The organism is Hansschlegelia quercus (genome assembly GCF_004310425.1).
In the GTDB taxonomy this organism is placed as follows: domain Bacteria; phylum Pseudomonadota; class Alphaproteobacteria; order Rhizobiales; family Methylopilaceae; genus Methylopila; species Methylopila quercus.
In genome coordinates this window covers 449,440-507,110 of the sequence record NZ_SIUB01000002.1, presented here as the reverse complement: position 1 = coordinate 507,110, position 57,671 = coordinate 449,440, and the positions used below count along the sequence as shown (strand labels likewise).

At 64.6% G+C, this 57,671-nt stretch carries 46 protein-coding genes and 2 pseudogenes (2 of these 48 only partly in view); 27 read left to right on the top strand and 21 right to left on the bottom strand.

All coding sequences use genetic code 11. From position 1 onward, the window contains the following. The 14 genes from EYR15_RS06395 to EYR15_RS06330 form a co-directional block, all read left to right on the top strand. Window positions 1-2,568, top strand: the 3' portion of a protein-coding gene (locus EYR15_RS06395) for a DNA/RNA non-specific endonuclease (RefSeq protein WP_131002186.1). It extends 1,275 nt beyond the left edge of the window; only the last 2,568 of its 3,843 coding nucleotides appear in the window; its start codon lies beyond the left edge, outside the window; the stop codon is at window positions 2,566-2,568. A gap of 3 nt (window positions 2,569-2,571) precedes the next feature. Further along, complete coding sequence (locus EYR15_RS06390) at window positions 2,572-3,732, top strand: trypsin-like serine peptidase (RefSeq protein ID WP_131002184.1); 1,161 nt, start codon at window positions 2,572-2,574, stop codon at window positions 3,730-3,732. Between the two features lie 9 nt (window positions 3,733-3,741). Continuing rightward, entirely contained in the window at window positions 3,742-5,880 is a 2,139-nt protein-coding gene (locus EYR15_RS06385; protein ID WP_131002182.1) for a trypsin-like serine peptidase, read from the top strand. Continuing rightward, window positions 5,877-9,494: a hypothetical protein gene (locus EYR15_RS06380; protein ID WP_131002180.1), complete on the top strand. Its 3,618-nt coding sequence runs from the start codon at window positions 5,877-5,879 to the stop codon at window positions 9,492-9,494. The genes EYR15_RS06385 and EYR15_RS06380 overlap by 4 nt, the downstream gene beginning before the upstream one ends. Next, window positions 9,491-10,540 carry a GTPase-associated system all-helical protein GASH gene (locus tag EYR15_RS06375; RefSeq protein ID WP_131002179.1) on the top strand — a complete coding sequence of 350 codons (1,050 nt, stop codon included), beginning with the start codon at window positions 9,491-9,493 and terminating at the stop codon, window positions 10,538-10,540. Before EYR15_RS06380 ends, EYR15_RS06375 begins: the two co-directional genes overlap by 4 nt. After that, on the top strand, window positions 10,537-11,463 hold the full coding sequence (locus EYR15_RS06370) for a TRAFAC clade GTPase domain-containing protein (protein ID WP_131002177.1): 927 nt from the start codon (window positions 10,537-10,539) through the stop codon (window positions 11,461-11,463). The genes EYR15_RS06375 and EYR15_RS06370 overlap by 4 nt, the downstream gene beginning before the upstream one ends. Then, entirely contained in the window at window positions 11,460-12,350 is an 891-nt protein-coding gene (locus EYR15_RS06365; RefSeq protein WP_131002175.1) for a TRAFAC clade GTPase domain-containing protein, read from the top strand. The genes EYR15_RS06370 and EYR15_RS06365 overlap by 4 nt, the downstream gene beginning before the upstream one ends. After that, window positions 12,343-14,337 carry a GAP1-N1 domain-containing protein gene (locus tag EYR15_RS06360; RefSeq protein ID WP_131002174.1) on the top strand — a complete coding sequence of 665 codons (1,995 nt, stop codon included), beginning with the start codon at window positions 12,343-12,345 and terminating at the stop codon, window positions 14,335-14,337. Before EYR15_RS06365 ends, EYR15_RS06360 begins: the two co-directional genes overlap by 8 nt. A 562-nt stretch (window positions 14,338-14,899) precedes the next feature. Then, window positions 14,900-15,541 carry a hypothetical protein gene (locus tag EYR15_RS06355; RefSeq protein WP_131002172.1) on the top strand — a complete coding sequence of 214 codons (642 nt, stop codon included), beginning with the start codon at window positions 14,900-14,902 and terminating at the stop codon, window positions 15,539-15,541. Window positions 15,542-15,951: 410 nt separating this feature from the next. Continuing rightward, on the top strand, window positions 15,952-17,055 hold the full coding sequence (locus EYR15_RS06350; RefSeq protein WP_165455436.1) for a S1 family peptidase: 1,104 nt from the start codon (window positions 15,952-15,954) through the stop codon (window positions 17,053-17,055). Window positions 17,056-17,795: 740 nt separating this feature from the next. Further along, window positions 17,796-19,001, top strand: a complete 1,206-nt coding sequence (locus EYR15_RS06345) for a DUF6361 family protein (RefSeq protein WP_131002168.1) — start codon at window positions 17,796-17,798, stop codon at window positions 18,999-19,001. A 23-nt stretch (window positions 19,002-19,024) separates the two neighbouring features. Beyond that, window positions 19,025-20,809, top strand: a complete 1,785-nt coding sequence (locus EYR15_RS06340; protein ID WP_131002166.1) for a phospholipase D family protein — start codon at window positions 19,025-19,027, stop codon at window positions 20,807-20,809. Next, window positions 20,806-23,877: a helicase-related protein gene (locus tag EYR15_RS06335; protein ID WP_131002164.1), complete on the top strand. Its 3,072-nt coding sequence runs from the start codon at window positions 20,806-20,808 to the stop codon at window positions 23,875-23,877. Before EYR15_RS06340 ends, EYR15_RS06335 begins: the two co-directional genes overlap by 4 nt. A gap of 270 nt (window positions 23,878-24,147) precedes the next feature. Further along, window positions 24,148-24,417: an HNH endonuclease gene (locus EYR15_RS06330; protein ID WP_245498179.1), complete on the top strand. Its 270-nt coding sequence runs from the start codon at window positions 24,148-24,150 to the stop codon at window positions 24,415-24,417. 131 nt (window positions 24,418-24,548) lie between these two features. Here the strand turns inward: EYR15_RS06330 and EYR15_RS06325 are convergent, their stop codons facing one another. Both EYR15_RS06325 and EYR15_RS06320 read right to left on the bottom strand, forming a co-directional pair. Next, window positions 24,549-25,034: a metallophosphoesterase family protein gene (locus tag EYR15_RS06325; protein ID WP_131002448.1), complete on the bottom strand. Its 486-nt coding sequence runs from the start codon at window positions 25,032-25,034 to the stop codon at window positions 24,549-24,551. Window positions 25,035-25,427: 393 nt separating this feature from the next. After that, window positions 25,428-27,146, bottom strand: a complete 1,719-nt coding sequence (locus EYR15_RS06320; RefSeq protein ID WP_131002162.1) for a DUF4153 domain-containing protein — start codon at window positions 27,144-27,146, stop codon at window positions 25,428-25,430. A 708-nt stretch (window positions 27,147-27,854) separates the two neighbouring features. On the opposite strand from EYR15_RS06320, the gene EYR15_RS06315 reads away from it, so the two are divergent. From EYR15_RS06315 to EYR15_RS06305, 3 genes are all read left to right on the top strand, one after another. Next, complete coding sequence (locus EYR15_RS06315) at window positions 27,855-28,070, top strand: hypothetical protein (RefSeq protein WP_131002160.1); 216 nt, start codon at window positions 27,855-27,857, stop codon at window positions 28,068-28,070. Next, window positions 28,067-28,639 carry a hypothetical protein gene (locus EYR15_RS17145; protein WP_245498178.1) on the top strand — a complete coding sequence of 191 codons (573 nt, stop codon included), beginning with the start codon at window positions 28,067-28,069 and terminating at the stop codon, window positions 28,637-28,639. The genes EYR15_RS06315 and EYR15_RS17145 overlap by 4 nt, the downstream gene beginning before the upstream one ends. Window positions 28,640-28,739: 100 nt before the next feature. Then, complete coding sequence (locus tag EYR15_RS06305; RefSeq protein ID WP_131002158.1) at window positions 28,740-29,174, top strand: translation initiation factor 2; 435 nt, start codon at window positions 28,740-28,742, stop codon at window positions 29,172-29,174. 43 nt (window positions 29,175-29,217) lie between these two features. Here the strand turns inward: EYR15_RS06305 and EYR15_RS06300 are convergent, their stop codons facing one another. Together EYR15_RS06300 and EYR15_RS06295 are read right to left on the bottom strand one after the other, a co-directional pair. Further along, a complete protein-coding gene (locus EYR15_RS06300) occupies window positions 29,218-29,532 on the bottom strand; it encodes a hypothetical protein (RefSeq protein ID WP_131002156.1) in 315 nt (104 codons plus the stop codon). A 336-nt stretch (window positions 29,533-29,868) separates the two neighbouring features. Continuing rightward, window positions 29,869-30,300, bottom strand: a complete 432-nt coding sequence (locus tag EYR15_RS06295) for a hypothetical protein (protein WP_131002155.1) — start codon at window positions 30,298-30,300, stop codon at window positions 29,869-29,871. A gap of 13 nt (window positions 30,301-30,313) precedes the next feature. On the opposite strand from EYR15_RS06295, the gene EYR15_RS06290 reads away from it, so the two are divergent. From EYR15_RS06290 to EYR15_RS06275, 4 genes are all read left to right on the top strand, one after another. Next, complete coding sequence (locus EYR15_RS06290) at window positions 30,314-30,796, top strand: hypothetical protein (RefSeq protein ID WP_131002153.1); 483 nt, start codon at window positions 30,314-30,316, stop codon at window positions 30,794-30,796. Window positions 30,797-30,911: 115 nt separating this feature from the next. Beyond that, a complete protein-coding gene (locus EYR15_RS06285) occupies window positions 30,912-31,487 on the top strand; it encodes a hypothetical protein (protein ID WP_165455435.1) in 576 nt (191 codons plus the stop codon). Window positions 31,488-31,497: 10 nt separating this feature from the next. Continuing rightward, window positions 31,498-31,647, top strand: a complete 150-nt coding sequence (locus EYR15_RS06280; RefSeq protein ID WP_382238968.1) for a hypothetical protein — start codon at window positions 31,498-31,500, stop codon at window positions 31,645-31,647. 271 nt (window positions 31,648-31,918) lie between these two features. Further along, complete coding sequence (locus EYR15_RS06275) at window positions 31,919-32,212, top strand: hypothetical protein (protein ID WP_131002151.1); 294 nt, start codon at window positions 31,919-31,921, stop codon at window positions 32,210-32,212. An 836-nt stretch (window positions 32,213-33,048) separates the two neighbouring features. Here the strand turns inward: EYR15_RS06275 and EYR15_RS06270 are convergent. Continuing rightward, complete coding sequence (locus tag EYR15_RS06270; protein ID WP_165455434.1) at window positions 33,049-34,596, bottom strand: EF-hand domain-containing protein; 1,548 nt, start codon at window positions 34,594-34,596, stop codon at window positions 33,049-33,051. Between the two features lie 31 nt (window positions 34,597-34,627). On the opposite strand from EYR15_RS06270, the gene EYR15_RS17285 reads away from it, so the two are divergent. The 3 genes from EYR15_RS17285 to EYR15_RS06255 are packed head-to-tail and all read left to right on the top strand — an operon-like array spanning window position 34,628 to window position 36,456. Next, window positions 34,628-35,227 carry a GNAT family N-acetyltransferase gene (locus EYR15_RS17285; protein WP_342635536.1) on the top strand — a complete coding sequence of 200 codons (600 nt, stop codon included), beginning with the start codon at window positions 34,628-34,630 and terminating at the stop codon, window positions 35,225-35,227. Beyond that, window positions 35,228-35,971 carry an SOS response-associated peptidase gene (locus EYR15_RS06260; protein WP_131002145.1) on the top strand — a complete coding sequence of 248 codons (744 nt, stop codon included), beginning with the start codon at window positions 35,228-35,230 and terminating at the stop codon, window positions 35,969-35,971. It begins immediately after the preceding gene. After that, a complete protein-coding gene (locus EYR15_RS06255) occupies window positions 35,968-36,456 on the top strand; it encodes a hypothetical protein (protein ID WP_131002143.1) in 489 nt (162 codons plus the stop codon). Before EYR15_RS06260 ends, EYR15_RS06255 begins: the two co-directional genes overlap by 4 nt. 32 nt (window positions 36,457-36,488) lie before the next feature. On the opposite strand, the gene EYR15_RS06250 is transcribed toward EYR15_RS06255, so the two are convergent. The 8 genes and pseudogenes from EYR15_RS06250 to EYR15_RS06220 form a co-directional block, all read right to left on the bottom strand. Next, on the bottom strand, window positions 36,489-37,430 hold the full coding sequence (locus tag EYR15_RS06250) for an ATP-dependent DNA ligase (RefSeq protein ID WP_131002142.1): 942 nt from the start codon (window positions 37,428-37,430) through the stop codon (window positions 36,489-36,491). Between the two features lie 110 nt (window positions 37,431-37,540). Further along, complete coding sequence (locus EYR15_RS06245) at window positions 37,541-38,008, bottom strand: group III truncated hemoglobin (RefSeq protein WP_245498177.1); 468 nt, start codon at window positions 38,006-38,008, stop codon at window positions 37,541-37,543. Between the two features lie 139 nt (window positions 38,009-38,147). Next, window positions 38,148-39,284 (bottom strand): patatin-like phospholipase family protein, encoded by a 1,137-nt coding sequence (locus EYR15_RS06240; RefSeq protein WP_131002138.1) that lies wholly within the window; start codon window positions 39,282-39,284, stop codon window positions 38,148-38,150. Next, entirely contained in the window at window positions 39,284-41,509 is a 2,226-nt protein-coding gene (gene cap2-3, locus EYR15_RS06235; protein ID WP_131002136.1) for an anti-phage 6A-MBL system cap2_3 protein, read from the bottom strand. The genes EYR15_RS06240 and cap2-3 overlap by 1 nt, the downstream gene beginning before the upstream one ends. A 4-nt stretch (window positions 41,510-41,513) precedes the next feature. Continuing rightward, window positions 41,514-42,413: pseudogene (gene mblB, locus EYR15_RS06230) on the bottom strand (anti-phage 6A-MBL system MBL-fold protein); the annotation flags it as partial. 12 nt (window positions 42,414-42,425) lie between these two features. Next, complete coding sequence (locus EYR15_RS17140) at window positions 42,426-42,641, bottom strand: hypothetical protein (RefSeq protein WP_245498175.1); 216 nt, start codon at window positions 42,639-42,641, stop codon at window positions 42,426-42,428. Between the two features lie 377 nt (window positions 42,642-43,018). Further along, window positions 43,019-46,729 carry a vitamin B12-dependent ribonucleotide reductase gene (locus EYR15_RS06225; RefSeq protein WP_131002134.1) on the bottom strand — a complete coding sequence of 1,237 codons (3,711 nt, stop codon included), beginning with the start codon at window positions 46,727-46,729 and terminating at the stop codon, window positions 43,019-43,021. Window positions 46,730-47,236: 507 nt separating this feature from the next. Beyond that, a complete protein-coding gene (locus EYR15_RS06220; protein WP_131002132.1) occupies window positions 47,237-48,109 on the bottom strand; it encodes an aldo/keto reductase family oxidoreductase in 873 nt (290 codons plus the stop codon). A gap of 95 nt (window positions 48,110-48,204) precedes the next feature. On the opposite strand from EYR15_RS06220, the gene EYR15_RS06215 reads away from it, so the two are divergent. The 3 genes and pseudogenes from EYR15_RS06215 to EYR15_RS06205 form a co-directional block, all read left to right on the top strand. Next, on the top strand, window positions 48,205-49,098 hold the full coding sequence (locus EYR15_RS06215) for a LysR family transcriptional regulator (RefSeq protein WP_131002130.1): 894 nt from the start codon (window positions 48,205-48,207) through the stop codon (window positions 49,096-49,098). A 112-nt stretch (window positions 49,099-49,210) separates the two neighbouring features. Further along, a complete protein-coding gene (locus EYR15_RS06210; protein ID WP_382239058.1) occupies window positions 49,211-49,621 on the top strand; it encodes an NADH:ubiquinone oxidoreductase subunit NDUFA12 in 411 nt (136 codons plus the stop codon). A gap of 167 nt (window positions 49,622-49,788) precedes the next feature. Next, a pseudogene (locus EYR15_RS06205) lies at window positions 49,789-50,145 on the top strand (DUF2155 domain-containing protein); the annotation flags it as partial. Window positions 50,146-50,303: 158 nt separating this feature from the next. Here EYR15_RS06205 and EYR15_RS06200 read toward each other — a convergent pair. The 8 genes from EYR15_RS06200 to pqqD all read right to left on the bottom strand — a co-directional run. Further along, window positions 50,304-51,068, bottom strand: coding sequence for a proteasome-type protease (locus tag EYR15_RS06200; protein ID WP_131002126.1), 765 nt, complete (start codon window positions 51,066-51,068; stop codon window positions 50,304-50,306). 108 nt (window positions 51,069-51,176) lie between these two features. Next, entirely contained in the window at window positions 51,177-52,010 is an 834-nt protein-coding gene (locus EYR15_RS06195; protein ID WP_131002125.1) for a transglutaminase family protein, read from the bottom strand. Between the two features lie 13 nt (window positions 52,011-52,023). Next, window positions 52,024-52,965, bottom strand: coding sequence for an alpha-E domain-containing protein (locus EYR15_RS06190; protein ID WP_131002123.1), 942 nt, complete (start codon window positions 52,963-52,965; stop codon window positions 52,024-52,026). A gap of 52 nt (window positions 52,966-53,017) precedes the next feature. Beyond that, window positions 53,018-54,436: a circularly permuted type 2 ATP-grasp protein gene (locus EYR15_RS06185; protein WP_131002121.1), complete on the bottom strand. Its 1,419-nt coding sequence runs from the start codon at window positions 54,434-54,436 to the stop codon at window positions 53,018-53,020. A gap of 110 nt (window positions 54,437-54,546) precedes the next feature. Further along, a complete protein-coding gene (radC, locus tag EYR15_RS06180; RefSeq protein ID WP_131002119.1) occupies window positions 54,547-55,290 on the bottom strand; it encodes a RadC family protein in 744 nt (247 codons plus the stop codon). Window positions 55,291-55,473: 183 nt separating this feature from the next. Continuing rightward, a complete protein-coding gene (map, locus tag EYR15_RS06175; protein WP_131002117.1) occupies window positions 55,474-56,301 on the bottom strand; it encodes a type I methionyl aminopeptidase in 828 nt (275 codons plus the stop codon). A gap of 91 nt (window positions 56,302-56,392) precedes the next feature. Then, complete coding sequence (gene pqqE, locus EYR15_RS06170; protein ID WP_245498191.1) at window positions 56,393-57,562, bottom strand: pyrroloquinoline quinone biosynthesis protein PqqE; 1,170 nt, start codon at window positions 57,560-57,562, stop codon at window positions 56,393-56,395. Window positions 57,563-57,593: 31 nt separating this feature from the next. After that, on the bottom strand, window positions 57,594-57,671 hold the end of the coding sequence (gene pqqD, locus EYR15_RS06165) for a pyrroloquinoline quinone biosynthesis peptide chaperone PqqD (RefSeq protein WP_131002113.1). It continues 210 nt past the right edge of the window; only the last 78 of its 288 coding nucleotides appear in the window; its start codon lies beyond the right edge, outside the window; it ends in the stop codon at window positions 57,594-57,596.

Here is a 57,671-nt window from a genome sequence, read left to right as displayed (position 1 = left end):
ACCCGAAAGGGGTACGACGCCAAATTCCTCGGCGTCGAGATCCCGATGCCGCAGCCGGCGGACAACGCCGACGCGGTGCGGTTTCCAGATGGCGGCGTCGAGATCGCCTATCACCATTTCTCGGTCATCATGCATCGGCGCCGCCGCCTCGCCTGGGTGACGGCGGCGAATGTCGACGCCAATCCGGCACGCAAGCGGCCCGAGTTGCGGCCGGACCATGATTACACCCGCGACGGCCTCGGGGGGATGGGTGACAACGACCAGGAGCGCTGGTTCACGGACCCGCGCATCGCGTCGAACGAGCAGTTGCCGGACCTGTTCTTCAGCAAGGACCGCAAGGCCTTCGACAAGGGCCACCTCGTGCGGCGCGAAGACGTCGCGTGGGGCGGGACCTATGACGAGGTCCGCTTCGCCAATGGCGACACGTTCCATGTCACCAACTGCTCGCCCCAGGTCGCAGGCTTCAATCGCGCCGCGGCGCGCAATTGGGGAGCGCTCGAGAACGTGGTGCTGCGCGCCGCCGCGGCGGAGCGCCTCAACGTCTTCGCCGCACCGGTGCTGTCGGATAACGACCGCGAGTTTAGGGGCGTTGACGAGAGCGGCACGGTGCGTGTGCCGATCCCGTCGCGTTTTTGGAAGGTCATCGTCGCGGTCGCCGACGACAAGGTCCAGACCTTCGGCTTCATGCTCGATCAGGATCTCAGCGCGGTCGAGTGGGAGTTCGCCGTCGAACCGGTGTGGCGCGCCAAGATGCGCACGATCGCGGAGATTGAGGCGGCGGCGAATATTGTCTTCCCGCAGATGGTTCGCGACGGAGACCAGGCCGGCACGGCGCACGGCGAGGCCGTAAGCCGCGATGCGGGGCTGGCCGCGGCTGCTGGCGGTTCGGCGTCACCCTCGGATCCGGCGAACGCGGCCGCCGCAGATGTTCCCATCGATCTCGCGCTCGACGATCTCTCGCCGATCCTCGACGGTTGGCTCCGCCAGCAGGAGCAAGGCGGCGTCAAGGACGATGTCCGGATGACGCTGAACTTCGAGGGTGACGCGCCGGACGACGCCACGACGGCTGCGGCGCTGTCGTCGGCTCTGCGGCTCACGCTCGACGTCCAGGCGCTGTTTGACGAGACGCCCGAGCTACAGAATCACAGGCTGCTGCGGATACCGGGCGTCTCGCGGATCGACCGGCCGGATCTGTTCGACCTCGCGCGCGTGGTCCGGCGGATCAGCGGCGCGTCGACCGTCGATCCGGATCTCGGAACCGATTTCTTCGATGGCGACCGGCCTGCAACGAGATCTGTGGGGCCGGAAAGCGGAGGGCTGACCTTCTGGTGCTGGGCCGACGACGACGACAGCCCGGCCGACAAGGACTGGGCGATTAAGACCACGAAGGTGCCCGAGGCTTGGGCTCTATCGCAGACCAAGGGAAAAGCGGCCGAGGGCAAGGGCGTCCGCGTGTTCCAGCCGGACACCGGCGTCATCGCCAAACACAGCGAGCTCGGCGCCGGCCTCCATGAGGCCGCCGGCGCGGCCAACTTCGTCGAACTCGGGCAGCCGGGCGCGCTCGATCCGTTGGCGGGCGGATCGAACCCCGGCCATGGCACCGGCACAGGCAGCGTCGTGGTTAGTCCCAAGGCCGGGATCATGCGCGGCGTGGCCCCGCAAGCGGCGCTCACGCCGATCCGGTGCGTCCGGTCCGTCGCCGTCTTCGATCAGAGCCCGGTGGCGCAGGCGATCAACCATGCCCGGCTGAAGGGCGCGCATGTCATCACCATGAGCCTCGGCGGCATTTCCAGCGCCGCGCTACGCGCCGCGGTGCAGGCGGCCGTCAAATCCAACATCATCGTGCTCGCGGCGGCTGGCAACTGCGTGGGCGAAGTCGTCTGGCCCGCCCGGTACCCCGAGGTGATCGCGCTGGGGGGCGTCAATGCGGCCGGAAAGCCGTGGCGTGGGTCGTGTTCCGGCCCAAGCATCGCGGTGTCGGGCCCGGCCGAGTTCGTGCTGCGGGCCGACGCGCGCAATCTGGCCGGGCCGAACGCGGCGTCCGGAGGCCAGGGCACTTCGTTCGCGACCGCCCATATGGCCGGCGTGGCGGCGTTGTGGCTGGCCCATCACGGCCGCGACGAGCTGATCGCGAAGCTCCCGCCGGGTCGAACCCTGCAGGAGATGTTCCGCGCCGTCGTCCGCCTGTCCGCGAAGGTCCCCAGCGGATTCGACACCGCGAACTACGGGGCCGGCATCGTGGACGCCGAAGGGGCCCTGAAGCGAGAGCCGCTCGCCGCGCTGAACGCGGTGGCGCCCGAGAGGGGTTCGGGCGTTCTCGATCAGTTGACGGGCCTGCTGGACCGCGTCTTCGGAGCCGGATCGTCGGAGGCCGCGGCACCTGCGCTTGGCGACAGCCAGAACTATCCTGAACTTGCCACCGCCGCCTTCGAGAGGTTGCGCGCCAGCCGCACCCGGCTAGCGTCCAGGGAAGCCATGCCGCCGACGGGCCTGTCTGCAGGCTTGAGAGAGGCTTTGGGCCACGGTACCGAGCGGTTCGCGCGCGCGCCGCTGCCGGAAAGGGCGTGATCGATGAACGATCAGGTCAATGAACCGAGCGCGACAGCAAGGCGAGCGCGCCTGTTCCTCGACAAGAGGTCCGCCGGTTCAGTCGGCGGCAGGCATGAGGGCACGCAGGGGCGGTGCGGACCGCCCAACAAGGACGACGCCGCGTTGATCGCCAAGCAACTCGACGCCGCTTCATCAGGCACCAAGCTCGAAGGGCTCGCCGGCATCGCGGCCGGGGCGATGAGCGGAAAAAAGGAAATGGACGGACTCGCGCGAAGCCTGGTGACACGCGCCGTCAAGGCGTCGGAAGCGCTCGCCGAAGGTCAATCCGCAGACGGGCTGTCCGCTCACGATCTTGTGGCGCTCGAGGCCGTCATCCATGTTCGCGGCCGTCCTGCCGTGCGCGTCGAAGGCCAGGATCTGGAAGACATGCGCCGGTACCCTGGCGCCAGCATCTGGACGCTCATCGCCGACAACAATCGCGAAGCGATCATGGCGGCGGCGAACGCGACTGCCGCAGTCCGCGTGGTCGACCTGCTCGCCGGACGCATGTCTTGGGTGCAGGGCACCGCCTGGCTGATCGCGCCAAACCTCGCCATCACAAACCGGCACGTGGTGTTCCCCCCGCTAGGCGGAACAAGGCTCGCGCGGCGTATTCCCGGAACTACTGCTGCGAAATTGCGTAAAGACCTTGAGGTGATGCTCGATTTCGCCTTCCACGACCTTCCGCCGCGCCAAGTGGCTTATCGCATCGTCGATATTCTGTTCGTAGCGGAGGACGGGGACCCTGTGGACGCCGCCATACTGAGCGTCGAACCGCTCAATCATACCGCGGGCGTTCTGGGCGTCAGCGCCGAACCTCAAGCCGAACTCGAGCGCCTCTATGTCGTCGGTCATCCGGGTCTTATGCCCAGTATCCCGAAAGACGTCCGCGCGGTGTTTGGCGACCCGGATGAGAAGAAGCGCGTGAGCTTTGGGCAGGTCATGGAACGGTCCCTGTCTCCGCCGGGAGACATCCTTCATGATGCCTCGACGATCGGCGGGTACTCCGGCGGCTGCGTGATGGAGTTCTTAGCTAAGGACGCGGTGGGGCTGCATTACTGGGGCGACACCGCCGAAGGTAATCGCGCCATCTCCGCAGCGGCCATACGCGCGCATCCGCAACTGGGCCGTTTTCTCCCCTAAGGTCGCAAAATGGCTTTGCAGCAGAACGACATCGACGTCATCGCGAGAGCCATCGCGGAAGCCGTGCCCGAGGATTTGCTGGTGCAGGTGGTCGCCCGGCAGAACCAGATCCCCGACCTCGACGATCTGCGGAAGACGGCGGTCGACGCCGATCGGGGGCGATTGTACGCGCTCGCGGCGGCGGTCCTGTCGCAGTACGACGCTAAGGCCCGCGTGCACGAACTGCTGCTCGAGCTTTACAGAAAGGTCGATTGGAGCCCGACCTTTCTGCGGACTATCGACCCCTTCGCCGTCGACCCTGGACTGACCGACGATATGCGGCAGGCCCTGCACCGTCGCCGGGATCATTTCATCAGCAGTCCCAATCTCATGCGCTTCGCGAGGGAATTCGAGCCGCGCATCTGCTGCATTATCGGCTCTTACCTAGATAATGATCAAAAGATATCGCCGATCGGCGGCACCGGCTTTCTGGTCGCGCCGGATCTTATCCTCACGGCGGCGCACGTTTTCGAACGCGCGATCGCGGCCATTGGCGAAAGCGAAGTGCCCAAGCGCTGCGCGGTGTTTTTCGACTATATCGATCCGCCGGAAATCACGGATCATTCCGTGCTTCGAAACGCGGTCCGGCGCGTGGAACTCGCCGACGACTGGCATGTCCAGGGCAGCAGTTCGCTGCCGGACGATGGATCTGTCGACATCACCTTGCCCGGCCGCGATACAATCCTGGCCAACAACCTTGATTTTACACTTGTTCGCCTCTCCGAGGCGGTCGGGCTGGAGTCGATCGAGCTCTCCGGAGGCCGTCGGCGCCATTGGATTGAGCTTCCGAAAACCTATCCGCTGCTCGGCGTCGATAGCTACGTGATCATCGCACAGCATCCCAGATCCTATCCCCGCATGGTTGGGTTCGGCCGCTACGTGGCGGTTTACAAATCCGTGTCGCGCTTCTGGTACGGAACAGAAACCGACAAGGGCAGCTCCGGCGCGCCCTGCCTCACCCGCAATCTCGCGCTCGTCGGGCTGCACAACGCCGAATACAACCCGACCAAGTTTCCGGAAAAAGGCGTCAACCAAGCGGTCCGGATCGATCTTATCGCACAGCAGATCGCCTCAAAGGTCAGCGAAGCCATCCAGACTAGAGGCACGCTTCCGACGTCCTCGCTGATCTGGAACCTCGCGCCGCCAGCCTCGCAACCTCGCCTCGTGATCGGCCGCTTGGTATATCTGAGGTGGCTAGACCAAGCGATCGCAGGGCGGGCGACTGTGCGCGCTGACAGGATTTATGCCGCCGATGCGCCAGACGAGGGCGCGGGCAAGACGTTCTCGACAGAAATTCTGCGGCACGCGCTTTCGGCGAACCCCGAACAGAGACTCGTGGTCTTCGGAAGCCCGGAAGAAGGCATGCCGACCCGGATCGAGGACATGATCCGTGTGCTGGCCGATCATCTCGGCGTTCCGGCGTCGAAGCTGAACGAAATGCCCAAGCGGCCCGGCGTCGAGCTGCCGACAGCGGCCGCAGATGGCGACAAGTTTAATCGCTGGGCATCGCAGACCATGCCGGAGTGGTTAGCGAGGACGCTGGACGAAACCCGCCCCCCGCCGCGGGACGTTCGCGCGGAAGCCATCCGGGAGAGGGAGCGGTTAAAGACGACGGGTCAGCCGATCCCGCTCGACCTCGCGATGAGCGCCGACAGCGCTGAGCCGATCCTGGTCGAGGACGGCTGGCGTTCCGCATGGATAGTGTTCGATCGACTCAACGAGACGCGGCTCGCGCCCGAATTGCTCGAGCTCGTCGCCGGACTGTCAGGCGCGCGGATCGACGAAGACCAGACGTCAAAAACGCTGAAACGGCTGAGATGGGTTTTCTTAGGCTATCGGCCCGACTGCTTCGCACAGGGACATGTGACCGTCGAACGTCTCGACCCCGCCCTAGTCAGCGCAGCCGACGCCGAACTCCCACTTCGCAACGCTTGGTCGAGCCGAGGACAGGACCTGCCTGACGCACAGCTCGGCAAGTTCCTGGAGCTTTTCGGCGCGGTGATACAGGCTTTGAATGATGCCGGTGCCGCATCCCAGGGAAAACTCGTGGCGCTTCAGGGACTTCTAGGAAGCATGGTCAACATTTTCCCGCCGCCGAATGTGAAATGATCACTAACCAGACCAAATCGATATTGCAGATTTTGGCGAACGACAGGTCGCTTGCCGAGACGCTCGAACGCCTTGGCGGCAAAGAGCTTCTGTCAAGCTTTCAGCAGGTCGCCAGCGAGTCGGCGCGGCTCGCGGACTCTATGCTGATCCCCAGCCTGGGAAGGAGCGGAGTGGAGGCGGCGCTGCAACTGACCTTCGATCCCTCGTCTTTACGCACAGACGGCGACTCAGTATCGGCGGCGCTGCTCGCCGGATCGGACGCGGTCACGTCGGACACGAGGCGACGCTTGCGGTTGCGCAACGACGCGCGGGGCGAAATCCTGCGCCAAAGTCGCACTCACGGTGCCCTTAAGCCGATCCTTTCCGAAACGGCTTCGTCGGACAAGAAAACGCTCGCTAATCTTGGCTCGGCCGACGCAAAGCCGCAGGACCTCGCGTCGGTCTGGCTGCGATCCTATCTGCGAGAAGACGCCCCGAGGCTCGAAGGCGCCGCCCCCGAGCATGTCCAAGCTGCCGCCGAGGCCGCCGCGGCCTTGTCGTCGGTCAAGGATCTCACGACCAATCTGCCGACGTCTGACGAGATCGCGCGTCTCCTCGCCCTCGCAGAGTTCAGGAGGCCGCTCGAGCTTCTCGTGGGCGCACCAAACGGCGGCGGCGATCGCTTCGCGGGCCGAGAGGACGAACTCAAGCGTCTCCGGGGCTTTGTCGATGTCCTCGCCTCGCATTCAGTCAGCGAAGCGGTGACGCGTAGCTTCACCCGCGTGACGCGCACTGCAGCGACGTTTTTAAACGATGGATCCGCACGTGGCCTCACCGTCGTGGCGGGCGGCGGTCTCGGCAAATCAACCCTGATGGCGAAGTTTGCGCTCGACCATTTCCTTGGACCGGTTCGGCCTCTGCCTTTCATCTACTTCGATTTCGATCGCGCTTCGCTGCAGCCGAAGGACCCGGCCCAGCTGCTCATCGAAGCCGCGAAGCAGCTTGGCGCCCAATTTCCAAGCCGAGCGGACGACCTGAGCCGCCTGCGTCGCGACATGCGCCAATGGATCGTGGACCGGGAGTGGGCTTCGTCGGCCGCCGATACAGATCCTGGACTGAAAGAACGCGCCAACCCGACCCGGTTGAGGACCTTCTTTGACAGCTTCCGGGAGACGTTGCGGGGGGCGGCATACGAACAGGGGGTCGCTCTCCTGGCGCTCGACACGATGGAGATCGTCCAGAGCGTGCCAGAAGCCGTCGAAGGTATTCGACAGTTCATCGAACGGCTTTGCAATCAGCCGTTTCCGGAACTGCGCATCGTTGCCGCGGGACGGGCCGAAATCGTCGAACTTTCCACAATCCGCGGGCTGACGATGGAACCGCGACCCATCGAGCTGAAGGCGCTCGACGTCACCGACGCCCGGCTCATGGTGGAAAGGCTCGGCGCCGCGCTGATGGGCAATGATTGGGAGGAACGTCGGTGGGCGAAACGGATCGTCGGCTCCCGCACGGATCCCGAGCAGCGGCGCGAGCCGCTCACCCTGCGGGTGAGCGTGGAGCTCGTGCGCGACACCGAGCCTCAGCTGCGCGGCAAGGTGGTGGAAGAGATCGGCGAGTTGGGGCAGAGCGCCTCGGAGAATTTCGTTGGGGCGATTTTCTTGAAGCGGATGCTGGACCACGTCCCGACCGAGCTAAAGGCGCTCGCGTGGCCCGGACTCGTCGCGCGCAAGATCACCCGCGACTTATTGAAACGCGTGATCGGACCAATTATCGAGGCGCCGCAGGACGATATCGATCGGCTGTTTGACCGTTTGGCCCGCGAGATCTGGATCGTCGAGCGCGACGGGGAGACGCTGATCCATCGAGCGGACCTGCGAGGGCGCACGCTGCCGCTGATGTGCCGACACGATCCGGTGAAATTCAAGAAGCTCGTCGACGCCCTTCTTTCGCATTACCGGGCCGAGGGCGACGAGGCCGAAGCCGCCTATTACCGGCTGCTCGCCGGCGACGATCCAACCTTTCTCGCCGCCGAAACGCCTGGTGAGATCGTGGACCGGCTGGGCCCGTCCGCGGACGACTTCTCGACGGCGTGGGCGCAAAAGGACCTGCCGCACGCCGCAACCGTGAGAGCCTATCTGCGAAGCCGCGCCAGTCCACTGATGCCGGTCGATGCCTTCAAGCTGCTCCCGGCGGAGTTGGCCTACACCCATCTGGCGCGCGTCGGCGCCGGACTGCGGCGTCTGGAAGGGCGAAGGGTGCAGGCTTGTCTCGTAGCTCTTCCAAACTCGCCCGTCATTTTCGAGCGTATGCCAGCCTCCGTCCGCATTGCCCGGCAGTCAGTGTTGATCAAGACGGGCCGCTGGCGCGAACTCGATCCATCTGAATTGCTCGTTCCGACCGAGGCGCATGACGCTGTCTCGCTGGCATGGTTCGTCGGACGGGCGACGTCGGAGTTGGCCTCACCACGCGCGTCGGAATTAATCGAGGGGCTTCTATTCCATATCGAGCGCAGGAAGACGTCGTTCGATTGGCGCGTCCCGGCCTATCTGCTCGCCTTGGCCAAGGACAGGGACGCCGCGCTCTATGCGCATTGTGAGGGTCATCTGCTACGCGGACTACCGCTAGCGAGCGGTGGATCGGGGGACAGAGCGGCTCTGCGCGCGGCGCTAACGGTCGCCGATAAAGCGTTCGCTAACTTGGCGCATCACTGGGCCGCGCTCGCTGTCGATAATGATCCGGGCACAGTTTCGAGCGGGGAAGCCCGTGCGCTTATTGATCTGTCGCGAGAGACGACACTCGGGGAAAAACTTAGGGAAATGCCCTCACGTTGGGCCGAGGGTCTCGGAAGGTTGGCCGAGCTTCAGGGCGGAAGCGACGGGCAGAGCACCGGACCGAGACGCCAAGCGGATTCTCCTGCGATGCGTCTCGTCGCACAGTGGCTGCTGGAACATGGGAATAATCCGATTATCCCGCATGTCGCTCTTCGCCGACTGTTCGCGGCGCGGCAGGAGGACTGGATCGTACCGGTTGGCTATGCCGTCCATGCGACATTGAGGGATCGCGGATCGGTACCTGCAAGAGAGAAAGCTGAAGAAATCGACTTGTTCGTCAACGATCTCGACGCTCGAGGTCCAGTAAGTTGGGTTTCGAACCTCGATGCGATCCTCTCGTCGCCGCCGAGACCTCCGAGCTTGACCGACGGCATCGCCGCGACGCGGAGGGCGGACGAAGCGGGAAGCCTCCTAGAACTGGCGACACGGTCGCTCGACCAATCCTCGCCGATATGCTCTGATCTTTCCGCCTGTATCGCCCGCATCAGTCGCGCTCTCGACCACTCTGAGATCGCCGATGCCATCTTAGCGCCAAGGAAAAACGAGTTCGAGATCCTCTCGGCCGAGCAAAGACTTAGCCCGGAAACAATGACAAGGCTGCGCGAGCTCGGGATCCGGTTTTACGGACTGACATTTAGTCAGAAATCCGAAATCGTCGGCCGCCTTGCCTTGCTCGAAGACAACGACATCGCGCAACCAGATTTCGAGCGGTTCAGGCGGGTCTTCATCCGAGCCAGCGAGCGCGGCAAGCTCGCGGATCTCGAGCAAGCAATAACAGAAGCTGAAGGGCGCACCGATAGATGAGCAGCATTGATTTCGCCGACCGGTACGCGCTTGGCGGCCTCCAGCCCACTGCCGAGATTATCAACCTTCGCGAATTGTCGGCCACGCGCGTCCAAGAAGACGCGACGGACGAACAAAAGCTTGATTTGGTAGGCGCGTATTACGGCTTGAGGCCCGATCTTACATGGTTCCGTGACGAGCTTCGCAAGGAGGATTTGACGTTCTCCCTCGTCACAGGAGAGCGCGAGGCGATAATCGTAGCGGCCGCGATACTGGGAGCGAGCGTCGCCGCGGGCGATGCCGTCTCGATCCTTGGGCTAGTCGCGGGATCGGTTCAGGGCAAAAGGTCGCCGACGGAAGCTGTCGGGCTTGTCGACGAAGCTCGATTAGCGTTGAAGCAACGAGCGGTTACGAACAGGATCCCGCAATCCATCGTCACGCCGATTAAGCATAGCGCGACCCCAAAGCTCGCCGAGACGATCGAAGTAGCCGCTGACATTCCGCAAGTGGTTGCCGCCCTTTCAAAAACCCGCGGAGAGAGTCAGGAATCTGATAGGGTCGTCGCGAAGCAGGTGACGGACGCGGTCAGCGCGCTCAATGCGAACTTCAATTATCTTCGCGAAGAATCGCAGATTTTGTGGTGGCTGTTTGGAGAACACAGCCGCTCATCGGGAAAGCCGTTCGACAGCCTTCGCCCTGCGCAGGCTGCCCTGCTCGGCGGCATCGAGCTCGGTGAGCTGTGCACGACGTCGTATCTTGGTCCGGTGGCGGCGCCGGCAGTGCTTGAGCGAGTACTTCGGAGCGCGAAGAAGGACAGCAAATCGATCTCACTTGCTTTGGCCGTCGACGGCCTTAGCGCTGATCTTGACACGCTCAGTCTCGAAATGCCGCTGCGCCCTGGGATCTGTCCCGTCCTGACCGCGCTGAACAAAGCTCGAGAGATCGGTGGGGGTGGCTGGGTGCAGGCGTTTGAGTCTGCAACGGGTCTCGACGCCCATATGGAGTTCAAGGCGAGCGAACTCGCCGAACAGGTCTTCTACGAGCAGTTGCTCGAGTCCGCACTATGATCGAGGAGAAAGACACCGATCTTGACGTATTCGACCAGGCCAAACCAGAAGAGACCTCTCCAACCGACACAGAGCGGCTCTGGCTTCCGCACGCGGATCTACTGACGATCGAGGACGCCGACGCTCTGATGCGTTGGCGGGCCGCGAATGTCGTGGCGGTGATCGGAGAGCGGTGGGCTGGCAAGACCACGCTCGTGACGGAGATTTACGAACGCTTTCTTCGCGGGCCGTTTGCGGGACTGCACTTTGCTGGAAGCAGGACGCTCGCCGGCTTTGAAAGGCGATGCTATTTCGCGCGCATGATCACGGGCGCGCCCATCCCGGACACCGAGCGGACCTCAGTCCGCGAAGGGCTGCGTTTCTTTCATCTCGGCTTAGCAACCGACAGCGGGCAAGACCGCGTCGACCTTCTGATCACCGAGCGCGCAGGTGAAAGCTATCGAGCTATCCGCGACAACACGGCAAAGGTTGAAGGCTTTTTGGAGATCGTAAAGGCCAGGACGCTCGTCTTCGTTCTAGACGGAGCTCGTCTAGCTGACGATTTAAGACGAGAAGAGACACTGACTTCGGCTCGCCAGCTCATTCGGGCGGCCGCCGACGCGGACGCAGTTCCCGAGCATGTCGAAGTTCAATTGGTGACCACCAAGATCGACCTGCTGCAGGCGGCCTCCCTCACTCACGCCATAACAGCGATCGAGACATTCGAGCAGCGGACAAAAGACCTCTATGCCGGCCGCTTCGCCAAGGTGACCAGCTGGCGCACAGCTGCGAGAGATCCCTCGGGACAGACGGCCCCGGCATACGGCATGGACGCAATGCTCCGTAGCTGGTTGACCCCTCCCGATCCGCCGGGGGCCCCAATTCCAGAGTTGAAGCTTGACGACGAGTTTGATCGCTTCCTGTTACGGAAACGACGAGCATGAATTCCAACTTCGTCATCATAGGGTTGCCCGGCTCCGGCAAGACTACGTTCCTTGCCGCGCTCTGGCATATCGTCGAGGCCAACGAAAAACCTTGCCTGTTGAGGCTCGAACGGTTCGAAGGTGACCAGACCTATCTAAACAAGATCTCCGAGGCTTGGCGCACTTTTCAGCCGGTCGAGCGGACGTCCCAGACAGGCGACACGGACGTGGTGATGCATCTCGTCGACGACAGCTCCGGCACCCAAGCCGCGGCTTTCTTTCCGGACGTCGCAGGCGAGAGGTTTTCAGACCAGGTCGAGGCGCGAAGGAGCCGCCGCATCTTCGTCGACAACGTTGCTGAATGCGATGGCGTCATGCTGTTCATTAACGCCAACTCCAAACAAGACTTCCTCTCGATCCTTGAGCTCAACGCCCAGCTGCCGCCCGAGCCACCGGCCACAGACAGTGATCCAGAAGACAAGACAGCCCAGGAGAGCTGGTCGGACGATGATGAGGAGGAAGAGCTTGTCTGGGAGCCCAAGGAGACGCCCGGCTCCGTTCGGATCGTGCAAATCCTAAGCGACCTGCTGCGAGCGCCGTTCGAAGTCAGACGGCGACGACTGGCTCTCGTCATTTCTGCCTGGGATCTAATCGTTCCGTCGGGTCGCACGCCTGCTCAGTGGATTGCCGGCGAGATGCCCCTTGTGGATCAGTTCCTGCGCACGAACCGGGACTTCTTCGACAGCCGCTTATACGGGGTCTCAGCGCAGGGCGTCGACTTCAAGGACGAAGCGGCGGTGCGTGAAGCTGCGAAGAAAAACCCCAGTGAAAGGATCATGATCGTCGACGTTGGCGAACCCGGCCACGACATCACTGTTCCGCTGCTCTGGCTCATGACCGATGGCTGACGAAGCCGTTATCAAAATCGACCAGTGCCTGTTCGGATATTCGGACGGCCATCGGCTTCTGGCGTCATCAATCAGGCTGCCGGCGGATCTGGCCTCGGACCTGACGGCTGCGAGCGATCTCGCGCCAGGGACGCGTTTCGCAAGCGCGTCCGTTGGCTACTGGACCGGATTCCCCATCCCAACGCTGTCGCGCTACGGCCTGATGCACACTTGGCCAGCTCCCGAAATGCCCCGGCCTGGATGCGTCTGGACCCACCTGCTTCTGCTCGAGCCCTCGCTGCTCGAGCAGGTAAGCGATCTGTCCTGCTTCGAGGCGCTGATCCGCAAGCCCGGATCCCGAGACGCCCACGCCCGATATGCTCGTCGGATCGAGCTGCATTCCCGTCCCGGTGACAATCGTCCATGGTCGGACACAACAATCGAATTCGACCGCAACAGAACGATCGAGCTGCTTGAGGTCCTCTACGGCGGCGTCCACCGTTCCGTCGAGGTCGCCAGACCCGGCGAAGTTGATCGGCTGATACTTGAGCTCTGGTCGCAGCAGTGGCCGCGGCTCCGGCGAAACTTTCGGTTCCAGACCGCCGCGTCGACCGGAACAGACAGCACTAGCTCGTCCTTCGACCTTACGTTGACTAGCGTCCGATGCTCCGATGACAAACCAAACGCTCCTGCCCCGAAGACAGAGCCATGGCTGGTCGCAGCAGCAGACGACGTCATGCCCAGTTCCTCCCACGAGTTGCGGACATTTCTCTGGCGATACGGACAGGACGTAAAACGCCAGCGCGGATCGTTCCGCCCACTCGTTCAGCTGTTCATTGCCTCGAAGGAGACCAAACGGACGCCGAGCACATACATCCTTGCCTCTGTTACGAACGCGTTCCCAGAGATCAAGGACGCCTCGACGCTCAAGAGCGATCTGATCAACGGCGCTCTCTTTGCCGAAAGCCAGGTAGACGCCCTCCTCTATCTCTGCGAAATCGATCGAGGGCGCAGCCTTCCGCAACCATCCGATGATGGGCTGGCTAGAGTCGCGCGGTCCTGGCCTGCGCGGTCTACCGACATGATGCGCCTTGCGGAATGGGCGGCCACGCACCCGGGGAGGCTGGCCGACGCGTTGCTCACGACAGTAGCGCAGGTGGTGCCGGAAGCCGACTTCTGGGACGTGACAGTAGGTTTCCCCGAAATGCGTCGCCGGTTGGCGGCGAACCATCCAGACGTGCTGGATTCCGAGCATATCGCAGGGCTCGAAACAGAAAGCCTCCTAGTGCTTCTCGATGCTATCCCGGAAGGTCACAGGGTCGGGGGGGCGCTAGTCCGGCGGTTGCCTTCTCCCATTTCAGATGCGGTCGTAAAGAAAGCCGTCGAGAAATTTTCGGTGCCCGTTCTTGGCCAAGCGATCGAGAAGGCGAACCTTTTCGGGGCGCAGTCGTCCGAGGTCTGGCTATCTGCCCTGGCGGCTGCTCCATCCCGTGTCCTCGACGCAAAGGTCTTCCGAAGGATCGACAGAACCTCAATCCTGTCGACGCTTGCTGATGCGATGGGGTGGCTCAGCGAGGAAGTAGTAAAGGCGGGCCTTGACCCCTGGGCTGCTGCCATCAGAAACGTCCAGGAAGACCTCGATACATACGAGAGAGACGAACTCGAGGCCTTTCTGTTTGCCCTGGCGACGATCGTCGGCGGCCAATATGCGCCGCAGATTTTTGAACGGTCGTTTACCTACCTACATCACAGAATGATGGACTCGTACCTTTCTTGGCGAGCCGAGCGAATTCTAAATCCGGTCTTGCCTGATATCAGCATATTCAAAAATTGGGACAAAGCCCTCAAATTACGTCTGGCTGTATCGATAGCATACGTACGCCATGACCTCGATACATCAAGTTTCGGTAGGCTCCTAAGTGACGGCAAGGAGCTAAAATTGCTCCGGAAAGCTGCAGATGATGTTCCCGGCGGGCACCGGCTAAGCAAAGCCGTGCATAGCAACTGATTGACCTCGATGTTCTGGCCGCTGGAATGAGGGGTATATTGGTCTAGGAGACGTCGGCGCACCAGAATTCGAAACCTAGGCTTCCTGTCGGACCAGATCACGGACGGCCGCCGCAACCTCGCCGGGGTAGCGGTTCCACAGAAAGAAAAAGGAGGTGTCGCGTCAGGGGCCGGCAACGCTGGAGATGCGGTCGCTCTAATTTGGCGCAAAGCGGGCACCTCGAACGTCAACTATGGGTCAGCACGCGAAGGAGCCTCGCCGCCGTTTTGCGCCAGAAGCTGACATTCGGTTCCGCGCCAGACCAGACTTTCGCTCACACCCTACAAGCGGGCACTGAGCCGGCAGCCAGCGCGTCTGCACTTGATCCCATGACAGACGTCAGGAACGTTTACTTTTGGGCGGCAATCCGCTTTTCGCTTTTCATCCAACGCTGAACGTCTGCTCCCGGACCTCCAAACAATGCCCGCAATCCAAACATCAATCATCTTGACCACCACAGATGGTCGCTATGAGAGTTAGGGGCTTATCCGTCTTGGGGGCGCAGCAAGGTCGGGAGAGGTGGATGTTGGATCAGCCCTTTGAGGATGGTCACGAATACGTTGTTCTCCCTGAAGAGGCGCTTGAGTTCCTACCGCAGCACTGGCGTGATCAGATGCAGGAGATCGTCGATGACGGTCGTGCAGTCCTGAGGTCAGTAGACAATGAGTTGTCCAGCCTCTCGCGGCTTACACGTTCGCTAGGTACCTTAGTGACACTGAAGCATATTCAGAGTCGCCTTACGCTATATCGGTTCGCACCCACAATGGAGGCTATTCTCGAGCTGGATATGCTGACGACGGCCTTTGTCGTCACCTATGCACGCCTACACCAGGGCGGCGGGGGAAGCGGCTTCGGACGCGGCGCCCTCCCAGAACGGCTTCGACCGATTCATGACGACATCATCGATCTTCGCAACAAGCGCTTCGCGCACAATGCCGGACATCACAGCGTCTCTGACGCGTTAGAAATTGGGTTCGGAGACGGCCGCTTCGAGATCAAGCTTGGCCTCGCACTCGGCTTCCACGTCGGTGGCCCGCGGGAATGGCTAGAGCTTGTCAAGTTCATCGACGAGCTGATGGCGGATCGAATGGAAAAGGTTCGAGCGCGACTTGAGGCGAAAACCGGTCGACCGTGGGAGATGCCCAAAGGACCTCCTCCGACATAGTCGCTTCACGGATCACCCTTTCGCCCTGGGACGGTGGGAGCTCGATCGGTAGCGCTCGCTGCACTCGCCTTTAATGATCAACCACCCGCTAATCGCGATGCGGGACTACCCTTTCCAAGCAGCGATCGTTGTAAAATCGCCGGAAAAAGCGGGCCTCGATTTGAGCGTTTCGCTCCCACATCCGTACATAGATCGACGATCAGCGGGAGCTTGTTGCTCACGAGGCATCGCAATAACGCGACTGCGGCCCTTTTAGGACATCCTCCCGCAATGATCGGGACCACGCTCGCGGCCTACAACGTTACCCGACAACCGCTGACGAGCCTCTCTTGGCGGCCGAGCCATGTCATGTACGCCGGCGCTGACCCGGCGAGATTGCCATGGCCGCGTCTAACGAAAGGATGCGACTGATGCCCCTCAAGCCAATCACGGTCCGGACCTGCGAGGCCATCGCCCGGGGAGAGGCCGGTCTCCCGGCGCTGCCTGAGAACGGGCAGACGTCGGCGCTGTTTGACTATGAAGATCCGATGGGAGCTCGCTGGGCCGTTTTTCCGGTCTTCCGACAGGGTGAGGACGGTCGACTGACCGGGCTGGGCACAGCCTTCGCGCTCGACCCCTGGGGTGCTCTCATGAGCGCGCACCATGTGTTCGCCGAGATGGAGCGATGGGTGCCGCTGGCGGCCGCCGCAGTCGAAGCCGGCCCGGCCGGCGCGCCTCGCTACACGATGGAGGCGCCGGCGGATCGTGGCTTCCGCGTGCTTTTGGGAGTAGGGCTGGTGTTCGGCCGACCAAGAGTCCCAGAGGGCGGTTTGGCACCGATCACTCGGTATGCGTGGCTGGGGCTTCCCGGTGACGATCCTCTTGCGGCGCTGCGCGGAGAGCCCGACGTCAGGCCTCTGGATCTCGTCATGATGGAGGCGCGCATCCATGCTGAACGGCGCTTGGAGTGTCTGCCCCTCCGCCGATCTCCGGTCGGCCCGAGGCCTGGTGAAACCGTGCTTGCGATCGGGTTTCCCGAGATCAGCGCCTTCGAGGGCGACCGCGCCGAAGCCGTCGTGGTGGGGGCCCGGATGAAAGCCGCCTACGGTGAGGTCGTCGCGCTGTATCTCGAAGGGCGGGGCGGCGTGCGCGGAACGCCAATCTTTGAGGTCCAAGCGGATTGGCCCGGAGGCATGAGCGGCGGGCCGGTGTTGAACCTGCGTGGCGAGGTCGTCGGCGTGGTGAGCCGGTCGATTGCCGCGGCGAACGGCGGCGAGCTCGGTACCGGGGTCGCGACATGGATCGAGCCTTTGCACCAGCATCTCAGCGCCTATGCGCCGACCCTTCACCCGGACGATCCGCTGGCGCGGCTCGCTCCGTGCATTCATAGCGGGGACGACATCGCAGGATTGTTCCGCGATGAGGCGTCGGCCCGCGCCGAAGCAGAGCGTCTGGGAGCGGATTACGCGGTCAGCCAATGCATCGTTCGTGCGGACGCAGTTGGCTTCCCTCAACTCTTTGCCGCACGACCGTGACGGCTCGAGCGATAACCGAGGCCTACCTGCCTGTAGCGCGTCCCTAGGGTCTCAGCCGACCCTTTCGCGGCGGATGTCTTCCGGGCTGAGGGTTCATCGTTAGCCGGATTGGCCTGCGCCCTCTCGCCGGCGTCTTGAGGCCTTGATGAGCTGATCGAGAAAGGCGAGATCGGCTTCGAACTCGGCGGACCCAGGCACCTGGACGGTTTGCGACTGCGGATTATCGTGGCTGAAGGTGTTGGCCGTCGTCATGCCGACGTGGAACTGGATCGCCAGTTCGTCGGCAGATGGACATAGCGGAGCCGCATCATCTCGATGCGGTTGGCGCCTCACGCCGCTTGCCTACGAACTCGGTATCGACCCGCGCTTTCCCTTCGCACATGGCTCCAAGGACCGGCATCCGCTCCCGGTGCCGACCTGCGCCATGAGCGGACTCTGGCGCCGCGCCGAAGAGCGGACCATAGGCGGCCGACAGCTCAACATCTGCTCCCGATCCGTTGGCAGACAGCCGGGCGTCGCGACATCCCAGGACTGCGAACCGCAAAACACGCGATCCCGTCCAAAGAGGGGCGGTGGCGTGTGCGTGATCCTACGCGGCGTGCACATCGGATTCCCACCCCGCGGCTCACCCAAGTCTCGAGCCCCTCTCGCTAAGGTTGCCGCCTAGCCTTACATCTTGATCTTTGTCCGGATCCAGTGTGCGACTCGATCGCGGTACCGCTCCGGGGGAGGGCAGGGGGTTGGAGCCAGCATTCGGTTGGGTAAGTCTTACGCCCAAGGCTCTAGCCCGGGCCCGTGCGCAGCTGAACGAAAAAGGTCAGGGCGTTCGCGATGAGGTAGGACTTCTACTTCTGCACCAACGCTACGCGAACCGCTTCTTTCCAGGCACCTCGGTGCTGCACACCCGCTTGCGATATGCGCTTTTCGTACCGTGGCAGTTTCTGGATCAATCTGGAAAATCTTCAGCGAACGCCCAGGACGCGCTGAAGCGGGCTGAGATCGGGCTGGCGAAACGGCTGAAGGATCGTGGGGAACAGGGTGTAATCGGCGGTCTTACCTGGCCTCAACTGGCGGATCAGCCGCCTTCCAGCACCTATTGGTCAGCCTTGGACGCCTGGGGAATCTTGCGGCGTGACGGACGAAATCGTGTTCCTAACCGTGGAACCGTTCACACCCGCCTCTCCGCATCACGTCCGACGATGGATGACGAGGGCCGCCCGCTCATCGAGGTCGAGGCTCTCTTCGTCGCCCTGCCTCAACCCCCGAAGGACTGGTCGGCCGATACGCCTCTATCCTTCAATCTGAGAGACGATGAGCGTGAGTTTCTCCGCGAGCGGTTGAGCCACATACCGGCGCCTGAGCCTCTGAGGCACTTGTCTCTTCTCAGTCAGTTGGCGCGCCACGAGATCGACCCGCCGCTTTCGCTGTGGGACAAGGCCATCATCAAACTCGCCGGTCCGGATGCTGCGCCTCTCCGCAGAGCGCGCGCGGTGGCTGCCCTCGCTGCGATCGGAAGGGGCGTTTACGCTGCCCTCGTCGAGGATCGCCGCGAACTGTTGGATGGTCGTGAGACGCCGCGATTGCATCGCGCTCAACTCGGGCGGTTGCTCAGGGAGCACGGCGCACGCGCGGCGTCTGAGCTGAACAGCGCCAATCTACATCTGGTTGAGGATGATATCGGCGACTTACCGCCGCGGCTCCGCACCGTGCTGGCCCAGACGCTAGATTGGGTCCATGAGGGGGCGACTGACCCGACGGCTTTGGTCGGCGCCTACGAAGCGGCTGAGGGCCGCAAGGGCTTGCGCTCCCGACTGCCCGACACCGCAAGCGCTAGAACCCGACGCGCCGAGTGGGACGCCAGCGACCATCCCGTTGGCTACCCGCTCCATTATCGCTGGGGGTCGGTGAGCGGACTGCTCTCTGACCTTCGCGGGCCCCGACCATGAGCGGAGCGGCGGCGCCCTGGAGGGTGACCAGTTATCTGGACGCCCTGCGGCCCGAACAAGGTTGGACGGCGGACCTGGCGATCATCGCCGCCTATTCAGCAGATCCGATTTCAATCGTCGCGGCCTTGCTCGCCATGGTTGGGCGCGACGATGAAGATCGCCCCGCTGCTCGTCGCGATCTCGCCGATGCGATCGAAGCTGCACGGGACAGGTTCCGGGTTGTCATTCAGAGGGGCCGCCTCGCCAAAATGGCGCGAACACCTCGGCTGACGGGCGTCTTGGATCAGTTTGTACGTGACGTCGCCTTCGACGAGCGTCGCCAAAGTTGGCATCCCAAAGCCGCTTTGGTGAAGGTCTCTACAGACAAGGCCATCGAGTGGCGCTTGTGGATTGGCAGTCGCAATCTCACAGCCCAGGAAAACCGCGATCTCGGCCTTGTACTGGTCGCACGTCCAGGCGGACAGGGACGCCGAGTGCCGGGCGTCGACGACATCGCTACCGCCTTGGCCGAACGTGCCGGGCTGCCGGGCGTATCAGCGCGAGGGCTAGCCGCAGAGATCGCGGCTCTCAAATGGAAGGCTCCAGCCGGCGTCCGGGTGGACCGCCTCGGCATCAGCACCGGCAAAGGCGATTGGAGCCTGCCGGCTCTGCCAAAGGCGGTCGACGCGCTCACAGTGGTCAGCCCCTTCTTGGACGCTGGCTTCCTCCGGCACGTGGCGAAGACGGAGTGTCGCGGCGGCGAGCGTCAACTGCTTTCGACGCGGTTTGAAATCGAAAGGCTCGGCGCAACCTGTCGACCCTTCGGAGACTCTCTTGCGCTTGATGCTCCAGACTATCCACCGACCAACTTTGAGGCGCCGGATCCAGTCGATCCAACACCCGCGTCTGCGGTCGAGGAGGGCGAAGAGCTCGGCCGAGGCCTGCATGCAAAACTCCTGCACATACGCCAGGGCGATAAACGGCGTCTTTGGACGGGCAGTGCGAACGCCACGCAACGCGCCTGGACGGGACGCAACGTCGAGATCATCGCTGAGCTTTCCGTGGACGAAGCGGTCGAGGGTGGCCTCATGAGCCTTATCGCAGAGGCTCGACCCATCCGATGGGAAGACGCGGCGGTGCTGAAGGATGTCGAGGCGGAAAAGGACGAGCTCGAGCGTGCGCGCGCCGAAGTCTCCGCTCGTTGGAAGGGTGAGATCGTTTGGGACACCGAAAGCATTCGACTCCGCCATTCGTCCATTCTCCACCCGTCAGACGCCCGCATTCGCCTGGAGGCTGGGCTGATCACCAGCGATCTTAAGACGTGGCCGGCCGGACAAACCGAGCTTGATCTCGGCCCTATTCAAACAGCGGACCTAACCGAACTCGTCCAGCTACGGCTGATGTTAGGGGACGCGAGCTGCGAGTGGATCGTGCAGGCGCCGGCGACGCCTCCCTTCGGCGTTGAGCGGGACCGTGCAGCTTTTATGCGTGCGATGGGAGCCCGCGAGTTCTTGCTGTGGATCGCTGACACCATGCGCGGCGCCGCCGCTTCGCCCAATGATCCAGATTGGACGAAGGACGAGCCATCCCGCAGCTCAACTGGCGAGCCGACACCGACCTGGACGGCGGACCTGCCGACCCAGGAAGAAATATTCAGCACCTGGTCCCGGTCGCCCGCCGTCTACAAAGCCGTTCAATACCGGATCAGCGCCTATTTGCCAGCGCTTCTGGAGCATACGCGGACGGCCGACCCTAACGGTCACACACAACTCAAGCAGTTCGCGCAGATGTGGGCCGTCTGTGAAGAGGGATTGGGAGCGCCGTCGTGAGGTTGGCCCGGGAGTTTCAAACGGCGACCGTAAAGGCCGCTCTTGCCGCCTTCGCTGTCAAGGGCGGAAGCCGCCGCTACCTCGTGGCTGATGAGGTCGGTTTGGGCAAAACCGTTGTCGCACGCGATGTGGTTGAGGCCTTGAGCCGAAAGGCGGGCCGTCCCTTAGTGGTTTACTACATCGCCAGCGGTTCAGCGGTTTCCCACCAGAACAAGCCTCGGGTAGTGGAATTTCTCGAGAAAGCTGAGCTGAAGAAGGCGGTTCGTACGCCGGACCGTCTTTCGCTGGTTGCCGTCAGTACGCCGCCGGACGCGACGGTCGCCATCTACGCCTTGTCTCCCGACACTTCGTTTCCGCGTACCAGCCGGGCAAGCCTGAGCGGTGGGAAGGCGGTTGAGCGCGCCTTTGTCGCCCAGCTGCTCGTGAAGGCTTACCCGTCTGTGATCGCCAGGCTCCCGGCGAATTTCCTTCAGCTGCAAGCGACATCAGGATGGCTCGGCGCCTTGGCGGTCGCGCGCAAACGGATGGCGGATGCGCCGCCGGGTCTTGTCGCCCGATATCGGGACGCGCTCCAACGCGAGTTTGCAGAGTTTAAGACATCGGGAGCGGCGCCATCCTTCGCCGGCCGGCTTGTTGAGCTGGCTCTGCTCAACCAACGTGCATTTATCGGGCGTCTGCGCAGGGCGCTTTGCCTGGCCTGTCTGGTTCACCAGCCGCCAGACATCATCATTTTGGATGAGTTCCAGAAGTATCGCGATCTGATCAAAGGCGAAGCGCCTGTTGATCCGCTGATGGCGCAGCTGCTGAAGGGCAATGGTAAAAGGCCGCCGGCGCTCCTCCTATTGTCGGCGACGCCTTACAAACTGTTCGCGTCTCGGTGGGAGGAGGGCCGAGGCATCCAGGCCCACCGTGAGTTCTTCGGCCTGATCGATTTTCTGGCGGGAGGGAAGGTTAGGGTCGAGGCGCAAACCCACTTCAAAGCGTTCGGCGATACGCTGCGGCTCCTTGTGCAGGCTCCGGTCGCAGAGCGGGCGCCGCTTGCCGCGGAGGCGGCTGCTCTGCGCGATCACCTTCAGGCGCTTCTCTCGCCGGTCATTGGGCGGACCGAACGCGACGGCTTCACACGGGGTCACGGCAACCTTGAACCGGATCTCCTTCGCCTTCCCGCCGCTTCAGAGGTCGCTGACGTCGCGGTCTATCGACACCTCGTTCGCTCGACCGATGCGAACCGCAGGGCAGATACGCTGGCTTACTGGTCCTCAGTGCCGCTACCGGCTCAGGCCCTGGGGCAACGCTATGCGATCACGCGTGATCGCATCTTCAAACCGACGCGCGGCCTGATGGCGCTGACGCGGCGACGGCGCGACGACCTGGCCCCTGTGATTTGGCCAGATGCGAAGTTGAGAGCCCTAGCGGCGACAACGCCGCCCGAGAAGCTCGCTTTGCCGTGGATCGCGCCTTCGTTGCCGTGGTGGGATTTGAGCGGAGCCTGGGCTGAGCAAGGCCAAGAGACGAAGCTTCTAATGTTCAGTCGGTTTAAGGCGACGCCGCCGGCCGTCACCAGCCTATTGAGCTTCGGCGTCGAGGCGCACTTGATCGACCGGCGCGGCGGTTATGAGAAGGCGTACGCTCGGCGGAAGATAAAACTTTCGGGGCCGCCTGGCCCGGTGATGGCCGCCTTCCATCCTTCAATCTGGTTGATCCGCAATACCGATCCAGCGACCGCACCCGATCGATCTCGGGCTGGATTGCGCCGCTGGGTGCGAAAGAAGATCAAAGAGGCTCTGCGCCCACTGAAGATAGACGTGGTCCGTTCGAGCGCGGCGAAACGAAAGCGGCGTCGATCAATCGGCCGTGTTCTCTCCGGAATCGAGAAACACGCCGGTTTGGCTGACCGCTCGGCCAACGCGTGGGCGGCCGTTGTCGGTCATGACCGATTGGCAAAAGCCTCCGTCCAGGCATGGCGCGAGGCGGAGCCTGTAAGCTGGATTTCGCCTCGTGAACTCGAGGATCTCGTCACCTACGCTATCGCTGCGCCGGGGGTCATCGTTGGGCGGGCGTTGTGGCGTCACGCGGCCGATACCCTCAACCCCGACACCTACCCATGCGTAGTTCGACTAAGTTGGCAGGGCTTGCGTCCGTATCTCGACAATCCCGTTCTTCTGTCTGCGATCGGCGGCTCCAGCGCGGTTGAAGGTCTTTTGGCGGCGGCATTCGCAGGCAATCTGGAGAGCGTGCTCGACGAACACCTCTGGATTCGCAGCTCGTCCCAAGAGGGTGTCGAGGCATTGGCGAAGGACTTGCAATCGTCGCTCCGCCTCATCACAGGCGGCTTCAGTTTCCACGCGCTCGGCGACTCAGAGCGTTTGCGCCTTCGGTGCCATGCCGCGATGCCATTTGGCGACGCGGAGGCGGCCCCGCCCCCTAAAGCGGGCGCGCCCGTGCTGGAAATTGAGGAAGATCTCGGCTCCGTCCGACCTGACGAGATCCGCCAGAGCTTCAACTCGCCATTCTGGCCTCACGTCCTGGCGACTACCTCGGTCGGCCAGGAGGGGCTGGATTTCCATACTTGGTGTTCCCGCGTCCTCCATTGGGATTTGCCGTCCAACCCGCTCGACCTGGAGCAGCGGGAGGGGAGAATCCAGCGCTATGGAGGCCTGTCTATTCGCCGCCGTCTAGGCAAGGTGTTGCACGAGGATGTGTTCGCCGATCACACGGCCGCAGCATCACCCTGGCGGCGCCTCTCCAGCCTCGCTGAGGCGCGACTGGCTGAAAAGGGCGGACTGAGCCCGTGGTGGATTCTACCCGAGGCACGGGTGACGCGGCAGGTATTTGAGCGCCCCTTTGGTCGCGACGTCCATCGCTACAAGGTGCTTCGAGAGCAGCGCTTCCTCTATCGGCTGGCGCTCGGTCAGCCGAACCAAGAGGACCTGCTTGAGATACTGGCCAAGAGTGAGCCTGAGCTCCTTGCCGTACTCCAAGAGCTAACGCTCGACCTATGCCCATTCCGCCTAGCGCAAAAGAAAGCGGCAGACGCCGCGCCTAGCGCACGTCACACCAGACGTTGAAACCCTCTGCTCAACTGGGCCAAGGTGAAGTGCCGAGGCCGCTGTTAACCCATGACTGCCGCTGTTCGAACAAGGCCATAGAATGGATGTTTTTGATCTCGATCGGCGGCTAACTGGGGATTACGAGCGGTTCGCTAGGTCCTTCACTCGCATCTGCGCCGCCAGCGCGTCGGCCAGGACATCTTCCGTCGAGCACTCCTACAGTATTGGGAAGGGCGCTGCGCGGTCACTGGCCTCAGCGATCCCGCGCTGCTCAGGGCGTCACACATTGTGCCCTGGTCCGAGTGCGTGAGCAACGCTCACCGCCTAAACGTCAACAATGGCTTACTTCTGTCGGCGTTGTGGGATGCCGCTTTCGATGCCGGATTGGTCAGCTTCGACGACGATGGCGCTGCGTTGATCAGCGATCAAATCTCTTCAGAGGCGGGGCAGCTCCTAGGGTCGGCTTCACGCTTGCGTCGTCAGCTATCCAGTGAGCAGAGGAACTTTCTTCGGCAGCACCGCAGGCGCTGGCAACCGCAGATTGTCCTCGAACCTTAAGTTCCCAAAACGGCCCTCAGCCAAGCCCGCTATGGGTCAACAGCGGACCGGCACGATGTTCACCATCGTAGGGTTCAAATAGTCCAACGGGTCATGACGCCGGCGGCGTCTCCGCGCCGGATCTGCGTTACTCACCGTCGAAGCAGTAATTCGGACAGGCGAACTGGGCGATAGTCCCGCGCATCCACTCCCACGTCGAGTTGGCGAGGCAGCGGGTTTAGCCGGCCATGGCTGTGCCCGTGAAGGTTCACCGCGCCTCGGTGCATCCCGTTCCAACTGCGAAAGGGGTAGTGGCAGAGGATAAGCTTTACGCCCTCCACCTCGATCTCGGCATATGGGGCAATGCTTGCCCAAGCCAGTTCCCTGACGAAGGCAGAATCGATGTTGCCGACGACGAGGTGTTTGCGGCCCTTAAGCTGACGGAAGTTCTCGGCCGCGCTTTTCGTCGACCGGGCAAAGTCGCCGAGGTGCCAGACCTCGTCGTCGGAACCGACGAGGTCGTTCCAACGGGCGATCAAGGCAGCGTCCATCTCAGCGACGGACACAAACGGCCGCGGATAGAGGTTCAGCACGCGCTGATCGCCGAAGTGCGTGTCACTGGTGAAGAAGACTGCCATGGTCAACTAACGCCTTCAGCGCGAGGCGCTTCGGCGTCCAGCCGAGCCATCATCGGCGGCAATGGGCGCCTTGACCGGCCGGTCAGTGGTCTTCGCCATGATCCTTTTCGCTCCGCCGGAGATGAAAGCCTCAGCCAGTTTTGCACGCCCAGCTCTTGTCTTCATTCGTTCTCATGGAACCCCTTACTCACGTGAAAAGGGGGAACATAGCGGACAGCGACCGGCACCAATCGGCGGCCTCGCCGTGACCGTGGGGATCGTCGAGCGTCGGTCCGGAGATCATCTCCGGAGCGGCGACTGGCGGTGCAGACGACAGGGCTTCGGACAGCAGCAGCGCTTGACAGGACGTTGAAGAACCGCATCCGAAGTCGCGCCTCTCATCAACTAGCGATCTCAACGGGACCCAAACCACACCCATCCCTGGACCGTCCCCGCCGTGGCGGCCGCGCCTTCGCCCTCGAACTCGGCGTAGGTCAGGACGAGCGTCGCGTCGCCGGCCGCGGACGGGACGGACAGCGGCGCCGTCGGGGACGTCCCCCGCTTTCGGTCCCCGAGGACCGGCCCCAGGTTGAAGCTCGCTCGGCCCGAAGATCCCGTCGCGGTGACCTCGAGCCCTTCGAGCGACAGCGTGACCCTGCCGTCGCCGGCGCCCACCACGGTCTCCACGCCGCCCCTCACCGCGGACCGCAGGATGAACGGCCCCGACAGACGGCCCCCGCCCACGGAGGCCGTGCCGGGACCGCCATTGACGACGAACGTGGCGGGCACCGCACGCGCCCATGGCCAGGCCCCGAAGAAGGACTGCGCGTCGGCGAGTTTCCCCGTGCGCGACGGCGGCGCGAACGCCGCCAGCCGCCCGAGGGCGTCGGCGCGCGACAGCTCGGCGAGCATCGAGGCGACCTCCCCCTTGCGGGCCCGAACCAGCCTGTCCTGCCCGAGGGGGGCCTCGATCCTGCCGCCGACCAGCAGGCCCTCGGCCTCGAGCATGCTGCGGAGCCGCGCCGCCTGACTGCCCGCCGCGACCGACTTCGCGCCGAACGGACCAACGGCGGCGACCGCGGCGAACAGGACCCCGACGAGCATAACCTCGTGGATGCGCGGCAGCCGCCGCGCGGCGGCTGTGATGGTGAGGCAGGCCGCGCCGAAGGCGCCGCCCGCGGCGACCGTGTAGCGGTCCATCGACACACCGTAGTCGTCGATGCGCGACCAGATCGCGACGGTGAGGAGGACGAGCGGCAGGACGGTTGCCGGAAGCCACACGAACCGCCGCCAACCCTCCCGCAGCGCCCGTGCCGGGCCTTCGCCGCCGGCCGACGACAGCCATGCCGCGAGCGACAGGGCGAGGAAGGCCGACACGATCCAGCCGACCTGGTTCTTCGGCATCTCGCCCTGCACGCCGATCCTGATCGCGTAGGCGTGGAGGAGGATGGCCAGCGCGGCCGCGGTGACGCAGAGCAGCGTGGCGAGGGCCGCGACGGCCCGGGGGACGAGGTCGGCGGGCGGGAGCGGGGCGGCCGAGGCGTCCCGAGAGGGAAGCAGCGCGCACCAGTAGGCCGGGGCGACGAACCAGACGCAGACCGTCGCCAGGCGCTCGAAGGACCCGGCAGGGAACTTCACGGCGAGCAGGTATTCCGCCGTCATCTCCAGCGCGCCGATCCCGAGCAGGACGAGCGAGGTGGCGGCGACGGCGAAGAAGAACAGCAGGACCGCGCGGGTCGCGAAGGCGAAGCTCGCCCCGTCGTTCCGCAGCGGGGCTGGAGCCGCGAGGAGGAGGGCCGCGACGGCTATCAGAGCGAACGGTCCGGAGAGCCACTCGGTGCCAAAGCCCAGCCAGACGCCCGCGGCGGCCGCGGCTGCGACGCACTGCAGCGGCCACCGCAGGCGCCCGCCGAGGAACTCGGACCAGAGCTGCGCCGCGACCGACGCCAGCGCGAGGAAGCCGAGCGCGAGGCGGACGGATCCCGTTCCGTCGTAGCCGAGAAGGCTGCGGTACTGGGGCTCGACCGCCACGGCGTAGGCCGCGTGCGCCGCGCAGGCGGCGAGGGCCATTGGGAAGCGGCGCAGGACGGAGGCGAGGTCGGGCGAGGCCCAGCGGACGGCGTTCGTGAACACGTGCTCAGCTCCGGCATAATCGGGCGCCACCACAGCGTCGGCGGTTGTTCTATCGGCTGGCGCCGCCGGGGAAGTCGGCTTCCAGCAACTTCCTCAGCCAGGGGTCGAGCTTCATCGCGGTGTCCAGCGGATAACTAACGACACGACCCCCGGTCATTATGTAGGCGACCCGGCGCTCGCCCGGCGAAGGCGGGCCGTCGTCACCCTCGCACATTGCGGAACCGCGGCCCCCGAGGATCGCGACGGCTGGATCGACTGAAGTCCCCTTCAGCAGTCTTTCAACACTGGCTGTGCCGCGCCAACCGCGCTGGACCTTCCGGTCACCGACATACTCAGCCCCGACGACGCGAACCAGGGCGACAGCGTCGAACTGCCCTTGCGCGATCCGCTCGGCGGCCCAAAAGGGGGACCTGCAGGCCGAAGCCGACGAACCGATACCCGCCAGTACGGCGACGAGAAGGGCAAGCGCGGTCGACCGCGACGTGGGTGCTCGATGCATGGCTCGAACTTAGCCAGCAGCCTCAAGCGTGCAACGGCGGGATCCACAGACCGTCAACGAAGTGTCTCAGCTTGGCGAGGGCGCGCCCACGCCCGTGTCCTTCAGCCCCGCAGAACCTCTTCGATCTCGGCCACGACATACCCAGCGCCTGCAGGCTTGTTCTTCATTCGTTCCCGTAGAATCGATGCTCTCCAACGAGGGAGTGAGACATGGCTGACGCAGCGGAAGAACTGTTCGAAGACGAGGCTGTGGCCGGGGACGAGGCGGCCGTGGACGACGTGATTCTGGCGGCCGGAGGCGAGCGCCAGGCAATCCACGCGCTGCTCGTGCAACTGGCCGAGACAGAGCGGGCGAGGGCGCTCGCCGTCGGTCGCGTGTCGCTGGGTTACGTCCGTGGGCGACAGCCGCCCCGCCAGCTCGCATGACGGTCGAGACGCTTGGCGACGCCTGGCGCGCGGGCTGGCGCGTCAAGGCGCGGTGCGCGGCGGGAGGGCGCGCCGGGCTGAAGTCGATTCGGGAATGCCACCGCGAGTACGAGCCCGACATGGAGACCCTCGTCTGGACTCGAGGCGCCGCGATGCCCCTCGCGGACCTGGCGACGCGCCTCCGCTGCCCGACCTGCAGGTCGCTCAAGGTCACCGTCGCCTTCGTGCTTCCGCCGAAGACGGATGAAGGCAGGGTCCGATTTCATGATCCCCTCGAGGACATGTCGGCTCTGCCCCACCGCGTCGAGCTCTACAAGAAGGGCGGCAGTCTGGACCGACTCGTCGCCGCGACCATGGACATCGACATCGCCCGTGGCGCCTACGACGTGGCGGTCCGGCAGATGAAGCTCGAGGAGGGCTGGTGGCTCCTCCTGCGGCGGTTCGGGCAAGCTGTTGCCCGATACCCGGAGGAAGAGACGGTCAGGACCGCGACGGCCGCCGAGAGCAACGCAGAGTGGGACAAGATGCGGGAAGGGCTGCCGAAGGGGCGCAAGCGCGTCTTCAAATAAATGCGGCTGTGGGTAAGAGCCCCGCGGGCCTTGTGACGCAGTTGCACACCCGGTTCATTGCACCTGTCCGCGCCTTGTCGGCCCGGTCGGGGGAACGTCCATGAAGCTCGTTGTTGCTCTCGCCGCCTGCGCGGCGCTGTCCGGCTGCGCGTCCATCACTCGGGGATCGACCGAACAGCTCACCGTCACCACGACGCCGTCCGAAGCCACGGTCCGGACCTCGATGAACCATCAGTGTACAAGTCCTTGCACCCTGACCGTCGGCCGCAAGGACGAGTTCATTGTCACGGCGACGAAGCCGGGCTTCAAGGAGGCGAGCGTCCCGGTGAAGACCAAGGTCGCTGGCAACGGCGGGGCGGCGTTCGCCGGGAACGTTCTCGTCGGCGGGCTCATCGGAATGGGCGTCGACGCATCCACCGGCGCGGCGCTCGACCACTACCCGAACCCCGTGGTGCTGGCGCTCGAGCCGATCGCGGCAATTCCGGCTCCAAAGCCTGAGCGTCGCGGAAAGCAGGCGGCGAAGCCCGTCAGCTAGCTGATCTCTACACGACGCCGAGCGCGCCCTGACTGGCTTTACTTCAGTTGACGCCCGCGCGCCTCCGCATCACCGACCAACCCGTCCTGATCTCATCGAGCCGATCGGGCGGAGCTGCACACGGCATAGCCGCGGCACGTAAGGCGGTCTCAACGACGAGTTCACGGCTCGCCTCGTCGTCGCGGCCCATCTTGTCCGCTAGAGCAATGGCGACGCGAGCCGCGATGTCAGGCTCTTCGATGTCGCAGGCCACTGCCTGTCCGGCGATGAAGCCGAGCTGCTGGAGCACGGCGGCGTCGTCGTGCCGGGCGCCTTCGGAAGACTGCGCGATGAGGATGAGGAGCGCCGCGGCGTACATCAGCGTCCAGCGGGAATGGATTGTCGCCAGACGAGCCGCGCGGGCGGCGGCTCACGGATGATCCGGAGGTCACCTCCGGCTACCCGCATCCTGCTCCTGAAGCGCGACACCTTCCGGGCGCCCCAGACGCCGAGATAGCTTTCGCCAGTCTCTTCGTTCCGAAAGAACGCGGCGCCTCCAAACGTCTCGGCCAAGCCTTGTTCTCCCTTCATCCCGCCTCCACCGAAGACGGCGACAACGAGATCGAGGGCTGCAGCGCTGGCAACCGTGTTGCTGCCCGGGAAGGCCGGGCTGCGGAAAACGTAGAGAAGCGCAGAGGTTTGGCCGCGCTCGATCTCAGCCTCTCCTTTCGGATCCGGGGGATTCCATTCTGCTTGAGGCCTCTTCCACGGCGACATCCAGAGTGGTCCAGTTGGCGACTTCCACGCCTGCCTCGTCGTAGATGATGAACCCGTGAACTGCTTCCTCAGGAACGGCAATGGCCGTCACCAAAAGCTCGCCGCTGCGCTCTGATCTCGGCTGCAGGTGGGGCGCTATCTCGATGAGTTCGCGCGCCGTGATGGCCGAGAGCGCCTTTTCGGCGGCGGACCATGCGTCGGCGACTGTCGCGAAAGTCATTGGAAGAGTTTCGTAAGGAACGGGAGCCTTCCAAGGCGGGAACATCGCCAGCTTTGCCGTGTAGCCCATTGCGTGACGCTCTCCCGGAATGGCGTCGAGATGAAGCCGATAAAGATGCGTACGGTAGTCGTCGGCACGGCCGCCGGACAAGTGCGGCCGCGGGATGTGGTTGTCGATCGATGAGGCTGGCGTGAAAACCCTGAGGATCTACGGCGAAGAAGCCGTTTGGCTCGGCTCTGATATCAAGGACTTCGTCGGTCTGTTGACCACCCTAGAGCCACGTACGTATTGGCGGATCTCGCCAGTTCCCGGCGACCGCGACGACTATTTCGACGCGACGGGAGCAAGTTCCGAGAAGCTGGAGATGCTCGCAAAGTCCGGTGAGTTCATCACCGGCGAAGCTCTTGCGGAACTCGCCCAGGAAACGCGGCAGGTCATTTGGGGGCAGTTCGTCGGCCATACCGACTTAAACTCAGCCGCCGTGTGGGTGACAGTACGCGCGATCGATAGCTCCTTCTTCGAAGTTATAACTTCGGACGAGAATGTCCTGAGCTTGATGAAGTCGCATTTCACGGACGTCCGGCCCTACGTCGCTCCTTGGGGTGGCGGCATGGACCCCGGCGAACCGATCCTCGACGAGGTGTAGCGAATACTGCCGCAAGCCTCTAATCGGCCGACGCTATCGCTCTGATCACGCCATACGCGCACATTACAGCGGGATGGTTTGCGGACCTCAGCAGAGTTCGCAATCATGCGACTGCATGGCAAACGCGAGCACCACCGCCTTCGAGCCGCTGATCGGCGTGCCCTGCTGGCGTGTCGAGCGCGTCCAAGGCAGCATCTTATCGCTCCAGTTCGGGACGCCCCGTCTCTCGGTTCGCGAGCCATACGTCTCGACCTCTTCGTCCGCCAAGGTGCGGCAGGTGGCGGCGCGGCGGCTGGTCAAACCAGTGGGGGAGTGGAACCTCCTCGTTTTTTGCTGCCACTGGCGTGTCGTCACGTCGACCGGGGAGGTCTTGGCAGAGGATGAGAGCCCCGACGAGCAGATCGAAGCCTCTGCGCGAGTGATCGATGGACAGAAGCTGGCCGCCTTCGCCCTCGACGCTCCTTCCCGGCAAGCCACCTTCTCGTTCGACCTCGGCGCGACCCTTTCGGCTTGGCCCTACGAAGCCAACGAGGAGGAGCAGTGGTCGCTCTATCTTCCCGACGGGCGCGTCCTGACCTACCGGGCTGATGGCTACTTAAGCCTTGGCGCCGGCGATTTGAAACCGGAGCAGGAGGTTTGGGAGGCTGTAGCGCAGGACGTTTGCATTCCATGCCGCCAAACTTCCGGCTGAGAACCGAGTGATGGCTGTGTTCGCCGGCATCTGGATGCGTGCGGACTGGAGCGAGGCGAAGGCGCTGCAGCGGTCGCTGCCGGATGAGGCGCTGACCATCGTCGCGCGCGGCGCCAGGCAGGACCCCTCGACCCTCGATCCGGCCGAAACGCTTCTTTAAGGCACGCTCGCGCGAGTCTCCGGAATGGATGCCAGATCGCTCTTAAGCTCGCTTCGGTACCACCTCAATCCACGGGCGTGGATCGGTCCCATAGTGGTCATTGCTCTAGTGTGCGCGTGGGTCGCGTTACGCGCCGCTTCTGATCCTGGAGATGGGAGACACTACGGCTTCCCGCCCGACTGGAAGTGTACTGCGGGGGCACGCTCCCAGGGGCTTCCCACTTGCATCAAGTCACCACCCGAACGCGCAGACGGCTAACAAAGTCTAGACCATGTCCGATCGGACCTATGACGATCTGCTTTCAATTACGTTCGCGGCTGCCATTTTGGCCATGACAGCGCTGACCATCTATTTGCTGAACGGAAGGTGGAGGGCGGGCCAATACGATCTGAACGTTGGGGAAAGATGGTCCTTTAAAAACGCCGGCATCTGGTGGGCCTTAGATGCGTCTCTTTGGACGATGATTGCTTTGGCGATCATCGCCTTGAGAGGAGGTGCGATAGGTCTTGTTCCCGCTATCCTCTGCGGCCTCAGGTTGATGAGAGTTGCGCGAAATCGCGGCTAGCCAAGGCGTTGCAGCGGCCGCTGCCAGACGATGCTTTGAGGATCGTCGCCAGCGGCGCGTAGCGAGATCCTTCAACACTGGAGCTCCCAGAATGAAGAAAAAACTCGCCTATTGGGGGGGCTTACCACAGTCGAAAGGGCGACGCTCATGGTGGGTGTCGTCGCCGGTATCTTCGCCAGATCAGTGGGACGCGACCTAGGAGTTATACTGATCGCCTGAGCATGGCGAGTTGCGGTTTCTTCCTCGGGATGCGCTATCGCCGGAAGCAGGAAGAGGGCGAGCGCAAGCGTGAGATGTGGTCAGATACGGACGCATGAGCGTACTCAAATACCGCCTCTGAGCATCGTCGCATTGGTAAAGGCAAGACTCTTCGACGCTCGAGCCGCCGGAACGCTTCTTTAAGGAGCCGTCGCGGGAAAGCGTTCTGTGTCTGTCGAGAAGAACGACTCGGGCTCGTGCGCTCATTACCGAGCGGGGGTTTGCTCGGGCGCAGCTCTCTTGAGGCATAGCTGACCACGAGGCGAGCCCGTGGCGGCACAATCCCATTGTTCCCCTTCAGGCCAGTTCGTTTTGTTGCCTGTCTTCGGCGGAGCCAGAAACAGGACCCAAACGAAGAACGCCGCAAAGAACGCAATAAGGAGGATCGTCCCTCGCTCTCGTACCATCCGCGACCAAAGAGGCCTCTCGTTCATCCATGAATCCTTGGGCTCTCTAATGCTCCGGGACGCCCTTTAGCGCAGAGTGTCTGAGCCCGCCGATCGACGCGCAGCCGGGTATTCGCCCCCGACTGTCATGGTCTCGCCGGCGTCGAAGCGAGGACGGGCGGCTCGTCATGATCATTTGCCCTGTACCGCAATGCCTCCTCTTGGCGGACGACACTGCGCGCCGACCGGGGGTGGCCCGGCAGGATCCTCATAAGTCACACACGAGTGGCCAGGGCTGCCTGCTGGCGCTGGAACGCCTTTCGCGATGACGAACGACACGGCCATCGCGCCGCCGAGTCCCGCAGGGAAGCGCGGGATCGGCTTTACGACCTTGAACCAGTTGTTTTCGCGGACGAGTTCGCCTGACGACACCAAGCGCGCCAAGCCCATTTGCCCCGGCAGAACTTCGTAGGATGCGGCCGGCGACGCTGATACGACGGCCGCAGGGTCGATCTCGACCACGCCACCCGGCGTATAGCGCGATGCGTCGAGCCACGTCTGGGGATCATAGCCCGCCGGAGTGTCCTTCTGGTCACGAGGCGTTTTAGCCTTAGCCCATGCCAGCGAAGGCACGGAGGCCGAGATGACGCTATACGCCCCGGCCATAACGTCTGGTGCGCGCCCGAGAGCGGCCGTCATAGCATTGCGAACCATGACGCCTACCGGCGAGTCGCTCCTATCGAAGTAACCTCTGCATTCTCCAGGGCCTGCAATCGTCACTTTGTCGCCAGGCAGCCCGGTCGCCCCAGCCGCGCTTCGGCCGTCGGAGGTGGACTGCGAAGAGATCAGCACAAGCCGTGACATCCTCGAGGTCGCTCCCGCGACCTGCCAGATCATAGCGTCATAGGAAGAGACAACGACATAAAGAGGCCGGTCGCCCGGCTCGATCTCCAGTTTAGCCGTTGTTGTTTCCTTATCCTGGCCGGCGACGGTAACCGTCGGGATCGCATTCCCCTCGTAGACGCCGAACGCCACTATCAGATCGTCTTTGCCCGGGGGCGGCAGTTCACATGCTGCTCTCCTATCCTCGGCCACCGTTTCCACGATCCTACGGGCTTGCTGCCTCACCTTCTGAGATTCCTCGTGATCGATCAGCCCGTCATTGTTCAGGTCGAACTTTGCGAACGCCCGCCGGGCAGCAGCCTCAAGTTCCGAAGCCTGCACCTTGCCGTCGCCGTCAGCATCGAACCGCATCAGATCCGCCACCTGCGCGTCTCGCTCATATGGCCGCGCTGAGGATAGGGCTTCACTCAAGGTTACGACGCCGTCGTGATCGCTATCCCAGCCTGTGAAAATCCGGTCCTGCAATTGGCTGAACCCGCGGCGCCGTACCAGTGCGGCTCGCGCTCGCTCATCAGCGGTGACGCTACCGTCGCCGTTGAGATCAAGCAGAACGAATTCGCTCGCCACCCTAGAACGCGCCAGCGCCCAGGCCCGTTTGCCAGCAATTTCGACGTCAGCACTGTCCAGGCCGTCCCCCTGCAAGTCCGCGTCACGAAGCGGACGCAAGGCCGACGCGATGTATCCCTCGACAAATGTGCTTGGGAAGAGTGCGGTCGACATGTAGGTCGGCAGAGGATCATCGGGGGTCTTCTGAGCCCGGGCGGTTCCCCACGTTGCCGTAGCAGAGACCAACATCGCCAGAACAAGTTTGGGCCAAAACGACATCCAGACACCCATTCGCATCCTCAGACCTCAGAGGAGCATAGGTGTGACGCGCGGCAGGGGCGCTAGCGAACCTGCGTTAAGGTTGTCGTTCGGTTTTATCGAGGCGTCAGCGACGACTGCTGCGATAAACCTAGCTGTGTCGGCGCCGAGACGGTCGGTCCGGAGGATCTTGGAGGATCTGCTGTGTTGCCGCAGGCATCGGAGGTCGCATGAGCGTCGGTATCACGCTGGACGATGCTCCAGACGAGGCTGCCCAGAACGCAGTCTCGGAGGGCTGACCAAATTCAACGAGTCGCGGGCAGGTCCTTTCCCACCGCCCTCTACGGTTTGGATCGTGGCGCGTGACGAAGACGGCGCGGTGGTCGGTGGCGTCCAGGGCTTCATCTCGGCGAACTGGTTCTATGTCGCGATGCTCTGGGTTGACGAGCGAGTTAGAGGCTCAGGCGTTGGTTCTACCCTCCTTCGGCAGGCCGAACAGGCGGGCGCGGACAAGGGATGCACGGATGCATACCTTTACACCTTCAGCTTTCAGGCTCCCGAGTTCTATCGCCGTCACGGGTACGAGATGTTCGGCGAACTCGAAGCCTTCATTGAAGAGAACAGCCAGTTCTGGATGCGCAAGAAGCTCAGAGCGCATCCCTGAATGTGCAACCTCTACAGCCTCACCAAGGGCCAGGCCGCGATCCGCGCGTTGACGAAGGCGCTGGTCGACCGAACTGGCAACTTGCCGCCGATGCCCGGGATCTTCCCCGATTACCCGGCGCCGATCGTCAGGAACGGCGCCGAAGGCCGCGAGCTCGTAATGGCCCGCTGGGGCATGCCGTCCTCGAGCCGGGCCATCTTCGAGAACACGAAGAAGCGCGCCGCGGCGCTGGAGAAGAAGGGCCAAGCTGTCGACTTCCAGGCGCTGTTGAAGGTCGAGCCGGACATCGGCACGACCAACATCCGCAACGTCGCGTCCCAGCACTGGCGGCCCTGGCTCGGACCCGCGTCACGGTGTGTTGTCCCCCTGACGAGCTTCTCGGAGTACGACACGCTGCCGGACGGCAAGAAGGAGATCGTCTGGTTCGCGCTCGACGAGAGCCGGCCTCTGGCGGTGTTCGCCGGGATCTGGACGAACTGGACCTCGGTCCGGAAGGCCAAGGAGGGCGTCGTGACGGCGGATGTCTACGGCTTCCTCACGAGTGAGCCGAACGCGGTCGTCGCGCCGATCCACCCCAAGGCGATGCCCGTGATCCTCACCACGCCCGAGGAGATCGACGTGTGGATGCGTGCGGACTGGAGCGAGGCGAAGGCGCTGCAGCGGCCATTGCCGGACGAAGTGCTGAGGATCGTGGCGAGAGGCGAGAAGGAAGACCTTGGGAGCCTTGCTGAGGTGGCGCGTTGATCCGCTTCGGCGTCCTCAACGTGTTCGTACCGCTGGCTCTCCTTGGGTGCCTCCTTGGCGGGGTTCAGCTCCTCGGACGGCCCTCGGTTTACGAAGAAGATCCGTACTCTCGACCGAGCTTCGATCCGAATAGCAAGCGGTGTCGTGCTGCCGCTGCTTACATCATCAAGACGCAATTCAACTCGCGAAGGGAGCATCTCGAAGAGGATGTCGATGACTTCGCCCGCGAGAACCCCAGCTACTGCCGAGACGGCACCGTCGCGGGCAGGTTCCAAACGCCGGGTGGCCGCTCTTACGAATACGACGGTTGGACGACACCCTCGTACTTGGATCTGCTATGGAGCCGAGGGGGATGGCCGATCTTCGTAGAGTATCCGGAGAAGTGGGTGGAGATCTGTGAGCGCCGCGGGAAAAACTTGTCCCCGGGCTGCGACGGTCTACTGGTCTACGCGACGCCCTTTGGCGAGGCTTATGATTGGGACTGAGGGGCAGCGCGAGCGCGAAGGCACAAGCAGCCCTAGTGCTCCGGGATGCCTTTTAGCGCCGGGTGCCTGAGCCCGCCGCTTGGCGTTCGGCCGCGGTACTCGACCTCGACCGTCACCGTCTCGCCAGCGTCCAGGCGCCGCCGGAGGTCCCGGCTGAGCACCGCCGTCAGTCCGGACCCAACGGAGCCGGCGGGGAGGAGCTTGCGGCCGAGCTGCTCGGCGATCGCGAGTGATCGCACCCCTGTCCGGCCGTCGGGGTCGTACCCGGTGACGACGAACGTCCCGGACTGGACGCACTTCACCTTGAGCCAGGTCTCGCTTCGGCCGGAGCGGTATGGGGCGTCGCGCAGCTTCGCGATGATGCCCTCCAAACCGAGCTGGCAGGCGGCAGCCGCCACGCCGGGACCATCCTCCAGAACGTGCTCGCTGAAGCGCAGGGTGCCTGGCCCGTAGATCAGGAGGTCCTCGAGCAGGAGCCTGCGCTCGTCGAGTGGCAGGGGCCGGAGATCCTCGCCGTTCAGGTGGAGCAGGTCGAAGGCGTAGAGGAAGGCCGCGGGCGCGCTCTTCGCCGCGAGCGCGGCATGCAAGGCGAAGAAGTCCGTGATGCCGTCCGGCCCTTCCATGCAGGCTTCGCCGTCGATCACCGCATCGTCGACCTGCAGGGCCTGGAGCGCCATAACGATCGCCGGCATGCGCGCGGCCCAGTCGAAGCCGCCCTTGGTGAAGATGCGGACGTTGCCCCCGTTGACGTGGCACTGGGCCCTGTAGCCGTCGTGCTTGATCTCATACTGCCAGCGAGAGCCGACGGGCGCCCTGGACCTCAGCGTCGGCTTGCACGGCTCGACGAAGCTGGTCGTGAACAGCTCCGCCTGCCGCGGGTCGCGCCTCCGCAGCAACGGCGGACTGGCGACCGACGCGTCCGGGACGTCGGTCGAGCGCTTGATCTCGCGTGGAGGGCGGGGCGGCTTGGCCATGCCCCGGATGGTGCCCCGCAGAGTTTAAGGAGCCGTGCGCCTGTAAGGCTTCTCGGAGGGTCGAGACGGTTGCGTGAAGTGCCCGCGACGCTTGCGCCGGGCGCCTTGCGTCAGGGCAGGACCTCGCGCTCGAGCGGCCGCAGGCCCGTCACGTCGTCCCCGTTGTGCATCCTGACGCTGATCCGAAACGAGTTGCCGATGCGCTCGGACCGGTCGACCCAGAATGCCGCCAGGTCGGGCGGGCACACCTCCTCGACTGTCTGCCGGAAAAGGGCGAGCCACCGACGAAACTGGACGTCCTGAAGTTCGGGCAGCATGAGGTGCTTGCGCAGGGGGCGGCCGTCGTAGCGTCTGGTCCCCAGCAACACCGAGCTCCAGAAGTCGACGATCGTGTCCAGGTGAGCCTGCCATCTCTGGTCGGGCACCGCGGCCTTGAACACGGGGCCGACGAGCTCGTCCTCGCGGGCATTCGCGTAGAAGCGGTCAACGACCGCCCGGATCATGTCCTCGCTCAGGCCACGCGTGGAGACGACCGGGATCGCCGTCGTTGGGGCGGTTGGTGGAGACGTGTCGCTCAAGCAGGTACCTCGTTCCGTCGCACCTGATCTCGTCTGCGCGCGCAACGGCTTCAAGACCATGCGGTGCGCCCGGCTCAAGCGGTGTTTGGACTGGGCCGTGGGTTCCGTGAGCCCGGCCCCCTCGCCTGAACGTCGCTCCCTACGCAGGGTGAGGGTGCCGCTCTCCGAATGCAGCAATCGTCAGTCGGGCGACTTCGTGCCCATGACGGGCAATGAGGTCGAAGTTGCTAGAGGAGATCTTGGTCAGGTTCGTAGGGTAGCTCAAGCACGCGCCGCTCTCCTGATCGCTCAGGAATTCGCCGGAAGCGGCAGCCTCGCGATCTAGGCTTCGTGCTGGCGCGCCTATGCGAAACAGGAAGCCGTGGACTTCGCCCTGCTTGATGGACTTGACCAGCATGCGAGATCGAAGGGAGCGGATCTGGTCGGCGGCGATGTCGAACAGGCGTGGCGAAGCCAGACGCCCAGAAAGAAGGCTCGACAGGATCGAACTCGGTCCGCCCAGAGGCGCCGATGCATCGCTGCAGATGAGCACTTCGCAGTCTTGTAACCCATCCGTCGGCTTGTAGAGCGGCTCGAGGGCCATGTTCTCGTAGGCCCCGCCGTCCCACAGCCGGACGCTCCTTTGCGGCGGCGTGATTTGCCTGATGGGATCCTTCGTCGCCGGATTGGTCTGCCACCAGCCGTGCTCCGGCAGCGGCAGCTTCAGCGCGCCGATGACGTACGGGACCGCCGCCGAAGCGGCGATGGCCTCCGCCACCCCTACGTCGGGTGAGTAGTGCCGACCGAACTGCCAGTCGCCCATAGCGGCGCGCGCGAAGCGCCAGTTTTTGCCCGTCTCGAGGCAGGTCGTATTGATGTGCCAGACAGGCTTTTCGGGTAGGTCTGACAGCTTCAGCCTGATGCCCCACCGCGCCCGCAAGAGCCTCGCCAGAATGTTCGCACGTCGGAACAGGACGCCGACGTTCTCCCGAAGCAAGCCGCCAACGCCGAGCGCCCGGAAGCTGAAGAGATCACCGGACACGAGTGTCTCCCGCACGGACGGATAGACGCTCTTCAGGAACTCCGCGGACGCGGGCCACCGGCCGCCCGTGCTGGAGAAGACCGCGCCCACCATCAGGCTCCCGCCCGACACCGTCGAGACCTGGGTGACGCGCTCGAGCAGCCCTTGCTCGGCGAGGTGCTTGAGGACACCGAGGTGGAAGACCGCCGCGCGGATGCCTCCGCCTGAGAGGGCGAGCCCGATCCTGCCGCTGGACGGGAAGACGCCTGCGGTCATCAATCCGCCTTTCCGAGTAAGAAACCCACTTCGCCCTCGCCGGCGATCAGCGAAATGGCAGGGAGGCCATCGATCTTCATCAAGTGCGAGAGCTGATCGATCTGCGCCAGGTCGATTACGCTTGGGTCCGCGGAGCTTCCCTTTGGGTGCGAATGCCACTCGCCGACGTAACGTACCTGTCCGCCCGACCGCGCTTGCGCCTCCTCGATGCTCCTATGCAGGCCATCGGTCCCCCGCTCGAAGCCCGTCGGCGAGGCGACGCTGTCCGGGGGAGGGGGCAAAACGTGCGCTACGGTGATGTGGCGAGCCTCTTGGTCGATCATGCCGATGAGGGGCCCTCCGGTCTCGTTCGGCAGGGCGTCGGCGCGCTTCCGGTCGAGTTCCTCCGCGAGCGATCGGGGCAGCGTGATGCCCCAGTCTCCGATCTTGCTTCTTAGGGACGCGGTGGAGGCCGTGACGCAGTCGACGCCTCCGCCACGAAGCGTCCAGATCTTGAGCGTCGCCTTCGTCCTTGAAGAGGCTTCGGGCAGCGCGGAAGCGATAAGGCTCGAGAGGAGCGCGACCGAAGACGCAGGGATCCTGTTCGTGAGCGCGCGGCACGCTCCCGTGTAACGCATCTGCTGGGAGGGGCGGTGGTGTCCTTCCAGCGATGGGTTCGTCAGGACTTCCCTCAGGTAAGCCGCTTCCACGTCGCGGAGGTTTACGGCGCGGTCCTCAGATTCGGCCATCAGCACCGCTGCCCGTCCGTCGGGCGTGAAGAAGGCGCACAGGCGACGCGCGCCACCCGGACGATCCGAGAGCCAGCGGGATACGGGCACCGAAGCCGAGCAGTCGAGGATGACATCCGCAGCGTCCAAGGCTGGCTCAGTCTTGTTGCCCTCCTTGAGTGCCAGCACGTTCTCGCAGATGGCTTCTGGAGCCGTGTCCGCCCTGATCGCGAGGAGGCGGGCAGCCAGTTCGGAAGCCTTCGCTTTCCCGAACTCGTCCCGCGTCAGGGTGTGACGCGCTGCGTTGTGGGGCAGGAAGGTGTCAGGATCGATTACGGTCCAGCGGAAGAGCCCTTCTCGAGCCAGGTTCTCCGCGAGCAGCGACCCAAGTGATCCGGCTCCGATCATCACGATGCGCCGGAGGTCGGGTTCCGTGCGTCCTGCCATTATCGCGGATCGAGCGGCTTCGAGCTCCAGGTGCACCGGCGCGATCTGGACGGACAGCGCCTGAAGGCCTTCAGCGGAAGGCATGGCCCCCACCACCCTGACATAGCTGACTTCCCTCGCCGCATCGCTCTTGTTGGCCTCGAGAACGCCCATCGCGACGCCGATCTCGCCGGGGCTCGCGTGGCACAGGAACGCCATGGGACGCGTCGCACCGACTGCCCCCGTCAGGGGATGGATCTGCGGCATGCTGACGAGGATGCAGAAGACCCACTTGCGGTTCTGGGCGTTCCCTCCGGCTTCGGTCCATTCGACAACGGATGTCTTCAGCCGGTCCAAGAGATCGACGCCGCGATCGGCCAGCAAGACGGCGAGGCCCTGCAGGGTGCGAGGTGCGCGGCGGATGCGGCGCATGGCGCCAGGCTCCACCGCCACGTGGAGGACGTGAATGCCAACGGTGTCAGCCAAGTCCGCCTTCCGCGGGGCTGTGGTCATGATCAGGAAGCGGATCCTGTCGTCCGTCGACCAGACGTTGAGTTCGCCGCCCGCCGCCATCGCGCCCTGGGCGTCGTGCTGGATGATGATGTCCAAATCGCCGTCCAGGCCGAAGAAGGCGTCGAACGGCTGGTCGGCTCCGTGGAGGTCGCCTTCGCACGCCTTCCTGAACCAGATCGCGATGCGCGACATGAGCTCGGAGGCCGTGTAGCCGCCCCGGACGTCTTGCCAGGGACGGTCGTCCACGCAGAGGAGGCTGGGCAGGCCTTCGAAGACAAGGCCCTGGTGCGGTGTGTCCGGGAAATCCTCTCGGTCCACAACGACCAGCGGAGCGCCGCTGTTGCTCGGCGCGAAGCAGGCCGAGACCCTCTCTGTCGCCAGGATCGCGTAGACGGGGCGTTGCGGAAGGTCGATGTCGATCTCGAAGGTGACGATCTCCACCCCGTTATCAAGCCGTCGGCAATCGACCAGTCGGCAGAACTCGCCGCAGGCATCCCTGACGTGCGCCGCGAACTCTCGTGCGAGCGGTACGTTCAGGTCGTCCGCGCCGAGCTCCTCGCTTTCGCCGAACCGCCACATCCGATCAACCGGCCCGGGTCGTCCCGGACGACGCCGCGGCGGCCACCGTCGGGGCGGCCGACGAGACGATCGTCACTCCCGCGGCGGACACCCGCAGCTTGATCGGCTTCGGGGCAGCCTCGCTGGGGGTCTCCATCGTGACCTTGAACTCGCCATCCGAGTCCTTGATGATCTGCTTGTAGTAGCGGGCGGCCTGCCTGTGCGGTGGCTGATCGTCGTCGTAGAGCGACCCCTTCGCCGGGATCGGCCAGCTCGGCGAGATGATGATCTCCTTCTGGCGCGCGAGCTCCTCGAACAGCCACTTCACGTCTTCGACCGGCTCCGTGATGTCCTCGCCCTTTTCGGAAGAGAGCGACCTGTACGAGCAGTGGTGGAACAGCTTGAGCACGTCCCAGTGCAGGCGATCCTCGTTGCCGTGATCCCTGGTGGTCCGGACGATCTGGGAGAGCGTCTCATGGTCGATGTCCGCGCCGAGGAGCGCGAAGGTGTCGTTCCCGTTCTCGCGCATCGTCATCTGCATGACGATTGAGTTCTCGTTTCGATCATCGAGGCCGTCGTCGGTGCGCCAGGCGAACGGGCTGTGGACGAAGAACTCAGCCTGTTCGGGTCCGGAGACGGAGAAGCCGGGCACGAGCTCCCCGGCGTTGACGATGCAGTGGCGGCGGTCCTCAACCGACAGGCCCCATTCGTCGAGTAGGCCAGCCAAGTTCTCGGGACGGGAGAAGACCTTGATCCCCTTGCCCTCGCGGAGACGGTGACGGGCCTCCTGGCGAATGACGCGGGCGTCTTCGTCGAGCCCGGTTTCGGTCACCGCCGCGGCCGGGACCCACATCTCGTCCATACGGACGCGATCGCCGCCCTGTCTGCTGTTGCTGTGCTCGAATTCGAAAAACTCGGACGCCCTGTGGACATGGTCCTAGTCCAGATGGGTGAAGGCCACGACCCGGAAGGACTTGCGGCCTGCGTCGGCGAGTTCGGAGCGAAGCGCCTTCGGCAAGTCGATGCGCTTGTCGCTCGTGTCAGTGGCGGAGCGCATGTTCGCGTAGTCGAGAAGGATCAGGTCGTCATTGGTGAGCCGCAGCAGCGTTGTGTCTGCGTTGCCCAGCGGGAAGAAGGTCATGTGCCCTGTCATCGCGTCGCTCCTTGTTGAAGGGTCGCTTCGAAGAATCCGGGATGTCCCGAGGTCCGCCGCTCCAAGCCAGATTCATGGTTCGTTCGCTGAAGTTTTCCGGGCAGCCCCTTGGCCGCCCGGAGGTTGATTCCGTAGTTCTCGCAAGGTCCCCTAGCGAGCAGCTACAGCAAAAGTCTTTCGGACGGTATTGCGGTCTGTAAAACCCCCTTGGCGAAAGACAATCAGCGGTCTCACAACTGCACCGATTGTTCCGTTCATCCATCTAAACCGATATCGAGGCTCTGAGACTTGAGGAAAGGTTTTGCCCGGGTTTGAGGAAGCGAAAACGGCTTTGAGGACGACTTATGACCGGTCTCTCAATGACCCTTATCTGCCTCTCAGCTACACCCGCTCGTTGAGCCGCACGTGTCGCACTTCAGGCAGGTGCCGTTACGCACCATCGTGAAGTTACCGCACTCCGAGCAGTTCTCGCCCTCATAGCCCTTCAGCCGGGCCTCCATCCGCCGCGCGTCGGCGGACTTGGCGACCGGGGCGGGCTCCTTCGGGGCCTCCCAAGCGAGGTGGCCGAGGGCGGGAACCTCTTCCTTGGCCTCGGCGGGCTCCCTCTTCAGAGCCGTCGCCGCTCCTCCTGACATCGCGGTCGTCGCGGGGCGGCCACCGATCGCGGTCACGTTGGAGCTCGCGGCCGACGCCTTCGGCTCGTTCGAGCCGCCGGGGACCGAGGAGAGCTGCCGACCACGGAGCAGGCCCTTGGAGACCGGCGCCGGGGCAGGGGCCTTGTCCTGGCTCACGCCCGTGCCGATCGCGTCCGGCGTGATGTCGGACGGGTCGACATGGGCGAGGTCGTAGCGAGACAGGTACGAAATCGCCAATTCGCGGAACACGTAGTCGAGGATCGACGTCGCGTTCTTGATCGTGTCGTTGCCCTGAACGAAGCCGTTCGGCTCGAACCGCGTGAAGGTGAAGGCCTCGACATACTCCTCAAGCGGCACGCCGTATTGCAGGCCGAGCGAGACCGCGATGGCGAAGTTGTTCATCACCGAGCGGAAGGCCGCGCCCTCCTTGTGCATGTCGAGGAAGATCTCGCCGATGCGGCCGTCGTCATATTCGCCGGTCTTCAGATAGATCTTGTGCCCGCCGACGATCGCCTTCTGGGTGTAGCCGCGGCGGCGGTTCGGCAGCTTCTCGCGCTCGCGCACGATCTGCACGCGTTCGACGATCTTCTCGATGACCTGCGCGGTGCGCGCAGCGGCCGGCTGGGCGACCAGCGCCTCGACGGCGTCGTCCTCTTCCTCGGCGTCGTCGGCGATCAGCTGCGAATTCAGCGGCTGGCTGAGCTTCGAGCCGTCGCGATAGAGCGCGTTGGCCTTGAGCGCGAGCTTCCAGGACAGGTCGTAAGCCGCGGCGCAATCGGCGACGGTCGCCTCGTTCGGCATGTTGATGGTCTTGGAGATCGCGCCCGAGATGAAGGGCTGCGCCGCCGCCATCATGCGGATGTGGCTCTCGACCGAGAGGAAGCGCTTGCCCGTGCGGCCGCAGGGGTTGGCGCAGTCGAACACGGGGTAGTGCTCGACCCGCAGGTGCGGCGCGCCCTCGACCGTCATGGCGCCGCAGACATGGGTGTTCGCGGCCTCGATCTCGGCCTTGGAGAAGCCGAGATGCGTCAGGAGCTCGAAGGACGGGTCCTCCAGCTTCTCGGCCGGCACCTGCAGGGTGTCGACCAGGAAGCGCTCGCCGAGCGTCCACTTGTTGAAGATGAACTTGAGGTCGAACGCCGATTTTGCGGCGCCTTCCAGCGTCTCGATCAGCGCGTCCGGAAAACCCTTCGTGCGCAGCGTCGAGGGGTTGATCGCGGGGGCTTGGCGCATCGAGGCGTGGCCGACGGCGTAGGCCTCGATCTCCGCGATCTGGTGTTCGGCGTAGCCGAGCGCGCGCAGCGCCTCCGGCACGGCGCGGTTGATGATCTTGAAGTAGCCGCCGCCGGCGAGCTTCTTGAACTTCACCAGCGCGAAGTCGGGCTCGATGCCGGTCGTGTCGCAATCCATCACCAGACCGATCGTGCCGGTGGGGGCGACGACCGAGACCTGCGCGTTGCGGAAGCCCATCTGCTCGCCGAGCTTTTCCGCGCGCTCCCAGGCCGCCTGAGCGGCTTCGACGATCGCGCCTTCCTTGACGGAGGCGATGTCGAGCGGGACGGGGAGGGTCGAGAGCTGTTCGTAGCCCTCAGCCTCGCCGCGCGCGGCGCGGGCATGGTTGCGGATGACGCGCAGCATGTGGTCGCGGTTCTCCGGGAAACCATCGAACGCGCCGAGCTCGCCCGCCATCTCGGCGGAGGTGGCGTAGGCGGTGCCCGTCATCAGCGCGGAGAGGGCGCCGCAGAGCGCGCGGGCCTCGGGGCTGTCATAGGCGACGCCCGACGACATCAGCAGGCCGCCGATGTTGGCGTAGCCGATGCCGAGCGTGCGGTACTTCCAAGAAAGGGCCGCGATCTGGCGCGAGGGGAACTGCGCCATCAGCACGGAGATCTCGAGCACGATCGTCCACAGCCGGCAGGCGTGGGCGTAGGACTCGACGTCGAAGGTTTTATCGTCGCGGCGGAACTGCAGCAGGTTCAGCGACGCGAGATTGCACGCCGTGTCGTCCAGGAACATGTATTCCGAGCACGGGTTCGAGGCGCGGATCGGCCCCGAAGCCGGGCAGGTGTGCCAGTCGTTCACCGTGGTGTGGAACTGCACGCCGGGATCGGCGCAGGCCCAGGCGGCGTAGGACACCTGCTCCCACAGGCCGCGCGCCTTCAGCGTCTTCACGGGCTTGCCGGTGGTGCGCGAGATCAGCGACCAGTCGCCGTCGCTCTCGACCGAGCGCAGGAAGTCGTCGGTGACGCGGATCGAGTTGTTGGAGTTCTGGCCGGCGACGGTGAGATAGGCCTCGCCGTCCCAATCGGTCGTCAGCGCCTCGACGTCGACGTCGTCGCGCCCCTGCTTGGCGAGCTGGATCACGCGGCGGATCATGTTGTCGGAAACCTGCGCGCGGCGGGCGAGCTTGATCTCGCGCTTGAGCGCGGGGTTGCGGTCCGCGACGAAGCAATCGTCGCCTTCGCCCTCGCAGTTCACGCAGGCCTTGTGGATCGCCTTGAGGTGCTTCTTGACGATGCGCGAGCCGGTGACGAGCGCCGCGACCTTCTGCTCCTCCTTCACCTTCCAGGAGACGTAGGCCTCGATGTCGGGGTGGTCGGCGTCGACCACGACCATCTTGGCCGCGCGCCGCGTCGTGCCGCCGGACTTGATCGCGCCCGCTGCGCGGTCGCCGATCTTGAGGAACGACATCAGGCCGGACGACTTGCCGCCGCCCGACAGCCGCTCGCCCTCGCCGCGAAGGCCGGAGAAGTTCGAGCCGGTGCCGGAGCCGTACTTGAACAGGCGCGCCTCGCGGACCCAGAGGTCCATAATGCCGCCCTCGTTCACGAGGTCGTCGGAGACGCCCTGGATGAAGCAGGCGTGCGGCTGCGGCCGCTCGTAGGACGAGGCCGACGCATGGACCTCGCCGGTCAGATGGTCGGCGTAGAAGTGCCCCTGGCTCGGACCGTCGATCCCGTACGCCCAGTGCAGGCCGGTATTGAACCATTGCGGGGAGTTCGGCGCGGCCTTCTGGGTCGCGAGCATGTAGGCGAGCTCGTCGAAGAAGGCGTGCGCGTCCTCCTCGGTGTCGAAATAATCGTGCGTCCAGCCCCAATAGGTCCAGGTGCCGGCGAGGCGCGAGAAGACCTGACGCGAGTCGGTCTCCGGCCCATAACGCTCGGAATCGGGCAGGCTCGACAGCGCGCTCTCATCGGCGACCGAGCGCCACAGCCACGAGGGAACGGTGTTCTCCTCGACCGCCTTCAGCCGCGTCGGGACGCCGGCTTTGCGAAAATACTTCTGCGCAAGAATGTCGACCGCCACCTGGCTCCACGCCTCAGGCGCGTCGATGTCGGCTGCGCGGAACACCACGGAGCCGTCCGGATTGCGGATCTCGCTGGTCGCCTTGCGGAACGCGATGTCCGCGTAAGGAGACTGGCCGGCCTTGGTGTAGCGACGTTCGATGCGCATCGGTCCGAAGCTCCAGAAGTGTCAGGTCGGGCGCGCCCCCGCGACGCGCTCGGGCCAGCGACAAACGCCGGCGTCTTCATGCTCATCGTCGGACGCAAGTCCCCGTTCCGGCGCATGCCCTGCGCCGGTCCGATCGGGACAGAGATACGCCTGCCCGCGACGATGCTCGAATGTGCTTCCGCCGCCGGGCCGCCTCTTGCGGCACTGGTCTGGCGAGGTCCGGAAGCTAGTGCGAGTCTGCCGGGAGCGTCGAGTCGCGATTTCCAACTTTCCACGCTCGATTTGTCTATCCCTTGTCAGCGTGGCCGTCAGGCGACACTAGATATAGTGTCGACAGGTTGTGAATGGAAGGTTGACGAACGGTGGTCGGGGCCGCCGAACCGTTCGTTTTTCAACGTCCTCGACGCTCCGCGGCGGATCTGAGGTCTTGTGGATGACAGTGGGGATAATCCTCACTGCCTAAGTTTCAGCCGCCGCGCAGGATCCGCCTGGCCGACGCCCCCTGCTTCAGGCCGCCTTTCCAATGCCGTCGAGGTCGACCAGCACGTCGACCGGCAATGCGAGCTCCGCCGCCGCGAGGTTTTCCTTCAGATGCCCAAGCGAGGAGGTGCCGGGGATCAGCAGGATGTTCGGCGACCGCGCGATCAGCCAGGCGAGCGCGACCTGCATCGGGGTCGCGCCGAGCGCGGACGCCGTGCGGGACAGCGCGTCCGACTGGAGCGGCGTGAAGCCGCCGAGCGGAAAGAACGGCACGTAGGCGATGCCGTCTCCGGCAAGCTCGTCGATCAGGGCGTCGTCCTCGCGATGAGCGAGATTGTACTGATTCTGGACGCAGACGACCTCGGCGATGCCGCGCGCTTCCGCGACCTGCGCTCCTGTCGCGTTGCTGAGTCCGAGATGGCGGATCAGCCCTTGGCGCTGAAGCTCGGCGAGCGTCTCGAACCGCTCGGCGACCGAGCCTTCCGCCGGTGCGTGGCCGTCGCCCCAGAGCCGCAGATTGACGACGTCGAGCGCGTCGACGCCAAGATTGCTGAGATTGTCGTGCACGGCGCTGGTCAGCTCAGCCGGGCTCTGCGCCGGATTCCAAGACTTGTCGGTCCCGCGCGTGGCGCCGACCTTGGTCACGATGGTGAGGTCCGCGGGGTAGGGGCTCAGCGCCTCGCGGATCAGCTGGTTGGTGACGTGGGGTCCGTAGAAATCGCTGGTGTCGATGTGGTTGACGCCTGCAGCGACCGCTTCCCGAAGCACCGCAAGCGCGGTGTCATGGTCTTTTGGCGGCCCGTAGACGCCGGGTCCGGCGAGCTGCATGGCGCCGTAGCCCATCCGGTTCACGCGCCGATCGCCGAGCGTGAAGTCGCCCGCTTTCCCTAGAGTGGTCATCGTCGTCTCCCAAGAGGATGCGTCCGGCATATGGCCTTGACCTTCTGAACGATAATCCCGTGAAGTCGGCACAGATGCGTGCGGAAAGCCGGACAATGAGCGCCGATCTTCAGGATCTCTCGGCATTCCTCTCGGTGGTCCGGGCAGGCGGTTTCCGGGAAGGGGCGCGGACGAGCGACGCCTCGGCCTCCAGCCTCAGCGCTGCGGTCCGCCGCCTTGAGGCGCGGCTCGGGGTCCGCCTGCTCAACCGCACCACCCGCAGCGTCGCGCCGACCGAGGCCGGCGCGCGTCTAGCCGAACGCCTTGGCTCTGCGCTGGGCGAGGTCGAGGCCGCGCTCGACGTCGTGAACAGCTTTCGGGACCGCCCCGCCGGAACGCTCCGTCTTAACGTGCCCGTCTACGCCGCGCGCATGGTTCTCCCGGCGATCGTTCCGCCCTTCCTCAAAGCGTATCCCGACATCCGGATGGAGGTGGTCGCTGAGGACGGCTTCGTGGACGTGCTCGCTGCGGGCTGCGACGCAGGGATCCGCTTCGACGAGCGGCTCGAGCAGGACATGATCGCGACCCCGATCGGGCCGCGGGTCCTGCGCTTCGCGACCGCCGCTTCGCCCGAATATCTCGATGCGTACGGCCGACCGGAGCATCCGCGCGACCTGCTTCGGCACGCCTGCCTGCGGGGGCAGTTTGCGAGCGGAACCATGCCGGCCTGGGAGTTTGAACGGGACGGCGATGTCGTGCGGGTCGACCCGGCCGGGCCTTTGCGCGTGCGGATAGGCGGCGCGACTGATTTGGCCGTCGCGGCGGCGGTCGAGGGCGTCGGCGTCATCCAGCTGTTCGAGGATTGGCTGAAGCCGCACATCGAGAGCGGCGCGCTGGAGCCCGTTCTCGAGCCATGGTGGCAGACCTTCAGTGGGCCTTTCCTCTATTATCCCGGACGCCGCCGCGTGCCCGCGCCGCTCCGCGCCTTCGTCGACTTCATCCGCTCCTGAGCGTTCTGGAAAAGGCTTCGTCTCGCGTTCCGCGTTATGGACAATCGCGCTCCGGCGTCCGATACCGGAGCGGACCCTCTAAATGGCTCAAGCCCGGCGACCGCGCATGTCCCTGATGAGCATCCTCACCGACATCTTCACCTGGTGGAACGGCTCCACCATCGGCACCCGCGTCGCGCTCAAGGGCGGCGAGTTCGTGGGCGAGGACGAGTTTGGCAACCGCTATTACCGGCTGCCGAACGACCCCAAGAAGAACGCGGCGTTTTCGACCGAGCGGCGGTGGGTGGTCTATGCCGGCTACGCCGAGGCCTCGGCGATTCCGTCGGGCTGGCACGGCTGGATGCACCACACCGTCAACGTGCCGCCGGCGAACGAAAACTATTCCGCGCGCGAGTGGGAGAAGCCGCACCGCGACAACCGCACCGGCAAGGCGGACGCCTATCGTCCGAAGGGCTCGGCGCTGTCGCTGCGCCAGCGGCCGGCTGCGACCGGCGACTACCAGGCCTGGTCGCCGGACGACTGAGCGCCGCCCTCAAGGCCGCCGCATTCGAGGCGTCAGTCTTCGGGCGACGCCCGCTCAAAGTCCCGCGCGACGAGATCCCCGTGCATCGTTCGATTGTTCGCCTGCTCGCCGCATTGCCGATCGCCTTCGCAGCGCCCGCTTTCGCGCAGGCGCCCGGCGCGTCGACGATGGAGCCGCAGCCGAGAGCCGCAAAGCCCGAGGTCATCGCGCCCACGCCGCGCATCCAGAACCCGGTGGCCGTGTTCAACGGCCTCGACAAGATCACCGGCCGGATCACCGTCTTCGATGCGGCAATCGACTCGTCGGCGACCTTTGGCGCGCTGAAGGTGACGCCGCACGTCTGCTACACGCGCCCGCCGACCGAGGCGCCCAACACGACGTCCTATGTCGACGTCGAGGAGACCACGCTTTCCAACGAGAAGCGCAAGATCTTCTCCGGCTGGATGTTCGCGTCCAGCCCCGGCCTGTCGGGCGTCGAGCACCCGATCTACGATGTCTGGCTGGTGGATTGTAAGGGCGGCGCCCGCCCGGAAGCGCCTCAGGGACCGACGCTGGGCGAATAGGGGCGGCGGCGCTCTTTCTTGAGGCGCGCCCTCACCCTTACACTCCCCCAAGCGGGAGAGGGGGCTTCGCCGTCGCGTTTATGATCTCAAGATGAGGGGGCCTCGGGCGTAAAGCGCGCCTAGACCTCGACATCCCCCGGCACGTTCGACCCGTAGGGCGGCCGCGGGATCTCGATGTGCGCGGTGCGCAACGCTTGGGACCAGCGTTCGCGCAGATCGAGGAAATAGCGGTCGTTCGGCTCGATTCGGTAATCGAGCTCCGGGACCAGGGCGTCCTTTCTCAGGACCAGGACGTCGATCGGCGGACCGACGCCGAGGTTCGACCGCATCGTCGAATCCATCGAGATCAGCCCGATCTTCAGCGCGTCGTAGAGGTCGGTCTCGTAGTTCACGGCGCGGTCGAGGATCGGCTTGCCGTATTTGTGCTCGCCGATCTGGAAATAGGGGGTGTCCGGCGTCACCTCGATGAAATTACCGGCGGCGTAGATCATGAACAGGCGCAGGCGTCCGCCCGCGACCTGGCCGCCGAACAGCATCTGCACGTCGAAGCGCGCGGTCATCTCCTTCATGCTGGCGCCGTCAACGCGCCAGACCTCGCGCACAGCGCGGCCGACGAGCTGCGCGGCCTTGAACATGGTCGGCTGCGCCTCGAGCGTCTCGAGCTCTCCCGTCTCAGGGTTCTCGACGCCTTCGGCGAGCATGGAGACGACCGACTGGCTGACGGAGAGGTTGCCTGAGGTCGCGATCGCGAGCGTGCGGCGTCCCTGCTCGGAAACGATCTTCAGCTTGCGGAAGGTCGCGATGTTGTCGATGCCGGCGTTGGTGCGGGTGTCCGCGATCATGACCAGCCCGTCACGGACGAGGATGCCGACGCAATAGGTCATTGACGATTCCCGGACTTCACAGCGGCGCGACGCTATCAAGACTCTTCGCGGCGCGACACTCTCCGGGAGGGCGCATGTGCGAAATCTAATCGTGCGATGAAGAAGCCGTCAGGAACGGCGATGCGCACGGTGGGCCAGCGCGTCGGTTACGCTGACGGCGACCGCGAGAGTCTCGCCGCTCCCGCCGTAGCGCGAGCCGCGTACCGGCGCCGCGCCGAGATAGTCGAGCCCGAGCGAGACCCGGACATGGCCTTCGGTCGGGCACGCGCCGTTCGCAGCGTCGAAGCCGATCCAGCCGAGGCCGGGCACGTAGGCCTCCGCCCAGGCGTGGCCGGCCTCCTGGTCGGCGCAGTCGTCGCGGCGAAAATAGCCGCCGACATAGCGCGCCGGGATGCCGAGCGAGCGGGCGGCGACGAGGAAGACATGCGTCAGGTCCTGGCACACGCCCTTCCTGATGCGGAAGGCCTCGGCCGCCGTGGTGTGGGCGTCGGTCGGTCCTACCTCGAACTCCATACGCTCGTGCAGGCGATCGAGCAGATTGTGCAGCGAGCCGAGGATATCGCCCTTCGCGGCCTCGCTTGCCTCCGCGGCGAAGGCCGCGATCTCGGCGTCGGGCGCGGTGAGGGGCGTCTCGCGCAGATAGAGCGCGGGCGGAAAACGCTCGGGAGCGCCCCGGACGATGCCGTTGGTGTCCTGCGTGTCGACCTCGCCTTCGACCAATACGGTCAGGCTGTCGATCGGCCCGTCGACGGCGAAGACATGGGTCTGGTTGCCGAACGCGTCCTCGGCCGAGCGCAGCCGGCAGTCGCGGTCGATGTCGAGCCGCCAGCGGACGATGTGCTGGCCCTCATGGCTGCGCGGCGAGAGGCGCAGCGTCTGGATGACCCCGGTGGCGGGCGTCTCGAACGTGTAGGCCGTCTGGTGGCTGATGATCAGGCGCATCGCGGGTCGGCCATCAGGCGAGGTACTGCGCGTGGATCGCGGCGCCCAGCCGGTTGTTGTCGCCGATGAACTTCGTGATGAACTCGTGCAGTCCGCTTTGGAAGACGGAGCGGATGTCGCCGTTTTCAAGGTTCACCCGCCCGCTGCGGGCGATGCGCTGCGCCTCGCCCTGGCGGCCATAGCTGCGGGCGAGATGATCGAGATGGCGGACAAGCTCCGCGTAACATGCCGCAAGCGACCGCGGCATCTGATCGTTCAGGATCAGCAGATCCGCCACCAGCCAGGGCTTCAGGCTCTGCCGATAGACCCAGTGGTAGCTCGTGACGGCGGAGACCGCGCGCAGGATCGCCGACCACTGATAGTAGTCGAGGCCGCCGCCGACCTCGCCCTGCTCGGGAAGCAGCAAGTGGTACTTCACGTCGAGGATGCGCGCGGTGTTGTCGGCGCGCTCCAGCAGCATGCCGACGCGCGAGAAATCGTAGATGTCGTTGCGAAGCATCGTGCGGTGCGCCGATCCGTCGAAGCGTAGCCCGATCTCCTTCACCCAACCGAGGAAGCGCGTCAGCTCCTCGCCTTCGAGCTTGCGGTCGGCCATGCGGCGGAGTTCGAGCCACGCGCCGTTGATCGCCTCCCACATCTCGATGGTGAGCGCGGTGCGCACCGAGCGTGCGTTGTGCCGCGCGGTCTCGACGCAGTTCAGGATCGAGGAGGGGTTGTCGCGGTCGAAGGCGATGTGGGCGACGACGGTGTCCTGCGTCGCCTCGTCATGCTTGGCGAAGAAGGTCTCGGAAGCGCCGGCGGTCGCAAGCGCGCTCTCCCATTCGTTGGTGAGCCCGCCATAGGCCGCCGGCAGCGAGGCGAGCCGCTGCGTGGTCTCAAGGATCCGCGCGAGCGATTCTGCGCGCTCGACGTAGCGGGAGAGCCAGAACAGATTGTCGGCGGTGCGGCTCAGCAAGGCGTCACGCGGCTCTTGATTGCGGAAAGGCTAGGGGAGGAACCAGGCGCGCTCATTCGTCGAGCACCCATGTGTCCTTGGTGCCGCCGCCCTGGCTGGAGTTCACCACCAGCGAGCCCTCGCGCATCGCGACGCGGGTCAGGCCGCCGGGGACGATCCGGGCGCCGTCGGAGCCGGTGAGCACGAACGGGCGGAGGTCGACGTGGCGCGGCGAGACGCCGGATTCCACGTAAGTCGGGCAGGTGGACAGGGCGAGCGTCGGCTGGGCGATGAAGCCCGCGGGCGAGGCCTTGAGTTTGGCGCGGAACAGCTCGATCTGCTCCTTCGAGGCGTGCGGCCCGACAAGCATGCCGTAGCCCCCCGAGCCATGGACCTCTTTCACGACCAATTCATCGAGATGGTCGAGCACGTATTTCAACGCTTCGGGCTCGCGGCAGCGATAGGTCGGCACGTTCTTCAGGATCGGCTCTTCGCCGAGGTAGAACTTTATGATCTCCGGCATGTAGCTGTAGATCGCCTTGTCGTCGGCGACGCCGGTGCCGACGGCGTTGGTCAGCGTGACGTTGCCGGCGTGGTAGGCGCTCATCAGCCCAGGCACGCCGAGCGCCGAATCCGGGCGGAACACCAGCGGATCGATGAACTCGTCGTCGATACGCCGGTAGATGACGTCGACGCGCTGAGGGCCTTCCGTCGTGCGCATGTAGACGACGTCGTCGCGCACGAAGAGATCGCGGCCCTCGACGAGCTCGATGCCGAGCTTGTCGGCCAAAAACGAGTGCTCGTAATAGGCCGAGTTGTAGACGCCGGGCGTCATCAGCACGACGTTGGGATCGGCCGAGGAGGTGCGCGGCGCAAGCGAGCGGAGCGTGGCCAGCAGCTCATCGGCGTAACGCTCGACAGGCGCGACCCGGTGCTTGGCGAACAGCTCCGGAAAGAGCCGGATCATCACCTCGCGGTTCTCCAGCATGTAGGAGACGCCCGACGGCGTCCGCGCATTGTCCTCGAGCACGTAAAAGGTCTCGGAATCGACCCGGACGATGTCGATGCCGGCGATGTGCACCCAGAGATCGTGCGGCGGCGTCTTGCCGGCCATCTCCGGGCGGAACGCCTCGTTCTGGAACACGAGATCTTCGGGTACCACGCCGGCGCGGAGAATCTCACGCTTGCCGTAGACGTCCGAGATGTAGCGATTCAGCGCCGATACGCGCTGCTCCAGACCCTTGGTCAGGATCGACCATTCCTTCGCCGTGATGATGCGGGGAATGATGTCGAACGGGATCAGCCGCTCCTGGGCCTGCTGATCACCATAGACCGCGAAGGTGATGCCGATGCGGCGGAACAGGAGCTCCGCCTCCTTGACGCGATACTGCAGCAGATCGGCGGGAGCGCCGCTGAGCCAGTCTGCGAGCTTGGCATAGGCGGAGCGGATAGACCCGTCCGCGAGCGTCATCTCGTCGAAGGCTCTGGGCAAGCGAGGCGTACTCCTGTGACGCAAACGACTGGAGAGATGCTAATCCGCTGAACGCGCGTGGAAAGGGGTTCGGCGCCCCATTTTTCGGCGCCGCGTCGCCCTTTGATCGGTCATATCAGCTTGAGGGCCCTGAAGCTCGCGTGGCCTTCGCGTCCCACGATGACATGGTCATGGACCTCGATGCCGAGCGGCTTGGCGATGTCGACGATGGTCCGCGTCATCTCGATGTCGGCGCGGCTTGGCGTCGGGTCGCCGGAGGGATGATTGTGCACGAGGATCAGCGCGCTCGCCCTCAGCTCTAGCGCGCGGCGCACGACCTCGCGCGGATAGACCGGCGTGTGGTCGATCGTCCCGGTCTGCTGCACCTCGTCGGCGATCAGGCCGTTTTTCTTGTCGAGGAACAGGATTCGGAAACGCTCGCGGTCGTCGAACGCCATCGCGGTGCGGCAGTAATCGATGACCGACGACCACGACGACAGCGCCCGCCGTTTGGTCACCGCTCCCTTGGCGAAGCGCCTGGCCGCGGCCTCGACGATCTTGAAGTCGGTCGCGGTCGCGTCCTTGATCCCCTTTATCTCGACCAGCCGCTCGTAAGGCGCGGCCAGCACGTCCGCGAACGACCCGAAGGTCGCGATCAGATGCTTGGCCAGCGGCTTCACGTCCGAGCGGGGAATCGTGCGGAACAGCACGACTTCGAGAAGCTCATAATCCGCGAGCGACTCCGGCCCGCCTTCGAGGAAGCGAGCCTTCAGCCGGGCGCGGTGGCCGAGATAATGGGGCTCTTCAGACGGCGGCTGCTTTTTGACGGGCGCCTCATCGAAGCCGGGGAGGGCGTCTTCGTGTTCGACGGGCATCTGCGCTCGGCTCGGGGACGACGTCTTTGACGCCTACCGTGAAGCGGGACCTCGCGAACGGCAAGCGCCTGCAAGCTTCGAAACGGCTGTTACGGCAGCCTTCTCAGCATGGCTGCTTCAACGGCCCTTATGCTGAGGAGCCTTCCGACAGGAAGGCGTCTCGAAGCAAGTAGAACATCTCGATCAGGCCGCGGTAAAAACCGGCATCTCGATGCCGCGGGGCGAGTGCGTGAAGACCTCGCAGCCGTCTTCGGTCACGCCGACCATGTGCTCGAACTGGGCCGAGAGCGAACGGTCGCGGGTGACCGCGGTCCAGCCGTCGCCGAGGATCTTCACGTGCGGCCGGCCGAGATTGATCATCGGCTCGACCGTGAACAGCATGCCGGGCTTCAACTCTGCGCCTTCGCCGGGGCGGCCGTAATGCAGGATGTTCGGCTCGTCATGAAACAGCCGGCCGATGCCATGACCGCAGAAGTCGCGCACGACCGAGGCGCGCTCGCCCTCGGCGTAGCGCTGGATAGCGGCGCCGATGTCACCCGTGGTGGCGCCCGGGCGAATGGCCGCGATGCCGCGGTTCAGTGATTCGTAGGTGATCTCGATCAGCCGCTCGGCGCGGCGCGGAATCGCGCCGATCGCAAACATCCGGCTCGAATCGCCGTGCCAGCCGTCGAGGATGTAGGTGACGTCGACATTGACGATGTCCCCTTCGCGCAGCGGCTTGTCGTTCGGGATGCCGTGGCAGACGACGTGGTTGATCGACGTGCAGATCGTGTGGGAATAGCCGCGGTAATAGAGGCAGGCCGGCAGCGCGCCGTGGTCCATGCCAAACTCGAGCGCGAGCTTGTCGAGCGCCTCGGTCGTGACGCCCGGCTTCACGTGATCCGACAGCATGTCGAGCGCCTCGGCGACCAGACGGCCCGCCTTCCGCATTCCCTCGAAAGCATCAGGTCCGTGGATCTTGATCGTCCCGTTCTTGCGAAGCGGGGCAGTTTGGGCGTCGACGAAGGTCATCGTTCGGGCGGCTCAAAGGCATGCGTGTCGGGGACGCGCCCAACATAAGCGCGCCGCCCGAATACGCCAAGGAAGCGTTGTCCCCGGGGTGTTATTCGGCAGGCGCGCCGTTGCGGGTGATCTGCACGCGAGCATTGCCCGACGTCGCGCCGAAGCGGCGGTAGATGTAGTCCGGCGCGTCGGCGACCGCGTCCTTGATCGCGAGCGCCGTGATCTTGGCGTGGAACGGCGACAGCGAGCAGGCGGGATCGGCCTGCGCGGGATCGCCGGCGATCGCCAGCGCCTGGCAGCGGCAGCCGCCGAAATCGATCTCCTTGCGCGGACAGGAGGTGCAGGGCTCCTTCATCCAGCTCGTGCCGCGATAGGCTTCGAAAGAGGAGGAGTTCGCCCAGATGTCGGGCAAGCTGCGGTCGGTGACGTAGTCGAATTCGAGGTGCTTGATCGTCTCGGCCGCGTGGCACGGCAGCACCTTGCCCTGCGGCGTGACGTTGAGCGACTGGCGGCCCCAGCCGCCGACGCACGGTTTCGGACGCTTGGCGTAGTAGTCCGGCACCACGGCGTCGATGACGAGCTTGCCCTTGAGCTCGTCGCGCAGGCGCTCGACGGTGGCCGCGGCGCGCATGACCTGATCTCGGGTCGGCATCAGCTGGCGGCGGTTTTCAAGCGCCCAGCCGTAATATTGCGAATGCGCGATCTCGACGCGGCGGGCGCCGAATTCGAGCGCCATGTTCACCAGCGCCTCGATATTCTCGACATTGCCGCGGTGGATCACGGCGTTGATCGTCAGCGGCAGGCCAAGCTCCAGCACCCAGCCCGCAAAGATCCGCTTGCGGCTGTGCGCGCCCTTGAGGCCCGCGATCTTGTCGGCGTTCTCGGCCTCGGCGTCCTGGATCGAAAGCTGGACGTGGTCGAGGCCTGCGTTGGCGAGCTCTTCGAGCTTCTCGCGCGCCACGCCGATGCCGGAGGTGATGAGGTTGGTGTAGAGCCCGACCTGCACAGCGTGCGCGGTCAGCTCCACGATATCCTTGCGCGCCGTCGGCTCGCCGCCGGACAAATGGAGGTGCAGCACGCCCATAGCGGCCGCTTCCGAGAACACGCGCTTCCAGGTCTCGGTGTCGAGCTCGCCGGAGCGCTTGTCGAGCTCCACGGGGTTCGAGCAATAGGGGCAGGAGAGCGGGCAGCGGTGCGTCAGCTCGGCCAGCATGCCGAGCGGGGCCGGCGGCGCGACGCGGGCCGCTTCGATCGGGTTCGGGATCGTCATGTCGTTCATGTCGCCCTCCCTCCTCGGAAGGTCAGTCCAGGTCGAGCACCCGCTTGGCCTGGAGATCGGCCAGCATCTTCTTGACGTCGGCCTCGATGGTCTCCCGCGG

What these genes read in the sequence shown, in the direction of transcription:
- EYR15_RS06350 (WP_165455436.1), top strand. Translation starts at nt 15,952, where the DNA reads ATGCCCCTCAAGCCAATCACGGTCCGGACCTGCGAGGCCATCGCCCGG.
- EYR15_RS06280 (WP_382238968.1), top strand. Translation starts at nt 31,498, where the DNA reads ATGGCTGTGTTCGCCGGCATCTGGATGCGTGCGGACTGGAGCGAGGCG.
- EYR15_RS06195 (WP_131002125.1), bottom strand. Translation starts at nt 52,010, where the DNA reads ATGCGCCTGATCATCAGCCACCAGACGGCCTACACGTTCGAGACGCCC.
- EYR15_RS17140 (WP_245498175.1), bottom strand. Translation starts at nt 42,641, where the DNA reads ATGACAGGGCACATGACCTTCTTCCCGCTGGGCAACGCAGACACAACG.
- EYR15_RS06225 (WP_131002134.1), bottom strand. Translation starts at nt 46,729, where the DNA reads ATGCGCATCGAACGTCGCTACACCAAGGCCGGCCAGTCTCCTTACGCG.
- EYR15_RS06270 (WP_165455434.1), bottom strand. Translation starts at nt 34,596, where the DNA reads ATGGGTGTCTGGATGTCGTTTTGGCCCAAACTTGTTCTGGCGATGTTG.
- EYR15_RS17145 (WP_245498178.1), top strand. Translation starts at nt 28,067, where the DNA reads ATGACGGTCGAGACGCTTGGCGACGCCTGGCGCGCGGGCTGGCGCGTC.
- pqqE (WP_245498191.1), bottom strand. Translation starts at nt 57,562, where the DNA reads ATGACGATCCCGAACCCGATCGAAGCGGCCCGCGTCGCGCCGCCGGCC.
- EYR15_RS06300 (WP_131002156.1), bottom strand. Translation starts at nt 29,532, where the DNA reads ATGTACGCCGCGGCGCTCCTCATCCTCATCGCGCAGTCTTCCGAAGGC.
- EYR15_RS06215 (WP_131002130.1), top strand. Translation starts at nt 48,205, where the DNA reads ATGAGCGCCGATCTTCAGGATCTCTCGGCATTCCTCTCGGTGGTCCGG.
- radC (WP_131002119.1), bottom strand. Translation starts at nt 55,290, where the DNA reads ATGCCCGTCGAACACGAAGACGCCCTCCCCGGCTTCGATGAGGCGCCC.
- EYR15_RS06260 (WP_131002145.1), top strand. Translation starts at nt 35,228, where the DNA reads ATGTGCAACCTCTACAGCCTCACCAAGGGCCAGGCCGCGATCCGCGCG.
- EYR15_RS06220 (WP_131002132.1), bottom strand. Translation starts at nt 48,109, where the DNA reads ATGACCACTCTAGGGAAAGCGGGCGACTTCACGCTCGGCGATCGGCGC.
- EYR15_RS06375 (WP_131002179.1), top strand. Translation starts at nt 9,491, where the DNA reads ATGAGCAGCATTGATTTCGCCGACCGGTACGCGCTTGGCGGCCTCCAG.
- EYR15_RS06380 (WP_131002180.1), top strand. Translation starts at nt 5,877, where the DNA reads ATGATCACTAACCAGACCAAATCGATATTGCAGATTTTGGCGAACGAC.
- EYR15_RS06360 (WP_131002174.1), top strand. Translation starts at nt 12,343, where the DNA reads ATGGCTGACGAAGCCGTTATCAAAATCGACCAGTGCCTGTTCGGATAT.
- cap2-3 (WP_131002136.1), bottom strand. Translation starts at nt 41,509, where the DNA reads ATGTGGCGGTTCGGCGAAAGCGAGGAGCTCGGCGCGGACGACCTGAAC.
- EYR15_RS06305 (WP_131002158.1), top strand. Translation starts at nt 28,740, where the DNA reads ATGAAGCTCGTTGTTGCTCTCGCCGCCTGCGCGGCGCTGTCCGGCTGC.
- EYR15_RS06285 (WP_165455435.1), top strand. Translation starts at nt 30,912, where the DNA reads ATGGCAAACGCGAGCACCACCGCCTTCGAGCCGCTGATCGGCGTGCCC.
- EYR15_RS06250 (WP_131002142.1), bottom strand. Translation starts at nt 37,430, where the DNA reads ATGGCCAAGCCGCCCCGCCCTCCACGCGAGATCAAGCGCTCGACCGAC.
- EYR15_RS06365 (WP_131002175.1), top strand. Translation starts at nt 11,460, where the DNA reads ATGAATTCCAACTTCGTCATCATAGGGTTGCCCGGCTCCGGCAAGACT.
- EYR15_RS06275 (WP_131002151.1), top strand. Translation starts at nt 31,919, where the DNA reads ATGTCCGATCGGACCTATGACGATCTGCTTTCAATTACGTTCGCGGCT.
- EYR15_RS06240 (WP_131002138.1), bottom strand. Translation starts at nt 39,284, where the DNA reads ATGACCGCAGGCGTCTTCCCGTCCAGCGGCAGGATCGGGCTCGCCCTC.
- EYR15_RS06315 (WP_131002160.1), top strand. Translation starts at nt 27,855, where the DNA reads ATGGCTGACGCAGCGGAAGAACTGTTCGAAGACGAGGCTGTGGCCGGG.
- EYR15_RS06200 (WP_131002126.1), bottom strand. Translation starts at nt 51,068, where the DNA reads ATGACCTATTGCGTCGGCATCCTCGTCCGTGACGGGCTGGTCATGATC.
- EYR15_RS06355 (WP_131002172.1), top strand. Translation starts at nt 14,900, where the DNA reads ATGTTGGATCAGCCCTTTGAGGATGGTCACGAATACGTTGTTCTCCCT.
- EYR15_RS06370 (WP_131002177.1), top strand. Translation starts at nt 10,537, where the DNA reads ATGATCGAGGAGAAAGACACCGATCTTGACGTATTCGACCAGGCCAAA.
- EYR15_RS06390 (WP_131002184.1), top strand. Translation starts at nt 2,572, where the DNA reads ATGAACGATCAGGTCAATGAACCGAGCGCGACAGCAAGGCGAGCGCGC.
- EYR15_RS06385 (WP_131002182.1), top strand. Translation starts at nt 3,742, where the DNA reads ATGGCTTTGCAGCAGAACGACATCGACGTCATCGCGAGAGCCATCGCG.
- EYR15_RS06325 (WP_131002448.1), bottom strand. Translation starts at nt 25,034, where the DNA reads ATGGCAGTCTTCTTCACCAGTGACACGCACTTCGGCGATCAGCGCGTG.
- map (WP_131002117.1), bottom strand. Translation starts at nt 56,301, where the DNA reads ATGACCTTCGTCGACGCCCAAACTGCCCCGCTTCGCAAGAACGGGACG.
- EYR15_RS06290 (WP_131002153.1), top strand. Translation starts at nt 30,314, where the DNA reads ATGTGGTTGTCGATCGATGAGGCTGGCGTGAAAACCCTGAGGATCTAC.